The sequence below is a fragment of the Microcoleus sp. B3-A4 genome, from assembly GCF_036705385.1.
GTDB lineage: Bacteria > Cyanobacteriota > Cyanobacteriia > Cyanobacteriales > Microcoleaceae > Microcoleus.
Genome location: NZ_JAUBUI010000041.1, coordinates 1 through 52,325, shown reverse-complemented (window position 1 = coordinate 52,325; position 52,325 = coordinate 1). Strand labels below are relative to the sequence as shown.

Here is a 52,325-nt window from a genome sequence, read left to right as displayed (position 1 = left end):
CTCGAATGCAGGAACCTCGCTCTGTCTTGAAATCTAAACGGAGGGCGTGATTGAGACTTTTTCAGTGCCATTGGACTATATATATGAGTTGTGGCCCTGCCTGCGATCAAGCTTTTTTGCTGCGTACTTGAATGCGTTTGTCGGTTTTTTGTTTCTTAATCCAAGAGACAAATTTCTGGAGTTCAGGGTCATTTTTGAGCTTTTCCAGGGTGTTGAGCTCTTGGGCGAGGTGTTTGTTGTCAAATAGAGAGTGAATCTGGCGGTGACAGGCTGAGCAAATGTCGATTGTCGGGCTTGGGTCTTCGTTTTTCCGCTTGGTGTTTTGTTTGGGGGTGAGGTGATGGGCGGTTAATGCTTCCATTTGTCGATCGCACAATTCGCACTGCATAATTTTCTCAATGCTGCTGGATAGGAGAATTGCTACTTTTAGTTTAGCGCGATCGGCTTGGAGAGGGTGAATAAAGGTCGATCGCACTCTCCAAACAATAAAAAAACCCCCTGTTGGGGGTCATACAAATCTCGTGTGGCAGAGGTCGAAAAGCCTCTGGGATCACAAAATATACAGCAGCAAAAACAAAACAATCCAAATCACATCCACAAAGTGCCAGTAAATCTCAGTCGCTTCGATTCCGAAGTGGTGCTCGCTAGAATAGTGACCTTGCGCGCGCGATCGCCACACCACCGCCACCATCAGCAGCACTCCCAACGTAACGTGCAAGCCGTGAAAAGCAGTCAAAACGTAAAAGCAACTGGCATACAAATTCGTCGTCAAGCCAAACTCTAAATGAGCGTATTCGTAAACCTGACCGAACAAGAAAACTGCGCCCATAGCAATAGTTACGAGCAGCCAATTCCGCATTCCTACAGCATCATTTTTTTTGATTGCAGTATCCGCATTGTGAATCACAAAACTGCTAGCAATCAGAATTATCGTATTGATTCCCGGCAGCAATAACTCGCGCTCGGGCGTACCTTCAGGAGGCCACGCGGGGGCCATCGCCCGATAAATCAAATAGGCGGCAAACATACCGAAAAATATCATGCCTTCAGCGCACAGGAAGACAATTACACCTAACATTCGGTGGTCGGGATGCTCTACACCGTGTGCTTCTACCTCGGCCTCGTGGTGGTAATTCAGGGCTGTTTTTGCCGGATCGATCGCTGGAATTTGCATAATAAATTGGTAATGAAGAAGTCAGTTGTCAGTTGTCAGTGGGCTGTTGGCATTAGTCATTAGTCATTAGTTAACAGTCAACAGCGTCGCCCTGAGCGTAGTCGAAGGGTCAACAGTCAACAATGCCCAATGACTAATGCCTGATGACTAATAACTATTCGCCATCTTGACTTTCATCAGCAGGAGAATCAATATTTACCTCTGATTCAGGAGCCACCAAAGTTGCAGTACCCCCAAAGAAAGTTGAAGCTTGAGCCTCCGCAATAGGAATACCCTGTTTCTGGGCGTTGCGGGTGGCATTTTCCCTCAGCTTGAGCCTGAGACGTTCCCCTGTATTCTGAATTTTTTCCATGCCGTAATCGTAAGGCCCCGTTGCCAATACTGGCACTCCTTCAAAATTTTCGATCGGGGGCGGCGAAGTCGTCATCCATTCCAAACTCAAAGCTTGCCAAGGATTGTCACCTGCTTTCGGGCCATATCTCCAGCTCCAAATCACATTAATGATAAACGGGATTGTAGAGACTGCCAGCATATAAGCACCGACAGTACAAATGACATTAATTGTGGTAAATTTCGGGTCGTACATTGCCACCCGCCGAGGCATTCCTTGCATACCCAAAGCGTGCATCGGCAAGAAAGTTACAGTAAAGCCAACATAAGTTAAAACAAAGTGAACTCTACCCCAAAATTCATTAATCATCCGCCCCGTCATTTTGGGGAACCAGTGGTAAAAAGCAGCGTAAATTCCAAACACTGAGCCGCCAAACAGCACGTAGTGTAGGTGAGCGACGACAAAATAAGTGTCGTGAACGTGAATGTCAAAAGGTACGGAAGCTACCATGATCCCGGTGATGCCGCCGAGCACAAATGTTGAGATAAAACCCATCCCAAATAGCATGGCGCTGACAAGCCGGAGTTTGCCTCCCCAAATAGTTGCCAACCAGCTAAATATTTTAATCCCAGTTGGTACGGCGATGATCATAGTCGTGATCATAAAAAACATCCGCAGCCAGCCGGGAGTGCCGCTGGTAAACATATGGTGTGCCCACACGATCAAGCCCAAAAAGCTGATAGCGAGACTGGAATATGCGATCGCCAAATAACCAAAAATTGGCTTGCGGGAATGCACCGGCAAAACTTCTGATATCACCCCGAAAAAGGGCATAATCATAATGTAAACTGCCGGGTGCGAATAAAACCAGAATAAATGCTGGTAGACGATGGGATCGCCGTTGCCGGTCGGGTTAAAAAATGCCGTCCCCGCTAACAAGTCAAACGACAGCAAAATCAAAGCTGCGGCTAACACTGGAGTAGCAATCAAAGTCAGCGCTGAAGTCGCAATCATCGCCCAGCAAAACAAAGGCATATCATTGAGACCCATGCTCGGAACCCGCATGGTAAAGATGGTAACGGCAAAATTCACCGCCCCCAAAATCGAAGAAGTTCCCAGAATCAAAACGCTGAGAATCCAAATTTCTTCCCCCGCTTGAGCAGTAACTAAGCTCAAAGGCGGATAGGAAGTCCAACCCGCCTGTGGAGCTCCTACCAAAAAACTGCTCAAGAGCAACAAGCCGCCTACGGGAATCAGCCAAAAGGCGATCGCATTCAGCCTGGGAAATGCCATGTCTTTTGCCCCAATCATTAAGGGGATCAAAAAGTTAGCAAATCCGGCTCCGGCGGGTACGATCCACAGGAAGATCATCACCGTCGCGTGAACAGTAAATAAACTGTTGTAGAGTTCGGGGGGGACAAAATCGGAGTCGGGGGTGGCGAGTTCTGTTCGCACCAAAGTTGCCATCACGCCGCCGATTAGATAGAAAATAAATGTTGTGACTAGGTATTGAATACCGATGACTTTGTGGTCGGTATTAAAAGTGAAGTAGTCGCGCCAATGTCTATCGGCGGGCGCTGTTCCGCGAGCCTCAGTGTTGGCACTTTCTTGGAACTGTGCTTGTGTCATAGTTATTAGTCATTAGTTATTAGTCATTAGTTATTAGCTAAGGATAAAAAACCCAGTGCCAGCAACTAATGACTATTTTTAGTGATGAGTTGGGTGAAGTTGTTCTAGGGTTTCGGAGTTAATTTTTATTTCCCTGACGTAGGGAGCCAAAAATTCACCGTCGGACAATTCCCCAGGATTGACTGCAACTGCTTGCTCTAAGTTTTGACTGCTAGCAACTTGCTGGCTTTGCAGCCAACCGTCGAATTCTTCTGGCGTGTGAACGACTGCTACAGCTTTCATCGCTCCGTGATAAGCGCCGCACAATTCAGCACAAACAACCCGGTATTCGCCAGTTTTAGTTGGTGTAAATCTCAGTTCGCTCGGCCGCCCGGGAATTGCATCTTGTTTGAGGCGAAATTCCGGCAGCCAAAATGCGTGCAGCACGTCTTGAGCTGAGATATTTAGCTGTACGTCGCGGTTGAGTGGCATATGCAGTTCGCCAGAACTAACGCCGCTTTCTGGATAGCTAAAAATCCAGGCGTACTGCAAACCTGTGACATTTACAACTAAGTCTGCTGGTTTGTCTTCATTTTCGGGGGAAGCGCCTACGCCTAAAGCATAGAGTTTTGGAGACGGAATTTGAGGGGCGTTTTGGGGTGTATCTGAGAGTGTGGCTGCGATCGCACTTCCCCGCATTTTAGAGTGCGCTTGCATGGTTCCGTGGTCGTGATTGCCCATCGGATCGAGGCCTCCCATTGAGTTGTAAATCTCAAAACTGTAGACTCCGATTCCTAAAATAATCACTGCCGGCACGGCTGTCCAAAGAATTTCTAAGGGAAAGTTGTCATGCCAAGGCGGCCCGTCTGTGTTGTCTCCTTGACGGCGACGATATTTAATTGCAGCAACAATGAGAATTCCTTGGACCATGATAAATAGTCCAGTGGAAATGGTCATCATTGTATTGAAGAGTCCGTCTATCTGGGATGCTTCGTCAGAGGCGGCGATCGGCATCAAACCGTGATTCTGCCCGTACCAGAGACTGATCAGAGTCACTCCGATGCCGGCGAGCATGGTGAGGATGGAACTTGGAATGTTCACGCTGGTACTTCTTAATAGCGACACTTCTTCGCTTGAAAAATGAAGGAAGCGCCTCTGGGTTATCAATTTTTAATTGTAAATGGTATTTTTAGTAAAATGTCTCTCTTAAGGGTTACTTAAGGCTTAGAATTTTTGACCGATCGCCCGCACGCCTAAAAAATACGTCTTTTGTACATTGACAAAAATGCTTAAAAATGCTATATAATCGCTCTGTTTGCCTGCTAAATTTGAGATTGTTTCTCAAACACCATCAAATGCTGTTGAGGTAACATATCTTTTGTCTCTTTCCATACTAAACCGACGGCTGCCATTTCTTTTTTCACCTGCTTCTGCGTCATTTTGTGCAAACCTTTAATGGGAATCATCGGGTTTTCCCCGCGATACTCGATCGATACCGTGCGGCCTCCCGGTTTGAGTGCTTTCACAATTCCTTGCATCATTTCTCTGGGATATGCCAATTCGTGATAAGCATCGACCATCACAACTAAATCTACGCTGTTTTCAGGCAAATTGGGATTGTCGGTAGTGCCCAAAACTGGCTCAACGTTAGCAATATTTTTTTCTTGTTTATTCAATTTAATAAAATTAATCATTTCCGGCTGCACGTCAACTGCCAAAACCTTTCCTTCTGGAACTAAGGGAGCGATGCGAAAGCTAAAATATCCCGTTCCCGCTCCAATGTCTGCTACAATATCGGTTGGTTTTAAATCGAGATTGTTGACTAATCGAGCTGATTTTTCTTCCATGCCGCGAGACGGTCTTTCTAGCCAACTAGCGCCTTGATATCCCATGACTTGGGCAATTTCTCGACCCATGTAAAATTTGCCGATTCCGTCGGGATTGTGGACAGTTCGCTGCTGATAAATTGGGTCGCCATTTGCGGTTTTACTTGCTGCTGCACAGGCATTGAGCGGCAAAAGGCAAATTATTGCTAAGATAATTGCTGCTAGCGGTTTGATGAATTGTCGGTTTTTCACGATCGTCCTAATTGTATGTTTAATTTTTTCATTACCAGGCTCTGCGCGGTCATGCAGAACCGGAGGAAGAGCCGAGCGAATATCGAGAATAATTTAAGATTTAGCTGACAGCGGATTCTAACAATTTAATTGTACCAGAGTCAGCGTCGATTTCGACTTCTTGACCGATCGGCAAAGTGAACTGTTCCCGGATGTGTCCCACCATTGAACCATACCACGCGGGAATCTTCAAAGGGCGAATGTGGTCGGACAAGACTTGAGGTAAGGTTAGGGACTCTTGGGGTTTTTCAGCTTCGCACTTGGTACACTGTCCGAAAATAAAACCGGATATTTTATCAAGAATGCCCGCTAATTTGAGCTGCGTCAACATTCTATCGATGCGATAAACTTCTTCGCCCACTTCCTCGACAAACAAAATACTGTTTTCCCACGGCGGTAAATATGTAGAACCCACCATAGCTGCGATTACTGATAAATTGCCGCCGATTAGTTTTCCCCTAGCTGTGCCGCGCCCGATTGTTTGAACTTGCACGCTTTTGGAGTTGTGCATCGTCACAGAACCTCCCTCAAACAAAACTTTTTTGACGTAATCTACTGTAAAGGGGCTCCAAGTTGACGCACCTAAAGGGCCGTGAAAAGTAACTCTATTAGTTTTAGCATAAATCGCCAATAACAGTGCGGTAATATCGCTGAATCCCATAATGATTTTGGGGTTGTTGCCGATAATATTGTAATCCAGGAGTGGCAATATCCGACCACAGCCCCAGCCGCCCATCCCGGTAAAAATAGCTCGCACTGAGTCATCGGCAAAGGCTGCGTTGACATCGGCGGCGCGATCGGCATCCTTGCCTGCTAAATAGCCGTAGCGGTCGTAAAAATGCTCTCCCAATTTAACTTTTAATCCCAGCTTTTCCATAACTTTAAAAAAATCCTCGATTTCTTTTTTGTAGTTGAAAGCAGCAGGATTGATTAAAGCTACTGTGTCGCCGATTTGCAGGCGGCGCGGCTTATCGATCGCACTTGTGGGAGATAGGTTTGTTTGGGCGAGCGGCAAAAGCTGAGTACCAATAGCAGTCAGCCCAAAAGTTGTGAGCAGAGCGCGGCGGCGGAGAGTCATAGCTGTTAGGTGATTTTTGCTATAATTGTATAGCAAAATCTCTGCCATATCAGTTTAAAATTGCGAGTTTACAATGAAAACCGACACTAAGATATCAGCTAAAAAATCTTGGGCTCAAGCTTTAGCCCGTCCTGCTGCGGAGTTTCCGCTGACTCAGCTATTGGTTAAAAGCGGTAAAATTCCCGCAGGATTTCGCGGCACTCTCTACCGTAACGGGCCCGCACGTTTGCAACGCGGTGGCATGAATGCGGGACACTGGTTTGATGGCGATGGTGCAATTTTGGCTGTACATTTTACCGATGTCGGTGCTGCTGCTGTTTATCGCTACGTGCAGACAGCGGGATATCAAGCTGAGGAAAAAGCTGATAAATTTCTCTACAGTAATTATGGCATGACAGCACCGGGCCCAGCGTGGTTGCGGTGGACTAAATCTGTTAAAAATGCTGCTAATACTTCAGTTTTAGCTTTGCCCGATCGCCTTTTAGCTTTGTGGGAAGGCGGCTTGCCTCACAGCCTCGATTTGCAAACTCTGGAAACTCGCGGAACGGAGGATTTAGGCAGTTTAGAGAGTGGATCTTCTTATTCCGCTCACTGCAAGCGCGACCCCATTACTGGCAATATTTTTAACTTTGGAACTACACCGGGTGCCAGTACAAAGTTGCATCTGTATAAAAGCGATCCTACAGGCAAAATTGTGCAACAAGCAACTGTTGCTTTAGATGGAATTCCCCTGATCCACGATTTTGTTTTGGCGGGAAAGTATCTAATATTTTTTGTGCCACCGCTGCGACTCAATTTTGTGCCAGTATTAGCTGGAATTAGCAGTTACAGCGACTCTTTGGAATGGAAACCGGAGTTAGGAACGCAGATATTAGTTGTTGACTCGGAAACTCTCTCTTTAGTTAGTCGCGGCGAAACCGAACCTTGGTATCAGTGGCATTTTGCTAACGGTTTTGTAAAGGAAGATGGTTCGGTGGCGGTTGATTTTGTGCGCTTCCCTGACTTTAAAACTAATCAGCGACTGAAAGAAGTAGCGGCGGGTGACACTCGCACTGATGCCCAGGGCACTCTTTGGCGAGCGCATCTCAACCCGCAGACGGGGAAAGTGACAGGAATAGAAGAATTGTTGGATAAACCTTGCGAATTTCCGATCGTACCTGCTTCAGAAATAGGGCAAGACTCGCGATATATTTATCTGGCAATGTATGGGCCTGACGTTGATATTGTAGCGGAAGTTTTTAGTACGATCGCCCGTTTCGACACGCAAAGCCGCAATCTCACAATTGCCGACTTGGGCGAAAATCGCTATCCTGCTGAACCCATCTACGTTCCAGATATTTCCTCGGAAAAAGGTTGGATAGTAACAGTTATTTATGACGGCAATTCTGACAGCAGCGAAGTCTGGATATTTGACAGCGAAGGGCTTGATCGCGCTCCTGTTTGTCAGCTAGAATTGCCCAGTGTCATACCTTTGGGCTTTCACGGCACTTGGAAATCGGCCGTATGAGAAAATTGTAAAGAAGTGTTGCGGAAGATTTATTAAAAATTGTTGCCGCTTTAACTTCGAGTTGTTAAGGTGTGTGTAGATAGGAAATTCTCATATCTAGGAGGTGTGGAATTGACAATCTGCATTGCTCAATTATCCTGTGCCAATTCGCATCAATCCCCGGCGATTGTAAGTCGCGGTTGCACAGGATATCGTCTGCCTCTGCGGACTAAAAAAAGAAGGGTAATTAAGCCCTGGCGAATAACTAATCCCGGTGAATATTCCCGGCGAATAAATTCGCGGCTACACAGGCAAAGTCCGCCTCTGCAGACTGAAGGAAACCAATACCCGGCGAATAAATTCGCGGCTACACAGGCAAAGTCCGCCTCTGCAGACTGAAGAAAAAGCGGTAATAAAGCCCGCTTTGACATGATTATCGACTAGGTTTGCCCATCTCAGGTTTGTCTGCTTGAATGAGGTTAAATGACCAGATAATTGACTGATTTCTGGCAAACCCAAAGTTTAGTTCAACTCACGCGCACGTTAGCGATTCAACAGTTTTTGGTTTTGAGTTAACCCCACAAGTAAATGAGGTCTATCGGAACAAGATAGCCTTTCCCAAAATTATGAATTATGAGTTGTTACCGCCAAAACATCCAACTCATAGCTAATAATTCACAACTCACAACTGATAACTCCGTGCCGCAGTGAGCATCTACCAAAAGGTTTAATCTATGCAACTTCAAGGAAAAACAGCTCTTGTTACAGGAGCTTCGCGCGGAATTGGGCGATCGATCGCCCTGGCATTAGCGAGACAAGGAGTCAAACGCTTGTTGATTGTGGCGCGCAACCGCAAGCAATTAATTGAACTGGCAGAGGAAATCGATGTTTTGGGCACAGAAGTAGTGCCGTTAGCTTTGGATTTAACTCAGTCAGTAGCGGTGAATATTGCGATCGCCCAAGCTTGGCGAGATTGCGGCCCGATTCACCTGCTAGTCAACTGTGCAGGCGTCGCCCACCAAGCATCTTTCTTGCGTTCCCCGCTGCCATTAATCGAGGAAGAAATCGCCTTAAACTTGCTCGGAACTTACACAATTACCCGCTTGATAGCTCGGCGAATGGCGACTCAAAAAGAGGGAACAATCGTCAATGTTTCCAGCTTAATGGGCAAAATTGCCGCTCCCACAATGGCGACTTATTCTGCTACCAAATTTGCCATTTTGGGATTCACACAAGCTTTACGCAGCGAGTTAACTCAGTACAATGTTCGAGTCACAGCTTTGCTGCCATCTCTAACAGATACCGACATGGTGCGAGACTTGGAGCAATTCCGGTGGGTAGTGCCCACAACTCCCGAAAAAGTTGCCCTAGCACTTGTCGCGGGATTGCAGAAAGATGCGCCAGAAATCTTGGTAGGATGGCAAAGTCATCTAGCAGTTTGGTGTCACCGAATTGCGCCTTGGTTGCTGGATTTGGTCTTGCGGATGGCGACTCCCGAACTTCGGGATAAATCGCGGGGCCGCAAATTGCGGGAGGCTTTAGCTAGCGGGCGATAAACCCTTTTCTGGGCGGGCAAGATGCCCAACCCACAAGAAAACTCATTCTTTTGTGGAACGGGCATCTTGCCCGTTCGCCCAACCCCTACTCCCCACAAAAAATTTGATGTGTTGTGGAACGGGCATCTTGCCCGTTCCTAAGCCCACCTTACATTTGGCAAACACTTTAACTGTTAGTCATATCGTTTCCGGTTGCATCGGAATGATATAGAGGACACGGCACTGCCCATAGGTGTCAACTTAAGACTCAAACCCTTGATCAATCTCGCTTTTAGCTTAGTCTAGATCCCCCTAAATCCCCCTTAAGAAGGGGGACTTTGAGAAGAATCTTGTCCCCCCCTTTTTAAGGGGGGCTAGGGGGGATCTAAGTTTAATGGCCAAAAGCCGTCTGTGACTAGGTTTTACGTTAAGTTGACACCAATGATATCACTCATCCTCATCAGAAAATAGCGATGGTAAATCCCGTTCTCCCCTCACCACCCTGATAATTTCAATTCCACTGTCTATCGCCCGATAAAGAATAATGTGACCCATGAGAGGAAGCCCCCGCACAGAAGCAGCTAGTTCCTCGTAACTACGACCCATATTAGGAAAGTTAATTAAATTGCGACACTTTCGATTGAACTCCTCGACAAACTGTTCTCCGGATTCAATATTTCTAGCTGCAAAGTAATCCGAAATTTCATCTAAATCGCGACTCGCTTCTGGAGAAACAATGTAGCGACTCATCTTTAGTTCTCCCGCATTTTGCGAAATTTTTCCTGCAATCTTGCTATGACTATTTCTCCATCAATCCCTTCACCGCGATCGAGTTGAGCTATTCCTGTTGATACTTTTGGTCGCGTTTCTTCTACCCATTTTTGATAGCTGTTGCTCTCTGTCGGCTCACTGCTGTCGGCTAGGAGTTCTAATGCCGCTGCGATTACCTCCTCCGCCGAAGGATATCTGCCACTTGTAACTTGTGCTTCTATGAATTTTTGCTGCTCAGGCTTGAGAGTAATTTTCATGGGGTTTACCTCTGAGAACCTCTAACTATTATATCATTTCCACTCGCCTTGCAAGGTAAAAGCAGCCCAATAATAGGGAGATTTCCATTTTTCCTGCTGCATCATTTCGATCTGTGCCGCCCTCAAAGCTGCAGCCGGCGCTAACTTTTGTTGCACCATTTTTTGATAAAACTTTTGCATTAACACAGCAGTTCCTTCATCATCCACATTCCACAAACTCACCGCCACCCGCTGCGCCCCCGCATACATAAAACCCCTCGTTAATCCCACCATTCCTTCGCCTTTAACATTCTGTCCCCTTCCCGATTGACAAGCACTTAAAACCACTAAATTTGCCGCCAGTTTCAAGTTGAAAATATCCGTGAGGCGCAAAAAACCATTGACAAGATTGCCCTTGTCATCTACCATCGACATCACAATTCCTGACAGTTCGGGATTTTTGCTGTTGGCAAGGCCGTGGGTGGCAAAGTGAACGATTTGATAATTAGCTAAGCTGCCGTCGGTGGCGCTAGTGCGATTAGCATCAAAATCAATCTTTTGACTGCTAGAAGCTGAGGGAAATAAGCTGGATATTGTTTGGGCTTCTTGGCGGGTAAATGGGAGGCGTTCGGGCGGCCATTGCCGATTAGAAGCACGAAGCGATTGATTTAAACCGAGGTTATTGGCTTCTAATTTTTCTGTCGTTGCTTGGGTGATTTTTCCTTTAATTCTTTCATCGTCTGGACTGAAAACCGGATCGGCTAAAATTGCTAAAGTTCGGCCCGGCGGTTTTCTATCTCCGTAATTTTGCCTGAGAATCGCGAGAGTTGAGGCAGAAGGCAAAGTAATAATTTCATGTTCGATAATTAAGGGAACATGGGTATTTTCTCCCGCGGTTTTGTCAAGATTTAAAGCTTGAAAAGGGGTATAGTGCAGCACGCCGTCGGGAACAATTAATAATCGTTTATTGCCTAATTGGGCTGCTGCTGGCTGTAAAATTAATTGGCTCAGATTGGCACCTGCTTGGGCAACTTGTTGGGGAATTTCTCTCTGGATTGGGCTAGTTATTGTCTCTAGGAACTCCTTAGCTACTGTTTCAATGTCAACCTGTTTTGGTAATTCATAGCTGGTTAGCCCTGTTGATGTCACAACCCACAAATAACTGCGGTCTTTGCCGAGGGAATACTGCAATAAAATAGTGTTTTCATCGAGAATCTGTTTCTGAATTTCTGGCAGGGTTAAAGGTTGGGGTTGGGTGAGGGCGGCGTAGCGGGGGCTGGCGGTACGAATATTGGTTTGAATTTGCTGATATTGTTGCAAAAGTGATAGGCGCTGTTTGTCGATTTCAGCGATTTTAGTTTGATTGGGATTGGGGCTGCTGATTGCTTCGATGCGCTGCTTTTCAATGGCATCGAGTTGCTGTTGCAGGCTCTTTTCTTGTTGCAGTAAATCGGGGGAAATGCCTTCGCGAATGCTGGCGTTACTTTCAAAGAGGAGTTCGAGGAGACTGCGGGCCCTGGAACGTTCGCTGGCTTCTAAGGCTTTTGTATCATAACCGGATTTAGGATTAGTTTTGTGCAATTGCATTAACAAATCGATGTAGAGTTCGTAGTGATCCTGTACTGTGGCAAAGTATGAGCTCCGGAGTTCGGGGCTGGCTATTTTGGTGCGGAGGTTTTCGATGATTTTGAGAGAGGATTCAATGTCGTTGAGGGCTTCGGTAAGATTGTTTTGGTCGCGTTTGGTAGAAGCTATGTTGTAAAGGGTGAGAGCTTCTCCAGTGCGATAGCCTACTGCCCGACTCAGGGGAAGCGACTGGCTGTAATACTCTAGCGCTTTCTGTTTTTCTCCCAAATCCTTGTAGACATTGCCGATGTTGTTGAGGGTGTAAGCTTCCCCGCTGCGATCGCCTGTTGCGCGAAATAGGGGAAGCGATTGGCTGTAATACTCTAGCGCTTTCTGTTTTTCTCCCAAATCTGAGTAGACTAAGCCGATGTTGTTGAGGGTAGTAGCTTCCCCACGGCGATAGCCTACTGCCCGACTCAGGGGAAGCGACTGGCTGTAATACTCTAGCGCTTTCTGTTTTTCTCCCAAATCTGAGTAGACTAAGCCGATGTTGTTGAGGGTGCCAGCTTCCCCGCTGCGATCACCCACGGCCCGACTCAGGGGAAGCGACTGGCTGTAATACTCTAGCGCTTTCTGTTTTTCTCCCAAATCTGAGTAGACTAACCCGATGCTGGTGAGGGTGGTAGCTTCCACACTGCGATCGCCCACGGCCCGAGTCAGGGGAAGCGACTGGCTGTAATACTCTAGCGCTTTCTGTTTTTCTCCCAAATCATCGTAGACAGAGCCGATGTTGTGGAGGGTGCTAGCTTCCCCGCTGCGATCACCCACGGCCCGAGTCAGGGGAAGCGACTGGCTGTAATACTCTAGCGCTTTCTGTTTTTCTCCCAAATCATCGTAGACAGAGCCGATGTTGTGGAGGGTGCGAGCTTCCCCGCCGCGATTGCCTACTGTCCGCAATAGGGGAAGCGACTGGCTGTAATACTCTAGCGCTTTCTGTTTTTCTCCCAAATCTGAGTAGACATTGCCGATGTTGTTGAGGGTGGCAGCTTCCCCGCCGCGATCGCCTGTTGCCCGTCTCAGGGGAAGCGACTGGCTGTAATACTCTAGCGCTTTCTGTTTTTCTCCCAAATCATCGTAGACAGTGCCGATGTTGGTGAGGGTGCTAGCTTCCCCAAAGCGATCACCTACTGCCCGACTCAGGGGAAGCGACTGGCTGTAATACTCTAGCGCTTTCTGTTTTTCTCCCAATTCTGAGTAGACTAACCCGATGCTGGTGAGGGTGGTAGCTTCCACACTGCGATTGCCTACTGCCCGAATCAGGGGAAGCGACTGGCTGTAATACTCTAGCGCTTTCTTTTTTTCTCCCAAATCAGTGTAGACAGTGCCGATGTTGGTGAGGGTGCTAGCTTCCCCACCACGATCACCTACTGCCCGACTCAGGGGAAGCGACTGGCTGTAATACTCTAGCGCTTTCTGTTTTTCTCCCAATTCTGAGTAGACATTGCCGATGTTGTTGAGGGTAATAGCTTCCCCACGGTGATCGCCGAGGGCCCGACTCAGGGGAAGGGAATGGCTGTAATACTCTAGCGCTTTCTTTTTTTCTCCCAATTCTGAGTAAATACCGCCGAGCCAGGTGAGGGTGTTCGCTTCCCCTGAGCGATCGCCTACGGCCCGATACAGTTTTAATGCTTCTTCATATTTGACGATCGCACCTCTTTTTGATTCCGCTGTTCCTTGATGGTAGAGTTGTACTCCTTCTTCATATACTTTTTTGGCCGCGTCGCTACTGTTAGTTTGTGCTGTTTGTTCGACTTTGCCAACGGGCACGGCTGCTGCCACTGGCTGACTTAACTGAAGCGAAAGCGCGATCGACATACCAGCCAAAAACCATTGAGTGCGATCGAACATAGCCACCCCTTTTGTATTTTTTTCAATTTTAGTCACTAGCCTGCTTAGTGTTAAGGCAGGAAGAAGTCAGGGCGATCGGCATTTTTGCTACAGTGAACGAGTAGGTGCGATTCCCTACGGGATCGCTACGCCGCGCGTACTTTTTCCCAGCATGAACAACATCCTAACTACCCCCGATCCCGTAACAACCCACTGGGATTGCCCCGAATGCGGCGGCACCGGTACCCTCAGCCCAGAAATTTGCCCTGTTTGTCTCGGAGCAAAATACATCGATCTCGCTACAATAACGAACTGGATGCTCGATTTCATGGAATCTCGCGGCTGCGATCGAGCTGAGATCGATCGATTGCGAAGCGAAAACCCAGACCCGCTAACATTAACTTTTTGCCTCGAAGTTTGTATCGCCCTTAAATAAACAATTTACCAATTACCAATTACCCATTTCCCTATTCCCAATATTCAGTGTCCCTTAACCGGATGTTGACCGTAAAAAGGCAAAGCATCCGACCAATCAGGACGACTTCCCATTTGCCACTCCAAATAAGCCAATTCCAACACACTAGAAACCGACCAACCCAACTCGCTACCAACTTCAATCAACTGATAATAATTCCCCCAATTATCCAACTTTTCCTGCCAAGATTCAGGAGTCATCACCGTCTCAGGAAACAACTCAATTAAACCAGAATCTTTGTTAACTGAATAAACCGCCCCAAACAATTGTCCCCGCTGTGCAGGCATTTGCAGCGCGATATCATCTCTCAAAAGCCCCCCCTTAGCAAGGGGGGGTTGGGGGGGTTCCGTATTCAAAAGCCCCCCCTTAGCAACGGAAGGTTCTGCACTCAAAAGCCCCCCCTTAGCAAGGGGGGGTTGGGGGGGTTCCGCCCAAGCGACAGCCGCCAAAGTTGAAATCGCAAAAACCGGAATATCCAACTGTTGAGCCAAAGTCCGCGCCGTCACCATACCCATCCGAGTCCCCGTGAAACCTCCGGGCCCCTTCGCCACTGCAATAAAAGCCAAATCCGCCCAATTTTGCGGCTGAATAAATTCGACTAAATACTGATGCAAATGAGTTGCTAAATCGCGATCCAAATTCCAAGTTTGGCAGCGAGAATCCCCGGCAAAATTGCTGATGGCTAAACCGAGTTCGCGACTAGCTGTGTGCAGGGCTAAGCCGTATTTTTTAACTGATGTTCCGTCTTGGGGATTGCTATTCACGATTAGTGGTAATTTTCCTTAACAAAAAACAGAGGCAAAGCGACAACTAAGCAACCCAAAAGAATGCCAAATATTCCCGTATTTAAAATCCTCGAATTACCCATCCCCCCAGTCATCAAAAACAGCACAACTAAACTTGCAAATAAATTTTTATTGGCAAATTCTTTGTGTTGGGAAACTTGATGTTTCACCGCCATAAAACCCGACGTAACTATTAGCGCAAACCAAGAATTAAAAATGACTATTTGAGAGCCAAAGATAAACCAAACTAAGGCAAACATTAGCGCATCTATCCAAAAATCCTGAGTTTTCAACTTCGGCAGCCAAAATTCTTGGGTAGTAACAGGGGCGATTTTCTTGAGTAATTGATTGTGTTGCAGCCGCACGAGTTTGTTTCTCAATTGAATCTTGGGATCGATTTGCAATATTTGCTTCCACTCCGGGCGGCGAGAATTGTTGACTCTTCCCAACAGCTTCACGGCTGCGACTTTATTTAACTGCAAATCGGTGAGTCTGGTGGCAATTATTTGAGATAAGTGCGGATAGTAAACGGGGTTATCTTCGGTTCTGTTGATGACGATATTGAGCTGTTGCTTGGCTTGACTGACTTGGATTGTAACATTGTAGGGGGCGAGATCCTCTTGCAAAGCTTGCTGAATTTCGGCTTGCTGTTGGCGAGTGAAAAGCGAGACACCGGGCGCAGGTGTAACCACCCGTTCTGCGGGCGTTTCCGGCGCGTCTAGCACAGGCTCTGCGTCTAAATACACCGGTTTGGGGTTCAAGTGCCGGATGACTGCTGATGCTGAACTGTAGCGCCTATTGGTGGCACTTTGAAGCATGGTGTCGAGGATGCGGCCCAAATCGTCGCTAACAGCAGTCTTCAAATAATTTCTCCAAGCCCAAGAATCCTCTGTACTGTCGAACAAATCGAAGGGAGGAATTTCAGTCAACAAGTGAATGCAGGTAACGCCCAAACTGTAGATATCGCTGGCAAAAACTGCTTTCCCCATCAATTGTTCTGGGGCTGTATAAGCAGCACTGCCGATGATTGTACCAGTTTGCGGCAACCCGGTTGCTGTTACTTTCTTAGCTGCACCAAAGTCTACTAAAACAATATCTTTTTGGAAAGGAGAGGGTTGATAGGAATTTTCTAAGGCGGGTAAAGGGGCTGGAGTTAGTCGGCGGCGAATGATATTTTCTGGTTTGATATCGCGGTGAATGACTTTGGATTTGTGGACGAAGTGGAGCACTGGCAATAAATCGTTGAGGATTTGCCGAATTTGAGTTTCGGTGAATGCTCCTTTTTGTTCTAATTCTCTGGCTAGGTTTTTGCCGTCTATAAATTCTTGTACTAAATACTGTCTCCCGTCTTGTTCAAAATGCGCGATTAATTCTGGAATCTGGGGATGTTTTCCCAAGGTTTCTAGCTGGGCTGCTTCTTGGTGAAATAGTTGAGCGGCTTTTTCGGCTGCGGTATTTTGCTGCAAAAATTGCTTGATTACGCACTGCGAAAAAATCAGGGGTTTGGTTTCATCAACTGCTAGAAATGTTCGGCCAAAGCCTCCTTGCCCGATCGGCTTTATGGTTCGGTAGCGAGATGCTGATGGCGTTTCTGCGTCAATAGTCAACAACAATTTTGAGCCGCAACTTTGGCACAATTCTGCATCCCCTGGGTTGTGCGGATTCTGACAAGTTGGGTTTAAGCAATAGCACATTGGATTTTAGATTTTAGATTTTAGATTTTAGATTTTTAATTGGGAATGGGGAATTGGGCATCGGGCATCGGGCATCGGGCATCGGGCATCGGTAATTGAAAATTGGAAATTGAATATTGGAAATGGAAAATTGAAAAGCGGGTAAAAAGAAGAAACAAGAAAATGAGAGCGTTTTATTTTTTCGTTCTTCCTTCTTCCTTCTTCCTTCTTCCTTCTTCCTTAAGTCGGGACGAGTTCGCCTGGCCGCAATTTTGCCCATTTGCCGGTCTCTTGCTTGAAACTCTGACACCCGACTACATCCCATTCCATTTCAATTTCGTCTTGGCGGGGACGGATGTTGACGTTGATGGTGGGTTCTACGGGGTCGAAATCGGGTGTTTCGGTGAGGTGAAGCTGTTCGTGCTGTTCTTCTACGGCGTGGTAGGTGAAGCAGCGGTCTACATAGTGGCAGTTAATACAAATACACATTCTTGATATCCTCTGTGCATTTCAAAAAGATTGGTGAAATTTGAGCTTTCTGTTAATCTAGCGTAGCAAGAGTTTAATTGTTTGTAAGTTTGTAGATTTTTGTTGCAATGCCGATTAATTTGCCCTCTTCATTATCTCCTAATACTTGGCCGTTTGATTTGAAACTGCTGACACCGCCTGCTTATCTGGTGGGCGGTGCGGTACGGGATGCGTTGCTGGGCCGCCGATCGCACTATTTTGACTTGGATTTTGTCATGCTAACACGGGCGGTGAAGACTGCTCGAAAAATTGCCGATCGCACGAATGGTGGATTTGTCTTGTTGGATGCGGAACGCCAAATTGCGCGGGTGGTGTTTGCGGGCGGTACGGTGGATTTGGCGCAAGCGGAAGGGGGGAGTCTGGAGGGGGATTTGCTGCGCCGGGATTTTCGGATAAATGCGATCGCCTACAATCCTTTTACAGGAGAAATCATCGATCCTTTGGACGGTCAAACTGATTTGCGGTTGGGTGTGCTGCGGATGATTTCGCGGTCAAATTTGGAGGACGATCCGCTGAGGTTATTAAGAGCTTACCGCCAAGCGGCGCAGTTGGGTTTTGCGATCGAACCTGAAACTCAATCGGCGATTCGAGAATTAGCGCCGCTGTTGAGTCGGGTAGCGGTGGAACGGGTGCGGACGGAATTGGGTTATTTGTTGAGCAATCCTAACGGTGTTCCTTGGATTTGTCGCGGTTGCGAAGACGGTTTGTTTTCGATTTGGTTTGAAAGTGCGATCGACCGTTTCGATATTTTGACAAAAATTGACGCATCTGCTGCCAAGTTAGCTGCAATTTACCCGGAATTAGGGAAGGAATTCGGGCATCAGATTCGAGATACAATTAAAACGCCTTTGTTGGCTGTCGCGAAGCTGGCTATTTTGGCAGATTCCGACCAGACAATTGCTGAAACCCAGTTGCTGCGGTTGAAGTATAGCAATGCGGAGATTAAAAGTGCGATCGGGCTTTTGAAATACTTGCCACAATTGCAAGCAAAACCTATTGCGGAAATGTCTTTGCGAGAACAGTATTTTTTGTTTCGGGATGTGGGAATAGTATTTCCAGTTTTAACGGTTTTGGCGGTGGCGGCGGGAGTTGCGGTTGAGGATATTTCACTGTTAATTAATCGCTATCTGGATGCTGATGATATTATTGCTCATCCCACACAATTAGTTACCGGCAATGATTTAATGGAATATTTGAAATTGCCCAGAAGTCCGCGCATCGGTCAATTTTTAATGGAGATTCAATTAGCGCGGGTGGAGGGTAGAATTGCAACTCGCGAAGATGCGCTGAAATTGGCGGCAGAGTTGGTTAATCAGTCAGTTTAAATTGATAAATTTCAGAAATTAGAACGGGCAAGATGCCCGTTCCACAAAATTCAACTTTCCCGTGGGGTGGGCTTCTAGCCCGCCCTAAAAAGTTAGTTTACAATGCTAAAAAATCAGAATCTTAAACAACATTTTTTAATTCTTCCGGCAATTCAAAGTTGCCATCGGCACCCGGTTCAAACTCAACAACTTTCAACACAGCATCAACATTCAGCGGCCCGTAAATGTGCGGGTAATTATCACCCGCCGCCAATTCATACTTAAGTTCAGCTTGCACTTTGTCCGAGTCAATCCAAAGCAGCAGCAATCCTGTTTGTCCCACAAAAAATTTATTAGCAGATCTAAGAACTTGCGGCAGAGTCGAACAGTGGATAAATCCTTCAGTATCTAGCGTATCTCCGCGATAGGATTGAACTTGTTTTGCTTCTTCCCACTGTTGGCTGCGGGTGATGTGAAAAATAATGCTCATAATTGAATAAATTCTAGGTTTAATTGAGAATTGGCAGCAAAATTTGAGAGGGAGAATTCCCGCCACAACTTACTGTCAGCGTGATAATTTTAGCATTGATCGCGCGCGCTTCACCGGGAGGTACACCAGTTCCCGGATTCACGTCGTAAGCGGGAAAACAAGCCGCACTCAAACTCAGACGCAACGCATTACCTTTGGCAATTTGCATACAAGTTGCTTGCAGGACAATTCTTACAGGTGTTTCACCTGAATTCATCCGGACGTAACCTTGACTAAAATTGTAAACGCTGCCACTATCTTTTACCTCAGAAAGTATCGCACACAAATCAAAACTCGGCGCATCGGCGGTACAAAATACTTCGACAATTATATCTCCAGCTAAGTGCAAATCTGCTGTTAGCGGTGCCGAAGTGTATGTTAAAACATCGGTGCGGCAGTCAATAGTCGATCGCTCCATCGAACCGGCAGGAAATGCAGCGTGACCTCCCAAGGACGGCATGGGCCGCCAAGGGTCATGGACGAATATATCCTCAGTGCAAACATCCGGGCAACTCTCTGTTAAAATACCCGCATCTTCTCTCATCGCGGCAAGTCCATTACTTGCTAAAAAATAAGATTTATGATTATTAGGCCATTTATCAAATTTCCGCCAATCATTCCTCCCCATCTCAAATAGCGAAATCGGCCGTTCGTCTAATATTCCTGTATCAACTCCTTTGAGGAAGCGATCGAACCAGCGAATTTGCAACTCATCCACAGGATTTGAAGCTGCAAAACCATAATCCAAAGCTCCCACTTTTCGCCCCCAAGGTAAATGCGCCCAAGGGCCAATTATCAAATGCTGCGGACAGGAGCTCCGGCTCGCCATTTCCTTGTAAAGATGGATTGTTCCCCGCAAATAAGTATCAAACCAACCGCCAATGTGTAGCATGGGCAAGTCTAAATCTTTGATGTTTGGCGATAAGTTTTCCCAATAGTCGTTGGGTCGATAATTATCCAACCAATCGTGGTAATATAAGTCGGCGCCCAGATTTTTAATAATCTCAGGACGGGCGGGTAAACTATCGTATAGCGGGAGATTTCTCGAAGCTGCATAAAAGGCTTGATAGGCAGAAATATCGCCTTTTAAGCGAGCGGTTTCTGCGGCTAGCTGAATTGCCCAGCCGAGATTTGATTGCAGACAAAACGCGCCGCCTTCATAGGCCCAATCTGCGTATAAATTGCCGCCTACCATTGCCGGACAAATTGTTATTAATGCGCTTGGTTTAGCAGCCGCCGCGTAGAGTTGAGTCATCCCTTGGTAGGAAAAACCGTACATTCCGACTTTGCCGTTACTTCCCGGCAAATTAGCTGCCCAATTGACGCTATCAAAACCGTCTTGTGTTTCGCTAACAAAAGGGTTAAATTCGCCTTCGGAAGTGCCGCGTCCCCGCACGTCTTGGATGACAACGATGTAGCCGTGTTTGGCGTACCATGCGGGATGGGAATATACGACTGTAGAGGCGATCGCCCTTCCGTAAGGTTGCCGCATTAATAATACTGGAAATTCGCCCTCCGCATCGGGGCGATAGATGTCAGCATCTAAACGAACCGCATCTTTAGTTAGCATTGACGCTGTTTCTTTCGGCCAAAGTTTCAGCATAAATCCTAAAAAACATCAAATAAAAAAGTTTGTAGTCAGGGCTTTAGTGCTTCTTCTAAGGACGGAAACCCTGACTACAAACCTGATGAAATAGTTTTCATCTAAGCACTCCACTCCTTACTACAAACCTAGCAGGATACGAGTACATCCGATCGCCTGAGAACTCTCATATCTTCCTCATCGAGTTCGACTGGTGTGCCGCTGCGAATTAGTTCTACAAAATCCTCATTCGGCACCATGATGCACAAAGTGTACAAACGTTCACTGCCCGTATTCTCAATTAGGTGAGTGCCTGTTGGAGGCACTAACAAACTATCTCCCGGTTGAATACCAACTGTTTTGCCGTCGCAGGTTGCTTGCCCTTTGCCTTTGAGTACAAAAAACATTTCTACTGCGAATTGATGGCGGTTGGGAGGAGTTTTGCCGCCCACATCGAAAATTTCCACGCAAACAGTTAACGAAACATTAGCTGTTACAGGATCGAAGACGATCGCTAATCTATTAGTATCGCCTGGACTGATACGAAATGCTTCGTAGTCTTTCGGAGACTTTATAACAGGAATCATGCAGTGGTTTGTCATTTTTTTATGGTTGGTTGTCAATTGGTAGGTGGCTGGTGTCATTAGTGAAAAGCCAGAGTCCTTAGTTCTCAGTTGAGACTCAAAAATTTATTCCTAATGACTAATGACAATGACTAATGCCTACTATTTAATTGCTTCTAACATAGCCTGAGAATCCGACAAAAAACCAAAACATTGTTTAACGTTATAAAGAGTAGCTTGCCAGCAATACTCGGGAGATGTCGTAGCTGTACAATCTTTGACTAAAATACAGTCGTAACCGAGGAAATTAGCATCTTGCAGCGTAGCCATGACGCACTGATCGGCGTTTACTCCTCCAAAGAAAAGTGTAGTTCTGCCGAGGTTCCGCAAGATACTATCTAAAGGAGTATCCCAAAAGCCACTCATCCGATATTTATCAACGCAAATATCCTCCGGTTTGGGTTTTAATTCATCGACAACCTGCGCCGCCCAACTCCCTGCCATCAGTACAGGTGCGTTGTTTTTTGGCAGCGGATCTCCCAAACCTACGCCGTCGCCTGTGGGATTGTAAACGTGACGGGAAGCTGCACTAATATTGAGCAAATCGGGGCGGTTTCCCCAGTTTATCCAAATAATTGGTACTGCGTGCGATCGCAATTCGGGCAGCAAATTTTTTAAAGGATTAATTGGAGTTCTTGCGGGCGTTACATCTACGCCGATATGTGCTAGCCAACCGTCGGGATGACAGAAATCGTTTTGCATATCTATCACCAACATTGCTGCTTTTGCTAAGTCCAAACGCAGGGTTTTAGTTTCTGTTTCCAGGGTAACAGGTTGAGGCGCGATCGGCGATCGGGTGATATCGGCAATTTTGGCATCAACTTTCCAAGCATTCGGCGGTACGCCCAAAGTGCGGAGAGAATCAGGATTCATATGGATTTTGACTCAAAAACAATTTCAATCTTATAACTATTTGATGGTTACTAACTTGTCATATCTTAAATCTTTGTTAGAATTAAGTATCCAGGGTAACTTTTTGATCGAGTTTAGGATTTATTAACTTTATTACACGTGAGCGCAAATGTTAGCGGTCTGCAATTATATAATAAAAATCAATAGAAATTTACAAAAAGGGTAAATCTATGAGCTTTACAATTCAAAATGCTTTAATTCCGGTTGATAGCGGTTATGAAACCGCAGATGTGCAAGTGGTGGATAATTGCATAAGTGCGATCGCGCCCAATAATCCACCCTCTAATTCCCCCGCTTACCAAGGGAAGGATAGGGGGGGGCAAACAGTTATTGACGGCAAAAATAAGCTGCTGCTACCCGGTTTTGTCAACGCGCACACTCACTCTTCAGAAATGTGGCAACGGGGCATAATTCCCCTTTGCCGCTGGAGTTGTGGATTGCCGAATTATACGATTTTACGCCTCTCGATCCCGAACAAGTTTATTTGAGCGCCTTGGGAACTGCGGTAGAAACATTGCTGTCGGGCGGTACAAGCGTAGTCGATCATTTAGTTTTGATTCCGGGGCAAGAATTAGAGACAATCGCCGCCGCCGTTCGCGCTTATCAAGAAATCGGTATCCGCGCTTTTATCGGGCCGTTAATTCAAGATGAATCCCTGACAGCGGGAATGCCTTCTGGCGATAGCGGCATCGAACACGCGGCTTACCTTCGATCGACTAAGGCAACTTTGGAATTAATGGAAACAGCCATAAAACAGTTTCAAAATCCCGAAAAAGGTGTTAATATGTTGTTGGCGCCGACGGGAATTCAACTGTGTTCCGATGCTTTGTTTGAAGGCTGCATCGAATTGAGCGATCGCTACAATCTTTGTCGGCACGCCCACCTCTTGGAAACCCCCGCTCAAAAACAGTTAGCTCACGAAAAATACGGCTGTAGCGCTGTCGAACACCTGCAAAAAATTGGTTATTTGAGTCCGCAAACTTCCTTAGCGCACTCCGTTTGGCTGGACGATTCTGACATTGCGATTATGGCAGAAACTGGAGCGACAGTCGTACACAATCCCCTTAGCAACTTGCGCCTGGGAAGCGGGATTGCACCGATTTTGAAATACCGTCAAGCGGGAGTTAACGTATCTTTTGGCTGCGACGGCGCTGCTAGCAATGACTCTCAAGATTTGCTGGAAGCGATTAAAATTGGTTCGATTTTGCACAATATCACGGATTTGGATTACCGCCAATGGATTACACCGCGCCAGTCTGTAGAAATGGCATCCCTGGGAGGAGCAAAAGGCTTAAATGCTGCCGATGAAATGGGTTCATTGACAGTCGGTAAAAAAGCAGATTTTGTGCTGTATGATTTAACCAGTTTATCATTGCTGCCGCGCACCGATCCGATTGGCTTGCTAATATTGGGACGCCCGACTAATGCCGTAGACAGCGTTTGGGTAAACGCCAAGCAAATTGTCGCAGAAGGTAAGGTGAAAACGATCGATGTTGATGCTTTGAGGCGGGAACTATTCGATCGCAGCGAGTGGACGAGCAAGCGTCAATCGCAAACAGTAAGTGAAATAGAAGCCCACTATCTAAAAGTCATGAACCTGCAAGGTTATTCTTAAAAAATTAACCAATAGAATATGATATCATTTGCGGTTTAATCACATAATTAGCGCCGCCACTAAAAATTAACGCAATCAACCTCGCAAATCCCAATCACTCAGAAGCTCTAGCCATGACACCGCCTAACAGCCAGATAAATGTAGACGCCAGACTTGTTGCAGCTAATACCAAATTTGCTTTTAACTTGTTCAACACCCTAAGCAAACAACAGCCCAATAAAAATATCTTTATTTCTCCTACTTCTGTCAGCCTCGCACTGTCAATGACATACAACGGAGTCAGCGGAGAAACCAAACAAGAAATGACAAAAGCCCTCGAATTAACGAAAATGAGTCCAAAAGCAATCAACGCAGCAAATCAAAATTTGCAAAAGAGTTTGCAAAAAAATGACCCCAAGATCCAAGTATCAATTGCCAACGCGCTTTTTGTCAAACAAGGCTTCTCATTAAAACCCGAATTTTTGCAAATAAATCAACAATACTACCAAGCCAATATTAGCGAAATAGACTTTCAGAACCCGCAAGAAGCTCTCAGCATCATTAACAACTGGGTGAGCCAAAAAACTCAAGGAAAAATTGATAAAATAGTCACTAAAATTACCCCGAGGACACTTTTATTTTTGATTAACGCCATCTATTTCAAAGGCAACTGGGAAACGCCATTTGATAAATCTCAAACTGCCAACAAAACTTTTTATTTAACAGACAGCAGTTCCAAACAGCATCCCATGATGTCCCAGAGTGGCTCTTATCGGTGCTACGAAACAGACACTTTTCAAGCAGTCAGTTTACCTTACGGCAAAAAAGGCGCTCTGAGTATGTATATTTTCTTGCCAAACTCCAATACCAATTTGGCAACTTTCTCGCAGCAATTAACGCCCGAAAACTGGAATAAATGGATGCCAGAATTTAGAGTTAAAAGTGGAATGATTGAAATACCGCGCTTCAAAATGGAGTATGCAGTTAAACTGAACGACACACTTATAGCTTTGGGAATGGCAGAAATTTTCGGTGGATTGAAAACAGACTTTTCCCCCATGACTGATAGCCAAGTAGCAGTAGAATCGGTCACACACAAGACATTTGTCGAAGTTAACGAAGAAGGTACAGAAGCAGCAGCCGTGACTGTAATTGAGTTAACGAGATCTATGTCGGCTTTTGAAATGAATGTAAACCGTCCATTCTTTTGTGCTATTCGAGACAATACTACAGGAACCATATTATTTATGGGTACCATCGTTGACCCCCAATAATATCAAAAATATTAGGTGCGTCAGGAAATGTTCGAGTGACTTTTAATAAAATAACCTTCGCTGACGCACCCTAACAAGCTAATTATACGGTAAAATATCAGTCTAAAAATAATCATATTTGCGAAAAATTGATGATTAAATTGCACAAATGGCAGCGCATACTGGCTTTAATAGTTGTTTTTGCGATCGCCCTTACCTCCTCCGCGATTTTATCCCCGCGTCTCTTGGCTCAAACCTCGCCCAAAACCCCAACAACCGAATTGCGCGGCGTCTGGCTAACTAACATTGACAGCGAGGTTATCTTCTCCCGCAACAACATCATTGACGCTGTAAATCGACTGGATCAACTCAATTTCAATACCATCTATCCCACGGTTTGGCAAGGAGGGTATACGCTTTATCCGAGTGCTGTAGCCCAACGAACATTCGGACAGTCGCTCGACCCATCACCCGGATTGAAAGACCGAGACATCCTGAAAGAAATTATAGCACAATCCCGCCAAAAAGGTATAGCAGTAATCCCCTGGTTTGAGTTTGGTTTCATGGCTCCCGCCGAATCGGAATTAGCCACACTTCACCCAGAGTGGCTGGCACAGCGGCGCGACGGTTCAACTATTTGGAAAGAAGGCAAACACGAGCGAGTTTGGCTGAATCCCTTTCATCCCGAAGTTCAGCAATTTATCTTAGATTTAATCCTAGAAATTGTCGATAATTATGATGTAGACGGCATTCAATTTGACGACCATTTCGGCTTGCCAGTAGAATTTGGCTACGAGCCGTTAACAGTGTCAATGTATCAGGAACAAATCAAAAGCCCTCCCTCCGACGACGCCCGCGAAACCTTCTGGGTGCGCTGGCGCGCTGACAAAATCAACGACTTCGTGGGCAGAGTTTCCCGCGCCATCAAATCCCGCAAAGAAAAATGTATTGTCAGCTTATCTCCGAACCCTTTTCACTTTTCTTTACCCGCCCACTTGCAGGACTGGTTTACCTGGGAAAGACGGGGCTACATCCAAGAAATTGTGTTGCAAATTTATCGCAGCGACATCAAGCGTTTTAGTGCCGAACTGGAACGGGAAGAAGTTAAACTGGCTAAACTTAACATTCCAACTGCGATCGGCATTTTAACTGGTCTTAAAAATAATTCCGTCCCCCTCAAACAAATTCAAGAACAAGTGCAAGAAGTGCGAAAAAGAGATTTCGCTGGCGTGTCGTTCTTTTTCTACGAAAGTTTGTCGAATTGGGCGAGGGAAACCCCCGAACAGCGCAATTATGCCTTCCAAGAATTCTTTCCCACAAAGATGCAGCGCCCGCCATCCGAAGGCTGAATTTGAAACCCACGGTTAAAATGAGAAAAATCATACAGCGCTTAGTAATTGTCATCTTATCTTTGAGCGGTTTCCTAACAATTGGCTATCTCACTCCCAGAAAGTGGGGAAATTACTCGCAAGCAGATTGCACAATCTCTCTATACATTTCCAACCAAGGCATCCACACCGAAATCATTGTTCCAGTTAAAAATAAATATTTTGACTGGAATCAATATTTACCGTTAACAGAAATAGGGCGGGATGCCACTTCTGATTATAAATATTTGTCTTTTGGCTGGGGAGATAGAGCTTTTATGCTGGAAACTGCCACATCAGGAAGTATCAACCCAGTTACAGCTTTCAAGGCGCTATTTCTCCCTACTCCGTCTACCGTACACGTTCAAAGTTATCGGCTTTTTCCCCAAAGTATAGAAACCAAATGTGTTAAAATTAGCGGCGCAAATTATCTGAAAATGGTAAATGTTATTAAAAATTCATTTCTATTAGACGCAGCAGGTAATAAAATGAAAATTAGCTACGGCTACGACAACAGCGACAGTTTTTATGAAGCCAAAGGCAGTTACTCTATTTTGAGAACTTGCAACGACTGGACGGCCGAATCTTTGCAAAAAGCTGATGTCAATACTCCTTTATGGTCAACGCTTTCTTCGGCGATTATGTTTCATTTAAATAGCGGTTGCGAATGTCAAGAATAAATGGTGATGGGTAATACCATTTTAGATTTTAGATTTTAGATTTTAAATTTTAGATTTTAGAATTCGGAATGAATGATTGTGTATGGGTTGGAAGCTTGCCTAAAGTTGCATTCTTTTTTTTAACTGGTATAATTAGCAATTTGAGGAAAAATTATGAATGTAATTCCAGCGATCGACTTATTGGATGGAAAATGCGTCAGATTGTATCAGGGAGACTACGCGAAGTCTCAAACTTTTAACGACAACCCAGTCGCAGTCGCCAGAGAGTGGGTAAATGAAGGCGCAACCATGCTGCATTTAGTAGACCTCGACGGCGCCAAAGCAGGGCATCCAGTCAACCAAGCAGCCATTGAAGCGATCGTCCGATCAGTAGACGTTCCCTGTCAAGTAGGTGGGGGAATGCGCGATCGCGCTTCTGTTGCTGCTATCCTCAATTTAGGCGTTCGGCGCGTCATTCTCGGCACTGTCGCCGTCGAACAACCGCAATTAGTCGGCGAATTGTGCGCCGAATTTCCCGGCAGAATTCTGGTTGGCATCGATGCCAGAAATGGTAAAGTTGCGACTAGAGGCTGGCTAGAAACTTCGGAAGTTTTAGCAACAGAATTGGCGCAAAAAATGGCCGAGTTAGGCGCTGCTGAAATTATTTACACCGACATTCACCGCGACGGTACTATGGAAGGGCCAAATTTGGAATCTTTGCGCGAAATTGCTAACGCTATTTCGATTCCGGTGATTGCTTCCGGTGGCGTTAGTTCGATCGCAGATTTGTTGAGTTTGCTGGCTTTGGAACCCATTGGTGTCAAAAGTGCGATCGTCGGTAGGGCAATTTATACCGGCGATATCTTGCTAAAAGAAGCAATTCAAGCAGTCGGACAAGGGCGGTGGCAGGATGTACCGCCAGATTTGGGTTCTTCAAGCTTTGCTTGATAGTCATGTCGAGTTAACTGGCTACCCAATATGTAACAGTTATCAATTTTCCGACTCACAGTTAACAGTCAACAGTCATTAGTCATCAGTCATCAGTCAACAGTCAACAGTCAACAGTCATCAGTCAACAGTCAACAGTCAACAGTCAACAGTCAGCGTAGAATCGTCTTTCTTACCATCATCGTACCCATGTTTTTGAACCATACAATTACAGCTTTAAGTTCTGGGATGGCTTCTCTAGTTGCCCCCATACCTTTGTTAGCAACAGTCGAGGCCGAAAATGCGCCGATCGTTATGAGCGGAGTTTTGCTCAGTTTGGTCGTGATTTATATCGCCAGTAAAATCGGCGCAGAAGTGGCTGGAAAGTTTGATTTTCCGCCGGTTTTGGGTGAACTTGTAGCAGGGGTGATTATTGGAATATCTGCTTTACACTTGATCGTTTTTCCCGGAAGCGGCCTGTCAGCCTCAGACTCAGGGATTATGACAGTTCTGCAATCGATTAATCATCTGTCTCCTGCCGCCCTCACAAGTGTCTTTGAATCGCAGAGTGAAGTCATGTCAGTGCTGGCTGAATTAGGTGTGATTATTCTGCTGTTTGAAATTGGCTTAGAGTCGGATCTCAAACAACTCAAGCAAGTCGGAATTCAAGCTACCGTTGTCGCCTGCGTAGGTGTGGCAGTTCCCTTTGCCGCTGGTACTGCGGGCTTGATGATGATTTTCCACACGGCGGCAATTCCAGCAATTTTTGCGGGGGCAGCTTTGACGGCAACCAGCATTGGAATTACATCTAAAGTGTTGTCGGAATTAGGACAACTGAACTCTAAAGAAGGTCAAATTATTGTCGGTGCGGCGGTGATTGATGATGTGCTAGGAATTATTGTCCTGGCTGTTGTCGCCAGTTTAGCCAAAACCGGGGAGATTGATGTTGTTAATGTCATCTATTTGATTGTCAGCGCCACTGTTTTTCTGCTAGGTTCGATTCTGCTGGGCGGTGTCTTCAACAAAACCTTTTCGGCGGTGGTGGGTCAACTCAAAACTCGCGGCAATATTATCATCCCGGCATTTATTTTTGCCTACTTTATGGCTTTTCTGGGCAACGCAATTCATCTCGAAGCGATTTTGGGTGCGTTTGCGGCTGGTTTGGTATTGGATGAAAGCGAGGCCCGCAAGGAGTTGGATGAACTGGTGAAACCCATCGCCGATTTATTTGTGCCCATCTTCTTTGTAACGGTGGGAGCACGGGCAGATTTGGGAGTTTTGAACCCAGCAGTGCCGGATAATCGGGCGGGACTTTTGATTGCCACTTTCTTGATTGTCGTTGCTATTTTTGGCAAGATCGTAACAGGCTGGGTGGTATTTGGTCAGCCGGGAATCAATCGATTGGCGATCGGAGTGGGGATGATTCCTCGGGGCGAAGTCGGGTTAGTGTTTGCCGCCATCGGTTCCGCGAGTGGGGTTTTGGATAAACCGTTAGAAGTGTCGATTATTATCATGGTGATTCTGACGACTTTTTTGGCTCCGCCTTTTCTGCGGATTGTCTTTGGCGATACGGTAGAGCCTCCTGCTACTGGGAAACTTTCTAGCGAGAAAATCGTTTGATTGAGGGAATTTGAGTCGGGGCGATCGACTGATTTAGAAACAAATGTCGATCGTCCAAATTTATTTAGCCGTAATAATAAGTCCTAAGTTGTTAGAAGCGCCTACAACTTCACTTTCAACTGATAACAATTGTCAGCGAGTTTAATCAGTTCGCCCAGACCCCAGGTACCCCGATCGTTCAAAAATTCCGCTAGCTGATTCGGGATGGCTTCTAGGCCCAGAAATGCCCCGCTGATCGCACAAGCCATTGCTGCGGTGGTGTCCACATCGCCACCGACGGCGATGCTAGTGCAGAGAGTTTCCCAGTAATCTTGAGGCGTTCTCAAAAACGCATACAAACTCCACAAGACGCTACCAACTACAAAAGGGGAAATTCCTTGCCAAGAGTGCTCGTAGTTTAACGGGAGTCCAGCTTTAGAAATCAACTCTACGGCTGACTCTGGAGGCAATTTGACCCAATCAGTCAAATCTTTGAGCAAAGCGGCAAAGGAAGAATCAACTTCTCCTACCCATTCGCTCAGTTGACCGAGAAATGGCTCAGTTTCAATCATCATGTCAGATTGGAGGGCGATCGCCACAGCCCCCGCAATCGCCACAGCCCCCGCAGAACACCGCGAATCTTGATGGGTGATGCGCCCTTGATCGCAAGCAGCTTGTACAAGCTGGGACGGGCGATCGTAGAATATTAAGCCGATCGGCCCAGCCCTCATAGCACTGCCATTACCAGCATTGGGAGCAGGAGTACCAGCTTCTTGCCAAGCAACGCCCCGAATCAGGCGGTTTGCAGCTTCTTCTGTCGCTCGACCCCGCCCGACAATGCGCTGTTGAGCGAAAATGTCAGCAATACGGGTGGCGTAGTCGCTGGGGTCGAATTCGCCACAAGCGACGTAGCTTTGGAGGAGTTCGCGGGCGAGTTGGGAGTCGTCCGTGTATTGACCAAAAGGCAAGCCGAAGCGATCGCGATCTCTGATTTTTTTGCGTCTAACTTCGTAGTTGACAAAGTTTTGGCAAACTTCCGGAGAATAGCCTTCTACTCTACAGCCTATAGCGTCGCCGAGACACTGACCGATCAGACAACCTCTAAATTGTTCCAGACGCGGGACAGTCATTTATCTAGCTTTAAGTAGGTCGATCTAATCTTATGTTAAATCCCCGACTCCTTAAAGCCTGCTGTCGCGAGTCAGAGCGCCCCCTGCTGGCACTAACTACTTGTATACCCCCTTTTTTTCTTTAATTTTAGCTGACCACTTTTCTTTTATTTACACAAATAATTCAGATACGATATAACAGTTTCCAACCTACTTAATAAATGCTATATAGAGAAATGCGATCGCAGTTATTTACCAACAATTGCTACAGCACCGCTTTGCAAAACAGGAATTTCTATTCGGAACTCTGCTCCTTGATGGGGTTGAGAGAAGCACTGGAGTAAGCCACCGTGCTTATCAACTACAATTTGATAGCTGATGGATAGCCCTAATCCAGTTCCTTTACCAGTTGGTTTTGTGGTGAAGAAGGGATTGAATACCTGTTGTCTAACAGTTTCCGGCATCCCAGGCCCATTGTCTTGAACTTGAATTACTACATTTTTTGAATAACCAGAATGAGTTTCGTTTGTGACTAGCTTAGTCCGAATAGTGATGCGACTGGGATTTGTTTGGATGTCTTTTCGAGAACGCTGATTGTCGTAGTTTTCTAAAGCATCAATCGCATTTGCCAGAAGATTCATAAAGACTTGGTTCAATTGTCCGGCATAGCACTCTACTCGCGGTAAGTCGCCGTACTCCTTGACAATTTCAATAGCAGGATGAGCCGGATTTGCCTTCAGTCGATTTTGCAAAATCATCAATGTGCTGTCAATCCCCTCGTGAATATCAACTGGCTTCTTTTCTGCCTCATCCAGCCGCGAGAAGTTTCGCAGCGACAGGACAATTTGACGAATGCGATCGGCTCCTACCTTCATTGAAGTCAGGATTTTGGGTAAATCTTCACTAATGTAGTCCAGCTCGAACTCTTCAATTTTTTCCTGAATTTGGGTATTAGTTGGATAGGTTTGCTGGTAAAGCTGAATCAACTTTAGTAAATTTTGCGTGTAGTCGGCAGTATGGCTCAGGTTGCCATAGATAAAGTTGACTGGATTATTAATTTCGTGAGCAACACCAGCAACCAGTTGCCCCAAACCTGACATTTTCTCTGCCTGAATGAGTTGTGCTTGAGTTTGCTGTAAGGTTTTGAGTGCAACCTCAGCTTCCTCTTTTGCTTGCCTTAACGCAGTTTCGGCTTGCGTGCGCTCAGTAATATCCAGTGTCAAGGATGCAACTCCAACAATCTTTCCAGCATCCCCTACTAAAGGCGTATTGAACCATTCGCAAATAATGGTTTTGCCGTCTCTGGTAATATTTTCGTTGACACTGTAGATTCCTCCAACCTGAGTCAACAGGTTGTTCATAACTCGATCAACTACCTCTCTGGCAGACGCAGGCACAATTAATTCTGCGGCATGGTGTCCGATCGCCTCTGTAGCCGTGTAACCAAAAATCTTTTCTGCCGCTGGATTCCAGGCAGTGACTTGAAAGTTTAAATCCCATTCCACAACGGCCAGTGCACTTTGGCGGAATAGAAAAGATAGCCGCTGTTCCGACGCTTTGAGTTCTTCTTCTGCCTGTTTCCGTTGAGTAATGTCAATCCCTGTTTTGATGATGTACTCAATTTCACCTCGATCATCCAGTAAAGCAGTATCTGACCAGGCAATAAGTCTGAGTTGTTGATCTTTGCTCACCCAACTGCCTTCATACTGCTGGGGAAAATTACCAGATTGTAAAGACTCAAAAGCAGTTTTGGCTTGTCCAGCTAAGTCTGAGTTCGGGAACAAGTCCCAAAAATAGCGCCCCTTCACTTGACTAAACGAGTAATCAGTCATTTGTTCGCAAGCTCGGTTAAAGCGAACGATTTGTCCCTGCGGGTCGAGCACAACTACCAGCGCACCTGCAATTTCAAGAATGGCTGAAACAAAATTCCGTTCCACTTCAACTGCTGTAATCAGTTCCTCTAACTGGGTTGCCATATTGTTAAAGGCGATAGCCAATGTCCCCAATTCGTTTTGGCTGTGGATGTTGACCCGTGTATCTAACTGCCCCGCACTGAGTTCAGTAGCTGCCGCGGTTAAGCACTGTAGCGGCACCACAATTTGCCGAATAAATACAAAGCCAATGCCAACAGCGACGATCGTCACCAGCGTCAATGAGCCTCCCATAATTGAGAGCATTTGGTAAACGGGAGCATAGGCCTCAGCCGTTGGCAGTTCTACAACCACATTCCAATTCACGCTCCGAACTAAGGCAGTGGCTCCGAATACTTCTACCTGCTTTAGACCCTGATAAACGTTAAGGTGCTTAGTATCTTCGGAGGCTTTCAAGAATTGAAAAAAGGGGCGCTTAGAAATATCTTGAAGTTGAAAGGTTTCTGGCTTACTACCCTTTTGAGCAATGAGAAAATTACGCTCATCAACTACATAGACATAACCCGTTTTGCCCACCTGCGTTTGGGAAACAATAAACCAGAGAAAGTTGAGATTTACCTGCGCTAATAGCACCCCATCCACCTCATCTCGCTCATTCCGAATCGGAACCGCCAGAATGGTGGTTGGTTGGTGAGTTTTAGGATTAATTTCTACAGGACTGACATAATCTTCCTGTTGTTTGAAGGCACGAATAAACAGTGGCGAAGTGGCGGGATTTTCTAACTTAAGCGGTTCGTAGGGTGAAACTGACGCGACAACTTGTCCCTTCCGGTTCAAAATGGCAACGGCTTCATAAGCATCATTATGACGAATCATCCCTTCCAACAGGCTTTGCTGCGCTTGAGGTTGAAATTTTGTGAGTCCTTTGACCCTAGCTAAATAGCTCAGTTTTCGTTTCAAGTCATCTAAATAATTATCAATCTGCCCTCCTGCTGTCTGGCTACGCTCTTCTTGGAGCGATCGCGATTCCTGGATCTGCGCCTGAAAGCTGAGGTAGATCAACAACCCACCTGTGGGCAGTAAGCTCAGGAGAACCAAAAATATCAAACCATAGCGGAGCTGATTTGCAATAGAAAAGAAGCGTTGCCAAGGATGAGAACGGGAGCTTCTGGCGATCGGCAGAACGCGCTCGTTGCGTTGATTTTGCATCGGACTTAGGATCAATATTAGTAAATCAATTAATCGGTGCATTAAGGAGAAACATCGATTTTGCCAGTCGTCACAGCTTCTCGGATGGTCTTGAAAGTGTCCTCTTCCTGAGACGTGAGACTACCACGGAAAGGGGCAAAGTCGTAGATTTTTTCCTTGAGCCCAAACTTGTAAAGTTTTCCTTCCCAGCGACCTTGCTGGGTTAATACTGCGACATTTAGCACCAGATTGGGAATGTCCTGCAGAACGCTAGTTAGGACTTTGCCGGGAGCCACTTCATACTGATCCTTTGTCCTACCAATCACAAAGACTCCTGGCTTTTGCGAAACGGCTTTTAGCGCGGCTAACCCTGCCTCACCCGCGTTGAAGGTCAAAACATCTACTCCAGAGGCCACCATATCCGTTGCAATTTTGATGGCTTTTTCCGTATCAACCCAAGAATTGAGAAAAGCAGTCGAGGCTTGAACAGAGGGATTCGTTGCCTTCACTCCCCGCCTAAACAAGGCTTCTTCTTCTTTGTAAACCGGATAAGGTTCACCCACAATATAGCCAACTTTATTGCTTTTGGTCTTTATCGCAGCCAAAGCGCCTGCGAGGTACCCCACCTCACCCGATCGAAAGGCAACAGCCCCCAAATTTCTGTTATTCCCTGGATGCGTTGTAATCAGGGCAAATTTCGTTCGCGGAAATTCTTTAGCGACCTTTTCGGCAGCTTTGGAATAGGCACCACTGGCTGCAATTATCACGTCATAGCCTGACTGGGCATATTTGCGAATGGTAGCTTCACTATTTTCACCGTCAATACTGTCAGTAATGTCTACCTCAGCATTAAATTTATTTTTGATTAGATTCAATCCTTCATAGCAAGCTTGATCCCAACTTTGGTTGTCTTTGGCGCCTGTGGTGAGCATTGCCACTCTAAAGCTGCTAGAGGTACTTGCTTCCGGGGAAGAGTTTACGTTCGGAGTCGATCGATTGCAACTGATCGCAAAAACCAGAGCTAGAGCCGCCAGAGTCATTTGTTTCAAGAAAGATTGAATTCGCATAATAGCTTTTCGCAGCAATATTACTTTTTCTACGCCTATAAATTTGTTGAAGGGTATCTCAACAATATTCACCACTCTTACTCTCGCTCGCATTTAATGACTCTGACAGATTCAGCCTACCACAGCTTTGGAATAGGCACCACTGGCTGCAATTACCAGGTCCTAGCCTGACTGGGCATATTTGCGTATGGTAGGTTCACTATTTTTACCGTCAATACTGTCAGTAATGTCTACCTCAGCATTAAATTTATTTTTGATTAGATTCAATGATAAATTTGTTGAAGGGTATCTCAACAATCTTCACCACTCTTACTCTCGCTCGCATTTAATGACTCTGACAGATTCAGCGTACCACTCCTTTAAGCTTAAAAAAGCTTAAAAACAAGTAAGGACACGGCAGTGCCGTGTCCTTACAAATCTAACCTGCAATTAACCGAATTCGCGATTACTTAACAAACAGCATTTCTTGATAAGTAGGCAGTGGCCACAAATCATCAGCCACTTCACCTTCCAGAGCATCCGCATACTTGCGAACCTCATCCATCAAAGGACGAACTGTTTGCGAAGCATACTGCATATGGTCTTCTGTCGAAGCAAAATCGTGCTTGCTCAAAGCAGCACTCAATTTGCTCGCAGTATCCATCATGGACTTAACCAGCACCGCTACTTTTTCAGCACTTTCCTTTTCCAATTCAATCCCAATCTCTTTCAATTTAGAAATCGTGCCAGAAAGTTCAGCTAAATACCTCACCGCTGCGGGGTAAATAATGGTTTTTGCCATGCTTATTACCAGTTTTGCTTCGACTTCTATGGCCAGCAAATACTGCTCTGCATAAACATCGTAACGGCTTTCCAATTCCACCGGAGTCAGAACACCTGTCTTTTCAAACAAGTCTTCAATGTATCCTTCCTTCAACACGGGCAAAGCATCTGCCGTAGTCCGCAAGTTAGCTAAACCCCGTTCCTCAACGGCCATTTTGTGCCATTCTTCCGAATAGCCGTTGCCGCCAAATATAACCGCGCCGTGCTCATCCATCACTTCTTTCAAAACAGTTTGGATGGCAGCATTCAGTTCAGTTCCGTTAGCCAAATCGCTTTCTAATTTGTTAGCAATCCAGTCCAAAGAATCTGCAAGAATTGTATTCATCGCCACCAGCGGCCCGGAAACAGATTGACCGGAACCTACTGCACGGAATTCAAATCTGTTTCCAGTAAAGGCAAAGGGCGAAGTCCGGTTTCTGTCCCCAGCATCCTTCATGAAAGTAGGCAGTGTTTCTACACCTAAGTTCATAATTCCCCGACATTGAGAGTCCTTAATTTCTCCCCGGCTAATTTGCCCGAAGATATCTTCTAATTGCGAACCCAAATAGACAGAGATAATTGCTGGCGGAGCCTCATTTGCACCCAATCGGTGGTCGTTGCTGGCAGTCGCAACTACGGCGCGCAACAGCGGCCCGTATTTGTGAACTCCGCGAATCACAGCGCCGCAGAATACTAGAAATTGTATGTTCGAGTGCGGTGTATCGCCTGGGTCTAATAAGTTTCCTTGGGTGGCATTGCCGACCGACCAGTTGACGTGTTTGCCAGAACCGTTAATGCCGGCGAAAGGCTTCTCGTGCAGCAAACACATAAAACCGTGTTTCTTCGCAGTGTTGCGTAGAATTGTCATGGTTAATTGTTGATGGTCGCTGGCGACGTTTGCAGCTTCAAAAACTGGTGCAATTTCAAACTGACCGGGAGCTACTTCGTTGTGGCGGGTTTTGGCAGGAATTCCCAGCCGGTACATTCTTTCTTCTACTTCCTGCATGAAGACTTGAACGCGCTCTGGAATCGCTCCAAAATAGTGGTCGTCAAATTGCTGACCTTTGGCAGGAGGTTTGCCAAAAAGGGTGCGACCTGCTAGCAGTAAATCGGGGCGGCTGGTGGTGAAATTGGCATCTACCAGGAAGTATTCTTGTTCGGGACCGCAACTGGAATTGACGGGAGCAACTTCGGTATTTCCTAATAGCTTTAACACTCGGATTGCTGCTTTGTTCATTGCGGCAATGGAACGCAAAAGCGGCGTTTTCTTGTCTAAGGCTTCACCTGTCCAGGAGATGAAAACAGTGGGAATGCACAATGTCATGCCGTTGTCTGTTTCCATGACATAAGCAGGGCTGGTGACATCCCAGGCTGTATATCCGCGAGCGGCGGCAGTGGAGCGAATGCCGCCGTTGGGGAATGAGGAGCCATCTGGTTCGCCTTGTACTAGAACTTTGCCTGCAAATTCTGAGATGACGGAGCCATCGCCTTGCACTGAGATGAAAGCATCGTGCTTTTCGGCGGTGCTGTTGGTTAGCGGGTAAAATACGTGGGCGTAGTAGAGGGCTCCTTTGGAAATAGCCCAATCTTTCATTGCGGCTGCAACTACATCAGCTACGGAATCATCTAGTTTTTGGCCTGTTTGAACGGTGTTTTTTACTGATTTGAAAATGCTTTTGGGCAGACTTTCTTGCATCTTGCTCAGACTAAAAACGTCTGTTGCCCACAAATCTTCTAGCCGCTTGGGAGGCTGGGCAGGCATCTGTTTGCGGTTGACGATTTGAGAAATTGCTTGAACGCGCGATTGGTTTCCACTCATGGTTATTTTTATTGGGATTGCAGGACGAGTTGTTGATAAAAAATAGATGTTAGCAAAAGTCTAACGATTGACGAATATGTTGGATTTACCCAACGTTTTTAGTCAAAGTTAACTTTTGGGAGAATGCCTTTTTAGCAGACTCTAAAAGATTGGAGGAGCGAGGCGCAATGACTTCGCCGTCCATCGGGTGTGACAATCCTGTGTGAGATGCGGTTGGATTGCGGTTATTAGCAAGAAGATAGATGGCAAGAGCCTGTACAAACTTGAGTCAACATTATAGATGTCTGCACTGCACAAATTTAGTAACTAATCTTCACCCTGGTCAGCTCAAAAATTTTGTGCGAATCAATTCCGATGAATTCAGGTCAAAACTACTTATGGTTTTTAACGGTTCGACGATCGATAAATCGCAGTCCAGCAAACAACGCACTCGTTTAGGGGTTTTGGAGAATTATGGAGAGTACACAATCTACACTTGGAGAGTTTAAACAATCATTAACCAAATAAATGTATCGCAGGCTACAGAATTTTAGTTTTTTTTCCGAAGGGTCGATCGCGCCGATCGCACACAACCGCAGGATTCCAGTTTAACAGGACGCGGGGTGCTGAAACTGAGGGGCGATCGTACATTTACAGGAATTATCGAGGGATACTATATATAGTGTACCAAGAAAAGGATCTCACTTTGGCGTTGCTGAATTCTGGTATGAAATTTGTAGGGGCAATTTTCCCGTGGTTGTCGCACCGCTGGCGGGGTCAGCTTTTATTCAGCAGCCCCACAAAACTTTCCCAGCGCAGTAATGGGGATTTCTATGAATTTAAAATGAAGAGACTTAGAGCAATAGTTCAGACAGTTTGAGACGCCGTTTATTGAGCATAAATAAGTAAATTTTAAACTTTTATTTAATTGGTTGGTAATCGGAAGACTTCAGAGAATGAGCCAAAAAGCGTTCTGTGTAGTACAAAGCAAGTTGATTGCTCGGCCCATTAAAAACTGCATCAAAGGCGTGTTCAGCCCAAGGAATTTCGAGCAAAATAGCCCGATCGCCCGTGGCTCGCAATCGTTGGTAGAGCGATCGACCAAACTTGGGCTGAACGATATGGTCGCGACCTGCATAAACCAGTAGAGAAGGGGGAAGATTCGGTTTAATATAATTTATGGGAGAAGCCCGACGGTAAAGCTCGTTGAGTTCGTCTGGGGTTCCTCCCAGAAAGGCACGCAAGACGGCTCGAACATTTATAGCATCAGGAAAAGGTGGGTCATTATATCCCCGAATCAGGTCATTTGGCCCGTAATAGTTGACCACGGCTCGAACTGGAAGCACACTAGAATCATAAGCAGTTAGCATTGCTAAATGGGCACCTGCAGACCTTCCCATCAGAGCAATTCGATCGAGATCGATTTCCCAATCAGCAGCATGAGTTTTGATATAGGAAAGAGCGGCTTGTACGTCCTCAAGCTGAGCAGGAAATCGATACTTGGGAGCGTGGCGGTAATCAACTGCAACCACACAATAGCCTTGGGCGGCCATATAGCGGCTGAATTCCTCATTGGAATCGGCATTGCCTCTCTGCCAAGCTCCTCCGTAGAGTGTGATTATCGCCGGATATTTGCCCATTTGCATCGGCCGATAAAGGTTTAGTTGCAGTGAAACTCCGTCAGGGTTGGCAAATACAATAGCCCGATCGATCCTAACCTCTGTGATGGGAATTCCTCGGAACGCATCTGCGAGGATAAACGGTTGAGGGCGTAGCTGGACGCGATCGGCTTGAGGAACGGCTGCTAAATAGTTTTCCCCTAGTACAGCTTGCACTTGGGTAGCTATGGCTGCATTGGCTGCTGGGAACTGAATCAGGGGAAGCAGGCCCAGGATTAGAGCGAACAGGTTACAAATCAGTAAAATAATGTAGACTTTGCCTTGATGCCGTCGGAGCAGGTTCAGCAGAAGGGCGATCGTATTGATACCGACCAACCAAGGACTGATTTCTGGTGCTCCCACCGCCAAAGGGTACAGGAACATCGTGGGTGCTGGTACGATGACCCAGAGACTGAGAAATAGTGCGATCGCACTCAGAAACCAAGAAATAAAGGGCGAGACTAAGAATGCTGCCAATAAAGGTAACTTTTTGCGGTTCTTCTTGCGGATCATCAGATTTTCGCAGCCTAATTTTTAATCAGTTTAAATTAATCTGGCGGTTTTTATTGGTGAGGCGATCGCCTCTGGCGTTTTACCAAACCAGCAGCTTCATTGCCTCCGACATCCTGCGTCGATCGAAAATGCTTTGCATCGTTGGGTGGCTTTACAAGTTAACCCAAAGCAGGGGAACTGGATCGCTTCTGAAACAACATAATCCAGAGAATTCATAATTACTATTTTTTTGGGCCTCCGCAAACACCTCTTCTGTGATTGCACGAAAATTTACTCCCGCTAGTTTGGTCACTTGAGTTTTTTCTTTATAGTTACGATAAAAATCTGTAGGGGTGATATGAATGACAACACCATTACACGCAAATTCCCAGTGGTTGTTGTATGACCGATGTTGCCGGGCCATTGTTCGCTGCGCTCTACTACCTGGACGAAAAGTTTCTCCAGCGAATAAATTGAATTTACTATATCTATGACGCTTAAATTTTAGGCTTGTATTTGTGTTTTGGTTTTGTTTGATGTAGTCTTTGATCTTAGCTGCTGTTCCCTGAGAAGACAAATTTTGCCAATCATATTTGAGATGGACTTTGAGGAGCGTGTCAGGAGCTTTAGGTTCCATACCGAAAATAATTAGCCGTCTTGAAAAGTTTTTTAGAAAATCTCTTAACACAATTTCTGATGGGATGACAGCAGGTCTTTCAACTTCTGTATTGTTCAGCAAAGGCTGGAATCTTTTAATTAAGCCTTTTTCTGCTTCACCCAAGTTTTCTTCATTCCATGCTTGCCAAGCCAGTCTAACAGGAAACTCTTGGTCAATTTCTTCTAACTTATGGATGCGGTGATGATTTCTCCATCTTGCCACCAAATTCTTAGCTTTCCCTATATAAAGAACTCTATTATTTGCATCTATCGCAAAATATATAGCTGCACATTCAGGTAACTGCTTGCGTTCAGATAAAGGAATTGAGGGTAACTGCAAAGGATTAAGCATACTGGACATTTAATGATTCTTAGCTAAGCACTAATTATAAATTAATAATAAACTATTGCCAATATTTTTTGTGTCGAGTGCTACTCGTTTTCCTTTGTAAGGAACCTTCTCAGTGCTTGCTTTACAGATTTTTGAAATTTATGGAAACCTCTAATCGGGACGCAATTAAATTGTAGACTAAGTGTATTTCTCAGGTAAAATCGAGTCTAATCCTTTAATTGCTGAGGCATAGTCTCATGCCCATTCCCAAACTCAGTGAAACAACGATCGAGCTTCACACCTCTGCCCAATCCCTCAAGCGGGGTGAAGCTTACTATTTAGCTGGCAATGTTACTAGGGCAGTCCGGCGTGGCAATATGGTGCAAGCAGTAGTGGAGGGTTCCGAAGTAGAACCCTACCGTGTTACCCTGCCCTTTGATGATGCCGGATTAGCATCTACATTATTCTGCACTTGTCCTTACGATAACGATGGGTGGTGTAAACACATTGTTGCGACGTTGTTATTGTGTCTGCGGCAACCAGAAATAATTGAGCAGGGCCCGACATTGGAACAATTGCTCGATCGCCTCAACGATGTACAAACCCAGCAATTAATACAGCATTTAGTACAAAAAGAACCATCACTCATTGATGCGATCGAACAATACATTAACTTAAGTGCTATTCCTGCACCTTCAAACCAACCTACCAAAGCACCGCGCCACACCTCCATCGATCCTGCTCCCTTTCGACACCAAGTACGACGAATTTTGCGAGAGGCTGTGAGGTATTTGGAGGATGGATGGGAGGAAGACCCGATTACAGAAGAACTTTTAGATCTAATTCAGCGAGCCCAGGAATTCAGCGAACATGGGGATGGCAACAACGCCTTAGTAATTTTAGAAGCCATCACCACAGCCTGCGTTGAAGATTGGGATGATGTAGAAGAGTTTGGCGCTGACAATTCTGAGATAGCTAACGCTTTGAATGAAGCTTGGACAGAAGCCATTTTGACGGCTCAACTAACTGCTGAAGAAGAGATCGATCTCCAGGTGATGTTAGAAGCTTGGCAAGATGAATGGGATTGTGATTTCAGTATGAGCTTGGAAGCTTTACGCCAAGGTTGGGATGACCCCCTACTCCAACAGGTACTTGAAGGAAACATTACTGGGTCAGGAGTTTGGGCTGGTGACGCACCAGACTGTGCTCACGACTTAACATTGATTCGCTTGCAAATCCTCGATCGCCAGGAACGCGATCGAGAATACTTATACTTAGCCCAAGCAGAAGGTTGTACTCAACAATACTTGACGATGTTAACTCGTTTGGGGAGAGTAGAAGAAGCAGTGGAAGCTGCTGCTACCCAGATGCAATCAGCGGAAGATGCTTTGGCTCTCGTTCAAACTTTAAAGCAACAGGGAGCCTTAGAACAAGCTCTGAAAATTTGTCAAGCTGGGTTAAATTTGTCAGGTCATTGCCATTACCAACTGGCAACATCGATGAGTGAGTTGGCTGTTGAGTTGGGCGAAGACGAACTTGCGTTAAATGCTAGAATCCAGATATTTAAAATCAAACCGTCTTTTAGCGATTATAGTTTAGTGAAGGAGTTAGCAAGAGATAGTTGGTCAACTTTGAAAGCAGATTTGTTAGCAACTCTGAAAACTAATGAAAGTTGGAAGTTTACTGACGCGAAGGTTGATATTTTTCTGCATGAAGGAATGATTGAAGATGCGATCGCCCTTGCTGATGGCTTGAGTTATTACGACTCAGCACTGATTCACCGAGTAATGGGGGCTGCTATCAGCCACAGCCCCGATTGGGTAATCGCCAATGCTTGTCGGCGTGCTGCATCGATTATGGATCAAGGGAAATCAAGCGAGTACAATCTTGCGATTAAGTGGTTGGAAAAAGCCCGCGCTGCCTATTTACACACTGGGCAAAATCTTCAGTGGTCTGCTTATCGTTCTCAACTGATGCAAGTACACAGTCGGAAGCGGAAGTTGATGGAAATGCTCAAAAATCCTGATTTAGATTGAGCCTTAAGTTTACCGTAAACCCAAGTGAAAGCGACCCAACCCAGGATCGAATAAACCTTACTTAATTTTTGCTTTCACGGCCCTAGATTCCACTGTGAATCCTGGAATATCTTGCAGTTCTGTTTCGCTCAAACTGTACTGTTCGCAAACCAAACTCAAACGAGTTCCGGTACTTTTAACAGCGTTGACAGAGTGAGTCAAATCTCCTTGAAAATGGATCAGCGAGTTGGCTTGCGGCTTAATCTGCCCGACTTGCTGTTTGTTTCGCCGCAGTATCAACTCTCCCCCTTGCAAGTTCGGCGGCACTTGCACGTATAAAACGCTGACGGCTGCGGGAGGTTCCACAGTTTTGCAGTACGATCGCAAAGATCGATCGATATGCGGATCGACGCGGGAACCTTCACCCAGCAACAAAGGGTTGAGGTAAAAAGCATTGCATTCAGGCTGTAATGCTTGGTCTAGATAGGGTTTGAACAAAGGGAACCGCCGTTCTACTTCGGCGATTTCCGAACGTTGAAACACCACGGAAAACCCTTTTGTGCCAATGAAATCGCGATTGAGGTTGTTGATTGCTAGATAAGGGGAGGCTAGAATTGCTCCTCGCAAGTCGTTGAGGTAGTCGATCGAGAAAGCGTTAGGATGTTGGCTATAGTATTTCAAGGCACTCAAAAATCATCAAAGTTTAAGGAAACAGCAGATAGAAATGCAGCAATCGCTCAGACTTGGGATTGCTTGGTTTCTCGCGGAGGACATAATAATCTTGATTTCAGTCCGCGTACTTAAGTCAAAGGTTTTTCTTAACTGCGGGCGATGCCCGGAAGTGTCGCAACCGAGGAGTAACGGTAGAATATCAGTATACAGGTGATCGTGGTGGTGATTCGATTATATTTGCAATTCCCTTATACATGATGCCGCTCAGGAGCCGATCGCCCATTTATTTTAACTTGTGGAATTGCAGGGGGGGTCTAATTTCCGCGATCGCATCCGGCTTCTGTTTTATCACCGATTTCTTGAGTTTGCTAGCTTTAAAACCGATGGGTGTTGGCCCTGTGTAGGAAACGTCTTGCTAGAAAAAGCAATCCGTGCATTAGGTCAATAGGCTGGGAGGGCGATCGACAATATCTAACTGGCGATCGAACGTTAATAAAGTTTACAAATAGAGGGTGGTCTAAAAAATACCAGCAGTCACAACAGTTACTAAGTAATTATTTCAGATTAAATTAATATTTCACGGGTGGAGAACAGCAAAAGTGCCAGCTATAATTAACCAGAGTAAGTAAAAAAACAACAACTCGCTGAAACGATAGGCCAACAACATTGTACGAAAAAATGGTTGGAGAACCAGCCATTAAAGAGATAGTGGATGATTTTTACCGCGATGTTTTGGCTGACGAGATACAGCACTTTGCTTAACGCAATAGTCCGGACAGTTTTTATATGGCCCAATGGCTTATTCTGTAGGACTTTGAGCCACTGTGGATAATTAAATCAATGTCAGCTCCACCCCTGACGCGGCATTTAATTCGACTTTATTTATGATCCTTGCCCCGCGTAAGCTTGTAGTCTCGTTCCAAAAACTGTCCGGAGTATTGTTAACGATTAGGTAAAAGAGTAGAGTGCAATGTTATTTTGCTCATTGCTGTTAATGTACCTCTTAGTCAGGCAAAGTGCTGTATCAGGGTGTAATTCGAGCAAATCGCCAACAATACTCTGGAGTAAATTATGAATCACCATCAAATTTCAGAAACCTTAGATCCATACATTCAGTTATTAGCACAAACCTCCACAGCCCGCAATGCACTACTCACTCACTCAATTTATCAGCAAGTCAATGACTTGAAATCTCTGCAAGTGTTTATGAAATCTCATGTTTTTGCTGTCTGGGATTTTATGACACTTCTCAAAACGCTGCAACGTCGATTGACTTGTATCGAATTACCTTGGGTTCCTCCAATAGATATCCATTCGGCGCGATTAGTTAATGAAATAGTTTTGGCAGAAGAAACAGATGAAATTTCTCCAGGTTATTACTCAAGTCACTTTCATCTCTACCTAGATGCGATGGAAGAAGTTGGTGCAGATAGCAAACCAATTCGGAGTTTTATTGCTGCAATTCAACAAGGTTTTTCTGCTAATGAAGCTCTGGCAAATCTGCCTATCCCCGAAGCCACTAAAACTTTTGTAATGACCACATTAAAAGCAGCAAGCGGATTGAATCACGAAGTTGCCGCAGTTTTTCTATTAGGTAGAGAGGATGTGATTCCCAAGATGTTTCAACAAATTCTTACCCAACTAGAAGAGGCTCAAGGTATTCCCTGCAATTCGTTTCGTCTTTACCTGGAACGACACACCCATCTTGATGAAGAGCAACACGCACCAATGGGACAAAAACTATTAAGAAACATTTGTGACAATGACTCTCTAAAATGGATGCAAGCTGTAAATGCTGCTAACAATGCTCTGCAAGCACGCCATTGTTTGTGGGATGGCATCACTCAGTCGATTCAACAATAGTTGAACCGGAAATGAGCGCGTTAGCCCTTCCTTTTAAATTGAAAGAGCGATCGCATCTAGCCTCATCTAGCAATCCCAGGCAATCTTACAGCACTTTGCTTAACGATTAGCTACAATAGTAGAGGTGGCAAGAGGGAGAAAAAATGAAACCCTACTCCCTAGATATGCGTCAAAAGATTATTAACACCTACGAAGCCGGTAATACTTCTATTCGGAAAGTGGCAGCAAGATTTCAAGTCAGCAAAAGTACGGTACAGAAACTACTCAAAGGAAAAAGAGAGACAGGAAAATTATTCCCTGGTTAGGCAAAATGGGGTAAACCGAGTCAACTATTTGGTCAGGCACAGGGGTACAAAATTTACGACTTGTGCAAGGATTGCTATAGTAGCGGATTTAAGTTATTTCTGACATCTTGCACCGTTATCAAGAACAGGCAAGATGCCTGTTCCACAAAGACTAAATTTTCTTGTGGAACAGGCATCTTGCCTGTTCATAAAGCCTGATTGAAAAGGGTGCAAGGTGTCAGTTATTTTTGACTGGGTTTATGGATACCTATTTCATTTTTGATAGTAGCTTATTCGGCTAGGCACGGTATTGCTGAAGTATAGCAAGTCTATTTGAGTCATGAATGTAGAACCACCTGAAACGCTTGTGCTCATTGAATCGATTGTTTACAAATCAAATGGTTTTGCTATATATTTTACCGCATTTGTTAATTTACTTGAAATGCTGAGAAGTTATATTCCTCCTTTAGCTAGATGACGGCAGTCAAGTGCAGCTTGCACGATCGGTTTACTAATTGCCAATTACCAATTACCAAATCGTATATGCCACAATACTTCGGAAAACTTCAAAAAACCGAACAGCCTTGGTCAACAATCGGTTCGGTAGAATCCATAAATAAAACCGATCGCACCTTTCACTTTAATTGCGGCGAAACTTCCCTAAACCTCAGCATCCTCGCGCCGAATTTAATCAGAGTGCGAATGTCCCCGACAGGTGAATTCAAAAGCCGATCGCACTCAATAACTGTCCCTGACGAAGAGTGGGAAATCACACCATTTGAAGTGCGAGAAACAGACGAAAAAATAGAAATTGAAACATCACAAATAACGATTTCAGTCAAGCGCGATCGCACTTCCATCGAATGCTTTGACAAATCGGGAAAACCCTTTGCTAGCGACTGCGATCCTAGTATGGGATGGCGCACGGGCGCAACCGCAGGCTGGAAACGCATCGAAGCAGACGAACACTTCTACGGTTTCGGCGAACGCACCGGCTTTCTCGACAAACTCTCGGAAGTCAAGACAAACTGGACAATAGACGCGCTTGACTACAATTCTCTCAGCGATGAAATGTACCAGGCGATCCCATTTTACATCGCCCTGAATCCCGATCGCGCTTACGGCATCTTTTTCAACACCACATTTTGGAGTCAATTCGACATCGGCGCCCAACAACCGGGAGTTTTGCGGATGGAAACCAGAGGCCCGGAACTCGACTACTACATCATTTACGGCCCGGAACCCGCCCAAATTCTCGCTACCTACACTCAGTTAACCGGCCGGATGCCGCTTCCGCCAAAATGGGCGCTGGGATACCACCAATGCCGCTGGAGCTACGACTCCGAGGACGTTGTGCGGGAGTTGGCGAAGCAATTTCGCGATCGCGCCATTCCCTGCGATGTCATCCACCTCGACATCGACTATATGAACGGCTACCGCATTTTTACCTGGAGCCCGAAGCGTTTCCCCGATCCCGCGAAACTGCTCGCAGACTTGAAAGCAGCCGGTTTTAAGGTTGTCACGATTGTCGATCCCGGTGTCAAGTACGAACCGGAAGGAGATTATGAAGTATTCGATCAGGGTGTGGAAAATGACTATTTCGTCCGCACTGCAGAGGGAAGGCTATTCCACGGTTACGTTTGGCCCGAAAAAGCGGTGTTTCCCGACTTCCTGCGGCCAGAGGTGCGCGAGTGGTGGGGCGAATTGCACAAAAACCTTACAGATATGGGCGTTGCGGGGATTTGGAACGACATGAACGAACCTTCGATCGCAGAACGGCCTTTTGGCGACGGCCACCAACACATCTGGTTTCCGCTGGATGCACCGCAAGGCCCGGAATCCGAGGGCGCCACCCACGCGGAAACGCACAATTTGTATGGGTTGATGATGGCGAAAGCTTGTTCGGAAGGGTTGCAAAAAGTGCGATCGGGCGATCGATCTTTTGTGCTGACGCGATCGGGTTTTGCGGGCGTTCAGCGTTACTCGTCGGTATGGATGGGCGACAATCTATCGCAGTGGGAATACTTAGAAATGTCGCTACCGATGCTTTGCAATATGGGGCTTTCCGGCGTGGCGTTTGTCGGTTGCGACATCGGGGGTTTTGCGGAGAATGCAACCGCTGAATTGTTCGCGCGGTGGATGCAGGTGGGAATGCTGTATCCCTTGATGCGCGGTCATTCGGCGATAAATACGGCCCAACACGAACCGTGGGTTTTTGGCGATCGCACTGAGAAGATTTGCCGCGAATACATGAATTTGCGCTATCAGTTGTTGCCTTACATTTACACGTTGTTTTGGGAAGCTGCGACGACGGGAACACCGATTTTGCGACCGTTACTATATCAATTTCCGCGCGATCGGGCAACTTATCACCTTTACGATCAAGTATTGCTCGGCCCGTCGCTGATGGCTGCACCTGTTTACCGCCCGGGAGTTGAACACCGCGCGGTGTATTTGCCGGAGGGGACTTGGTACGATTGGTGGACGGGCGAATGCTATCAGGGCCCGACGCACATTTTAGCTTATGCACCTTTGGAGAGAATGCCGCTTTACGTGCGGGGCGGGGGCATAATTGCGATCGCACCTGTGAAGCAATTTGTCAGCGAAGAACCGCTTGAGTCATTGAAAATGCGAATTTGGCCCGGAAGCGGTGAATGGATGCTTTATGAGGACGACGGACACAGTTTTGAACATGAAAAAGGTGTCTGGGCTACGACTAATTACAAGGTGTATTTGGAAGGGGAAAAAATCATCGTTGAAATTGCCGCGCGCGAGGGTCAATTTTTGATATCAGAACGGGAAGTTATTGTGGAAGTTGTTGGCGTTGGCGAACAGCGATTTACAGATGACGGTACGGTGCGGCGTTTGACATTTGGATAGTTTTGGCATAAAGCGGTTTATGCTATGGTGGGATTCATTCAGGGCGATGGCTTTAACAGTAACTTTTTCCTTAAGTAGGAATTATGCCCAAGTCAGCCTTGCCCTTGCAGGCTGGATGCGTAAGTGTTGAGATTATATCTTCGTGAACTGTCTGTGTTTTAAGCTCCCATTGACCAGAAGTTTCGGCAAAAATAGTAATTTCTCCTGCACATAATTGTTTAGCTAACCCTGATTTTCCCATCGAAGACCGTTTTCTTGCAGAGTGAACGCACGTTCGAGTAACTTCGGTACAGGCAAAATTTTGCAATCGCTTAGAAGTATCGTTTTTTAGACTTAATAGCAGAGCGAATAAATCTGGAACTACATGACCATAAGTATTTTCACTACCTACGGATAAAACTGCTATTTCTGCATCAATAGTTTCGAGTAATTGCTTTAGATCGTCCCCATTTTTAGGCCATGCTCCGTGATGGGGAATTTTTACGATGTTAGCGCTAAATTCAGGAGGATTGAGCATGGAACTATCCACACACTTTCTCAATCCATCTCCTTCGATATCTGCAAGTAGCAGTGCTGCAAAATCACCATAAGTAACTCTTAATACAAGAGAAATCTCGTTCAGCCTGCCGCTACTTTTTGCTAAATGCTTTTCAATAAATGGCAGGCTTGGATGTAAAATATTTATATTCAATTGTCCGTGTGAGAATTGATTTGAATCAAGAGAACCTGGTAGAATACGAATAATATTCTTTCTGTCCCAGTCATCCAGTTGATTTAGCGCTACTTCCAGTTTTTGATAATGAGGACTTTTACCCCTGTTATTATCTAGCTTTTCTACTGCGTCTTTGTACACAGAATGAGGAAGAATAAATTTTTCAACTGTGCCACGTCTTATCCAAATTTTCAGGAATTCTACAAGCGTGACTAACTGAGGAAAATGATCTCGGTGAGCATGAGTGATATAGACCTGTCTTATATTGTTTTGATGATTGTTCTGAAGCCACTTGTCAAGCACGCGCGGATTGGCTATATCAATTACAACCGTCGAATCGTCATCTGGACAAATAACGATGCTATCAGCATTTCCCACAGGTAAAAAGGTAAGCTTGCAGGTCATAAGCGATTCTCAATACTGTCTACCCTAAGTTTCTGTTTTAGTTCAGCATTAGTGAGATATGGATAAGGCGTATGGCGAAAACGTCTGATAGCCCAAGGACGTTCAGCAAGTTCCTCAAATGTCTCTACATCTTCGCTTAACTCAGCTTCAAAAACCGTACCATCAAGCGCCCAACCGGGCATTTCTGGCAGAATTGGAAGCCATTCTTCCCGATTATCATCTAACAATCCGCTCAGATACAGGCGAATCTGAGTATTATCTTTAGAAATTTCTAAAATTTGACCAATCACACTTAACGTAGGCTTTGTTCGTTCTGATTTCCATAATTCTAATTCTGGAGGTTCTCCAGTGCGTTTAATTTCTATCCACTGAGGATTTCCATAGGATTCTTCTACAATTTCATCTAATTGTCTGCGTAGACCGTCGGGTTCAGGAATGTCAAGACGCTGTTTATCTCGCTCAACAATTTGACGAGTAATTTCAATTATTCGCCAGTCTATTTTCTGAGGTAAGAGAAGTTTACATAGCTCATCACTTGTTATTTCATGTGTTTTCCGTCCAATTAGAGATAGTGCATTTGCTATTTTAGAAGCTAGGATACCCAACAACCATAGTCTTTTATCGTCATAACTTAATGTATTCCATTCTTCTAAAAATTTTTTATTTCCCAATGCTTCAGTAGATTTTCCAGCTTCTTTGGCAGGAAGAACACAAAATATATTATTATCAGGACAAAGGCCTGTAGTATCTAACTGAGCCGCAAGAGGATACAAAGAGCCTCGATTTACTTTGCGACCAACTAGGATTTTTGGTAAATCGAATAAATGCGAATTATTTAGGACGGCTGTATGAAGAAATTCTTTACCATATCTTATCCAGCGTTCCTCTTTCCTAACTCGGTCAGGATCTGCCCAAAGCCGATTTGTATCCCGCCATTTCATACGCCAGTTTAACTTACATTCAGTATTCGGTGGACATTGACTAACTGGTTTGTGGTTTTTACTAGGAGTTACGCCATTAAAAACAAAGAAAAGATTTCCTAAAGGTATTGTAGGAATCTGAATGGAAATAGGGGGTGCTGTAAAAACTTCCCAATTATCCGAATTTAATCGTGTAATCCATTGATGGCCAAGGAAAGCATTATTACGAATATTTGATACAGTGTCTTTTGCTCGAGAAAATACTGCTCTTGCAGCACTAGAAATTATTATTTTTGGTTTACCTACTTGTCCTAAAACGATACACACAGCTTGTTCTGCATCAATTCCAATAGCTTTCTCTGGGCACTGCCATACTTCAAAAATTTGGCAATTCTCAGTTAACGAACTACGTGCATTTGGTATGCCATGACTTGAACCTGTCAAAAAAGATTGAGGTAAGATAAAAGCAAACTGAGAATCTTTTTCTAACCAACTTAATGCTTTTTCTATAAATCTTGCTGCGCGTTGAGTCTTGCCATCTTCCGCAAAAGGAGGATTGGCAACAATAACACGCGGCTTGATGCCCATGTTTGCCTTATTTAGATTCTCGTAATCCTCATGATAAAAGTGGGAAGGGAAGGGAAAAGTAACAGCCTCACCCAGCGACTCTCTGGCCAAAGTGTATCGGAGCTGTGTTACTAAATGTGCATATTGGTCTAAATCGTTACCCGCTACATGGCTTTCAAGATATAAGTTTCGCTGGTTGATATCTTCAGGAATATCAGACATCCCTGCAAGCCGGGATGTAGCAGCTAAAAGGAGACTACCGGAACCTGCGGCTGGATCAAAAATTACTCGCTCCTCTGGTCTTAACCTTTCCAAAGGTAGCAATTCAAGCATACGTTCTGCGATCGCAACAGGTGTATAATGCCGTTGTAAATCACTCCAATCTTTACCTCCAATATCGCGGGGCAGTTCCTTGATAGCTCGCTCGTATAGCAGTCCTACATCTTTATGATCGACCAGCGCGAAGCTAACTTGACTTCCCAAATAAGTACCTAAACGCCGCAACACTCGATCGCCTAAATGAGGTATGGACTCCTCAAGCGCTTTCTTAAAAAAACCATTTGCGCGAGGTACTGTACGATCGAGCAACGTTCGAGGATCGTTGGTTGGGATTAAGGAACCAAAAAAGCCTTTATCTTCTAAGATTCGTGCTGCTAAATATGCGATCGCCACACGAATTGCATCACCTGCTATCTTTCGACGAGAAGAAATGACGCTTTGTGGATGTTTTTGCTGATTTGGAACACCAATCTCTTCAAGCGCTCCCTGAATTGCCTCTTGAAATGCTTTATCAAGCTCCGCTCGTTGTCGAAGTATAAAGGAGAAGCTGTTTTCGGAAATCGATTCTTCCAAATCTGCTAGTGAAAGCTGACCAGTACGAAACTCTGCCAATGCCTTTGGGGTAAACAGGCGACTTCTGGGTGCAGTAAGCTCTACAGCCAGAGATTCAGGTTCTATTTCCAGTGCCTCTAACTTGCCGGATGGCTCGTAATACTGAAGCAGATACATCTCATCCGAGACTAACAGCCCTGCACGGATAGGCCAATCACCTAGCCACCGCTTCCACTTTTCCATATTCTGCTGCGGAACAGCTTGAACCATAAATGCCAGATTAGTTGCACTAGGGCGAAGCCCATAATCTGTCCATATAGCATTAACAGCCACAGGTTCTCCCTTGCCTGCTACCGGGATACGCACATTGCGGTGTGGCTCCATTTGCCAAACTCGCATTGCGGTTGCAACTACATCATCAAGTCCCGGTGAGCCAGTCATACCAAAGTTATGTCTACTACAAAAGTTATCGCTGGGTAGGGTTACAGCACTGCCGAGCAAGGCATCCAATTAGTAACTACTATAGTGCAATGGCACTGAAAAAGTGAACTCAAAAAAATCTGTAAGGCAATATATATATAGATCATTGCCTTACAAACACAAAA

Annotated in this window: 42 protein-coding genes; 17 read left to right on the top strand and 25 right to left on the bottom strand. The window is 45.5% G+C overall.

The features are described from left to right. Positions 1-106 precede the first annotated feature (106 nt). The 6 genes from QUB33_RS17295 to QUB33_RS17270 form a co-directional block, all read right to left on the bottom strand. Positions 107-475, bottom strand: coding sequence for a hypothetical protein (locus QUB33_RS17295; RefSeq protein ID WP_333351870.1), 369 nt, complete (start codon positions 473-475; stop codon positions 107-109). Positions 476-550: 75 nt separating this feature from the next. Then, positions 551-1,174, bottom strand: a complete 624-nt coding sequence (locus QUB33_RS17290) for a heme-copper oxidase subunit III (protein WP_333351868.1) — start codon at positions 1,172-1,174, stop codon at positions 551-553. 154 nt (positions 1,175-1,328) lie between these two features. After that, positions 1,329-3,134, bottom strand: coding sequence for a cytochrome c oxidase subunit I (gene ctaD / locus QUB33_RS17285; protein WP_333351865.1), 1,806 nt, complete (start codon positions 3,132-3,134; stop codon positions 1,329-1,331). Positions 3,135-3,212: 78 nt separating this feature from the next. Further along, positions 3,213-4,214, bottom strand: a complete 1,002-nt coding sequence (locus QUB33_RS17280; RefSeq protein ID WP_333351862.1) for a cytochrome c oxidase subunit II — start codon at positions 4,212-4,214, stop codon at positions 3,213-3,215. Positions 4,215-4,435: 221 nt separating this feature from the next. Continuing rightward, complete coding sequence (locus QUB33_RS17275) at positions 4,436-5,194, bottom strand: class I SAM-dependent methyltransferase (RefSeq protein ID WP_333351874.1); 759 nt, start codon at positions 5,192-5,194, stop codon at positions 4,436-4,438. 97 nt (positions 5,195-5,291) lie between these two features. After that, positions 5,292-6,308, bottom strand: a complete 1,017-nt coding sequence (locus tag QUB33_RS17270) for an LD-carboxypeptidase (protein WP_333351872.1) — start codon at positions 6,306-6,308, stop codon at positions 5,292-5,294. 73 nt (positions 6,309-6,381) lie between these two features. Between QUB33_RS17270 and QUB33_RS17265 the strand changes: the two genes are divergently transcribed. Further along, positions 6,382-7,815 carry a carotenoid oxygenase family protein gene (locus QUB33_RS17265; RefSeq protein WP_333351860.1) on the top strand — a complete coding sequence of 478 codons (1,434 nt, stop codon included), beginning with the start codon at positions 6,382-6,384 and terminating at the stop codon, positions 7,813-7,815. Between the two features lie 713 nt (positions 7,816-8,528). Beyond that, positions 8,529-9,350: an SDR family NAD(P)-dependent oxidoreductase gene (locus QUB33_RS17260; RefSeq protein ID WP_333351857.1), complete on the top strand. Its 822-nt coding sequence runs from the start codon at positions 8,529-8,531 to the stop codon at positions 9,348-9,350. A gap of 426 nt (positions 9,351-9,776) precedes the next feature. Here the strand turns inward: QUB33_RS17260 and QUB33_RS17255 are convergent, their stop codons facing one another. Genes QUB33_RS17255 through QUB33_RS17245 form a run of 3 tightly spaced genes read right to left on the bottom strand, consistent with a single transcriptional unit; the run spans position 9,777 to position 13,810 of the window. Continuing rightward, a complete protein-coding gene (locus QUB33_RS17255; protein WP_333351854.1) occupies positions 9,777-10,079 on the bottom strand; it encodes a type II toxin-antitoxin system RelE/ParE family toxin in 303 nt (100 codons plus the stop codon). A 2-nt stretch (positions 10,080-10,081) separates the two neighbouring features. Then, entirely contained in the window at positions 10,082-10,357 is a 276-nt protein-coding gene (locus QUB33_RS17250) for a type II toxin-antitoxin system ParD family antitoxin (protein ID WP_333351852.1), read from the bottom strand. A gap of 33 nt (positions 10,358-10,390) precedes the next feature. Beyond that, the gene (locus tag QUB33_RS17245) at positions 10,391-13,810 is read right to left on the bottom strand and encodes a CHAT domain-containing protein (RefSeq protein WP_445299533.1); all 3,420 of its coding nucleotides are present in this window, start codon (positions 13,808-13,810) and stop codon (positions 10,391-10,393) included. 151 nt (positions 13,811-13,961) lie between these two features. Between QUB33_RS17245 and QUB33_RS17240 the strand changes: the two genes are divergently transcribed. Further along, the gene (locus QUB33_RS17240) at positions 13,962-14,225 is read left to right on the top strand and encodes a hypothetical protein (RefSeq protein ID WP_333351848.1); all 264 of its coding nucleotides are present in this window, start codon (positions 13,962-13,964) and stop codon (positions 14,223-14,225) included. A 44-nt stretch (positions 14,226-14,269) separates the two neighbouring features. Here the strand turns inward: QUB33_RS17240 and tsaB are convergent, their stop codons facing one another. The 3 genes from tsaB to QUB33_RS17225 all read right to left on the bottom strand — a co-directional run bounded on the left by tsaB (position 14,270) and on the right by QUB33_RS17225 (position 17,211). Continuing rightward, complete coding sequence (gene tsaB, locus QUB33_RS17235; protein WP_333351846.1) at positions 14,270-15,028, bottom strand: tRNA (adenosine(37)-N6)-threonylcarbamoyltransferase complex dimerization subunit type 1 TsaB; 759 nt, start codon at positions 15,026-15,028, stop codon at positions 14,270-14,272. A 2-nt stretch (positions 15,029-15,030) separates the two neighbouring features. After that, positions 15,031-16,743 carry a serine/threonine-protein kinase gene (locus QUB33_RS17230; protein ID WP_333351844.1) on the bottom strand — a complete coding sequence of 571 codons (1,713 nt, stop codon included), beginning with the start codon at positions 16,741-16,743 and terminating at the stop codon, positions 15,031-15,033. 219 nt (positions 16,744-16,962) lie between these two features. Then, positions 16,963-17,211: a Ycf34 family protein gene (locus QUB33_RS17225; protein WP_006632635.1), complete on the bottom strand. Its 249-nt coding sequence runs from the start codon at positions 17,209-17,211 to the stop codon at positions 16,963-16,965. Between the two features lie 107 nt (positions 17,212-17,318). Here QUB33_RS17225 and QUB33_RS17220 point away from each other — a divergent pair, with 107 nt between their 5' ends. Beyond that, positions 17,319-18,575, top strand: coding sequence for a CCA tRNA nucleotidyltransferase (locus QUB33_RS17220; protein ID WP_333351842.1), 1,257 nt, complete (start codon positions 17,319-17,321; stop codon positions 18,573-18,575). Between the two features lie 121 nt (positions 18,576-18,696). Here QUB33_RS17220 and QUB33_RS17215 read toward each other — a convergent pair whose 3' ends face one another. From QUB33_RS17215 to QUB33_RS17200, 4 genes are all read right to left on the bottom strand, one after another. Then, positions 18,697-19,044: a DUF952 domain-containing protein gene (locus QUB33_RS17215; protein WP_333351840.1), complete on the bottom strand. Its 348-nt coding sequence runs from the start codon at positions 19,042-19,044 to the stop codon at positions 18,697-18,699. A 19-nt stretch (positions 19,045-19,063) separates the two neighbouring features. Continuing rightward, the gene (locus tag QUB33_RS17210) at positions 19,064-20,686 is read right to left on the bottom strand and encodes a CocE/NonD family hydrolase (protein ID WP_333351838.1); all 1,623 of its coding nucleotides are present in this window, start codon (positions 20,684-20,686) and stop codon (positions 19,064-19,066) included. A gap of 128 nt (positions 20,687-20,814) precedes the next feature. Further along, a complete protein-coding gene (locus QUB33_RS17205; RefSeq protein ID WP_445299532.1) occupies positions 20,815-21,252 on the bottom strand; it encodes a cupin domain-containing protein in 438 nt (145 codons plus the stop codon). A 138-nt stretch (positions 21,253-21,390) separates the two neighbouring features. Beyond that, entirely contained in the window at positions 21,391-22,161 is a 771-nt protein-coding gene (locus tag QUB33_RS17200) for a cysteine hydrolase family protein (protein WP_333351833.1), read from the bottom strand. 209 nt (positions 22,162-22,370) lie between these two features. Here QUB33_RS17200 and QUB33_RS17195 point away from each other — a divergent pair, with 209 nt between their 5' ends. The 7 genes from QUB33_RS17195 (at position 22,371) to QUB33_RS17165 (ending at position 29,620) form a co-directional block, all read left to right on the top strand. Continuing rightward, positions 22,371-22,688: a hypothetical protein gene (locus tag QUB33_RS17195; protein WP_333351831.1), complete on the top strand. Its 318-nt coding sequence runs from the start codon at positions 22,371-22,373 to the stop codon at positions 22,686-22,688. Next, on the top strand, positions 22,595-23,815 hold the full coding sequence (locus QUB33_RS17190) for an amidohydrolase family protein (RefSeq protein WP_333351829.1): 1,221 nt from the start codon (positions 22,595-22,597) through the stop codon (positions 23,813-23,815). The genes QUB33_RS17195 and QUB33_RS17190 overlap by 94 nt, the downstream gene beginning before the upstream one ends. A 113-nt stretch (positions 23,816-23,928) precedes the next feature. Further along, the gene (locus QUB33_RS17185) at positions 23,929-25,068 is read left to right on the top strand and encodes a serpin family protein (protein ID WP_333351827.1); all 1,140 of its coding nucleotides are present in this window, start codon (positions 23,929-23,931) and stop codon (positions 25,066-25,068) included. A gap of 131 nt (positions 25,069-25,199) precedes the next feature. Then, on the top strand, positions 25,200-26,396 hold the full coding sequence (locus QUB33_RS17180) for a glycoside hydrolase family 10 protein (RefSeq protein ID WP_333351825.1): 1,197 nt from the start codon (positions 25,200-25,202) through the stop codon (positions 26,394-26,396). Positions 26,397-26,416: 20 nt separating this feature from the next. Beyond that, positions 26,417-27,094, top strand: a complete 678-nt coding sequence (locus QUB33_RS17175; RefSeq protein WP_333351823.1) for a TIGR02117 family protein — start codon at positions 26,417-26,419, stop codon at positions 27,092-27,094. 153 nt (positions 27,095-27,247) lie between these two features. Beyond that, positions 27,248-28,021, top strand: a complete 774-nt coding sequence (gene hisA / locus QUB33_RS17170; RefSeq protein ID WP_332955518.1) for a 1-(5-phosphoribosyl)-5-[(5-phosphoribosylamino)methylideneamino]imidazole-4-carboxamide isomerase — start codon at positions 27,248-27,250, stop codon at positions 28,019-28,021. 189 nt (positions 28,022-28,210) lie between these two features. Then, positions 28,211-29,620, top strand: coding sequence for a cation:proton antiporter (locus QUB33_RS17165; RefSeq protein ID WP_333351820.1), 1,410 nt, complete (start codon positions 28,211-28,213; stop codon positions 29,618-29,620). A 101-nt stretch (positions 29,621-29,721) separates the two neighbouring features. Here the strand turns inward: QUB33_RS17165 and QUB33_RS17160 are convergent, their stop codons facing one another. The 6 genes from QUB33_RS17160 to QUB33_RS17135 all read right to left on the bottom strand — a co-directional run bounded on the left by QUB33_RS17160 (position 29,722) and on the right by QUB33_RS17135 (position 40,592). After that, positions 29,722-30,729, bottom strand: coding sequence for an ADP-ribosylglycohydrolase family protein (locus tag QUB33_RS17160; RefSeq protein WP_333351818.1), 1,008 nt, complete (start codon positions 30,727-30,729; stop codon positions 29,722-29,724). Between the two features lie 227 nt (positions 30,730-30,956). Continuing rightward, positions 30,957-33,788, bottom strand: coding sequence for a PAS domain S-box protein (locus QUB33_RS17155; RefSeq protein ID WP_333351816.1), 2,832 nt, complete (start codon positions 33,786-33,788; stop codon positions 30,957-30,959). 41 nt (positions 33,789-33,829) lie between these two features. After that, a complete protein-coding gene (locus QUB33_RS17150; protein WP_333351814.1) occupies positions 33,830-34,909 on the bottom strand; it encodes a BMP family protein in 1,080 nt (359 codons plus the stop codon). Positions 34,910-35,279: 370 nt separating this feature from the next. Beyond that, positions 35,280-37,454 carry a glutamine synthetase III gene (locus QUB33_RS17145; protein WP_333351812.1) on the bottom strand — a complete coding sequence of 725 codons (2,175 nt, stop codon included), beginning with the start codon at positions 37,452-37,454 and terminating at the stop codon, positions 35,280-35,282. 899 nt (positions 37,455-38,353) lie between these two features. Beyond that, the gene (locus tag QUB33_RS17140; protein WP_333351810.1) at positions 38,354-39,604 is read right to left on the bottom strand and encodes an alpha/beta hydrolase; all 1,251 of its coding nucleotides are present in this window, start codon (positions 39,602-39,604) and stop codon (positions 38,354-38,356) included. 151 nt (positions 39,605-39,755) lie between these two features. Further along, positions 39,756-40,592, bottom strand: coding sequence for a GIY-YIG nuclease family protein (locus QUB33_RS17135; protein ID WP_333351808.1), 837 nt, complete (start codon positions 40,590-40,592; stop codon positions 39,756-39,758). Positions 40,593-40,828: 236 nt separating this feature from the next. On the opposite strand from QUB33_RS17135, the gene QUB33_RS17130 reads away from it, so the two are divergent. Next, positions 40,829-42,607, top strand: coding sequence for an SWIM zinc finger family protein (locus tag QUB33_RS17130; protein WP_333351806.1), 1,779 nt, complete (start codon positions 40,829-40,831; stop codon positions 42,605-42,607). Between the two features lie 57 nt (positions 42,608-42,664). Here the strand turns inward: QUB33_RS17130 and QUB33_RS17125 are convergent, their stop codons facing one another. Beyond that, positions 42,665-43,276 (bottom strand): 2OG-Fe(II) oxygenase, encoded by a 612-nt coding sequence (locus tag QUB33_RS17125; RefSeq protein ID WP_333351804.1) that lies wholly within the window; start codon positions 43,274-43,276, stop codon positions 42,665-42,667. A 648-nt stretch (positions 43,277-43,924) separates the two neighbouring features. Between QUB33_RS17125 and QUB33_RS17120 the strand changes: the two genes are divergently transcribed. The 5 genes from QUB33_RS17120 to QUB33_RS17100 all read left to right on the top strand — a co-directional run bounded on the left by QUB33_RS17120 (position 43,925) and on the right by QUB33_RS17100 (position 48,285). Further along, the gene (locus tag QUB33_RS17120; protein ID WP_333349940.1) at positions 43,925-44,020 is read left to right on the top strand and encodes a globin domain-containing protein; all 96 of its coding nucleotides are present in this window, start codon (positions 43,925-43,927) and stop codon (positions 44,018-44,020) included. 309 nt (positions 44,021-44,329) lie between these two features. Then, positions 44,330-45,121 (top strand): DUF3050 domain-containing protein, encoded by a 792-nt coding sequence (locus tag QUB33_RS17115; RefSeq protein ID WP_333351801.1) that lies wholly within the window; start codon positions 44,330-44,332, stop codon positions 45,119-45,121. 143 nt (positions 45,122-45,264) lie between these two features. Next, complete coding sequence (locus QUB33_RS17110; protein WP_333351799.1) at positions 45,265-45,426, top strand: helix-turn-helix domain-containing protein; 162 nt, start codon at positions 45,265-45,267, stop codon at positions 45,424-45,426. 319 nt (positions 45,427-45,745) lie between these two features. Then, complete coding sequence (locus QUB33_RS17105) at positions 45,746-45,883, top strand: hypothetical protein (RefSeq protein WP_333351797.1); 138 nt, start codon at positions 45,746-45,748, stop codon at positions 45,881-45,883. 65 nt (positions 45,884-45,948) lie between these two features. Then, a complete protein-coding gene (locus tag QUB33_RS17100) occupies positions 45,949-48,285 on the top strand; it encodes a glycoside hydrolase family 31 protein (protein WP_333351795.1) in 2,337 nt (778 codons plus the stop codon). A 70-nt stretch (positions 48,286-48,355) separates the two neighbouring features. Here QUB33_RS17100 and QUB33_RS17095 read toward each other — a convergent pair whose 3' ends face one another. Both QUB33_RS17095 and QUB33_RS17090 read right to left on the bottom strand, forming a co-directional pair. Then, entirely contained in the window at positions 48,356-49,402 is a 1,047-nt protein-coding gene (locus tag QUB33_RS17095) for a hypothetical protein (RefSeq protein WP_333351793.1), read from the bottom strand. Beyond that, the gene (locus tag QUB33_RS17090) at positions 49,399-52,230 is read right to left on the bottom strand and encodes an N-6 DNA methylase (protein ID WP_333351791.1); all 2,832 of its coding nucleotides are present in this window, start codon (positions 52,228-52,230) and stop codon (positions 49,399-49,401) included. Before QUB33_RS17090 ends, QUB33_RS17095 begins: the two co-directional genes overlap by 4 nt. Between the last annotated feature and the right edge of the window lie 95 nt (positions 52,231-52,325).

Excerpts from the sequence above, each read along its gene's own strand:
- QUB33_RS17255 (WP_333351854.1), bottom strand. The coding sequence starts at position 10,079 with ATGAGTCGCTACATTGTTTCTCCAGAAGCGAGTCGCGATTTAGATGAA.
- QUB33_RS17145 (WP_333351812.1), bottom strand. The coding sequence starts at position 37,454 with ATGAGTGGAAACCAATCGCGCGTTCAAGCAATTTCTCAAATCGTCAAC.
- QUB33_RS17210 (WP_333351838.1), bottom strand. The coding sequence starts at position 20,686 with ATGCTGAAACTTTGGCCGAAAGAAACAGCGTCAATGCTAACTAAAGAT.
- QUB33_RS17260 (WP_333351857.1), top strand. The coding sequence starts at position 8,529 with ATGCAACTTCAAGGAAAAACAGCTCTTGTTACAGGAGCTTCGCGCGGA.
- QUB33_RS17200 (WP_333351833.1), bottom strand. The coding sequence starts at position 22,161 with ATGAATCCTGATTCTCTCCGCACTTTGGGCGTACCGCCGAATGCTTGG.
- QUB33_RS17245 (WP_445299533.1), bottom strand. The coding sequence starts at position 13,810 with ATGTTCGATCGCACTCAATGGTTTTTGGCTGGTATGTCGATCGCGCTT.
- QUB33_RS17140 (WP_333351810.1), bottom strand. The coding sequence starts at position 39,604 with ATGATCCGCAAGAAGAACCGCAAAAAGTTACCTTTATTGGCAGCATTC.
- QUB33_RS17115 (WP_333351801.1), top strand. The coding sequence starts at position 44,330 with ATGAATCACCATCAAATTTCAGAAACCTTAGATCCATACATTCAGTTA.
- QUB33_RS17095 (WP_333351793.1), bottom strand. The coding sequence starts at position 49,402 with ATGACCTGCAAGCTTACCTTTTTACCTGTGGGAAATGCTGATAGCATC.
- QUB33_RS17225 (WP_006632635.1), bottom strand. The coding sequence starts at position 17,211 with ATGTGTATTTGTATTAACTGCCACTATGTAGACCGCTGCTTCACCTAC.
- QUB33_RS17165 (WP_333351820.1), top strand. The coding sequence starts at position 28,211 with ATGTTTTTGAACCATACAATTACAGCTTTAAGTTCTGGGATGGCTTCT.
- QUB33_RS17195 (WP_333351831.1), top strand. The coding sequence starts at position 22,371 with ATGAGCTTTACAATTCAAAATGCTTTAATTCCGGTTGATAGCGGTTAT.
- QUB33_RS17240 (WP_333351848.1), top strand. The coding sequence starts at position 13,962 with ATGAACAACATCCTAACTACCCCCGATCCCGTAACAACCCACTGGGAT.
- QUB33_RS17135 (WP_333351808.1), bottom strand. The coding sequence starts at position 40,592 with ATGCTTAATCCTTTGCAGTTACCCTCAATTCCTTTATCTGAACGCAAG.
- QUB33_RS17105 (WP_333351797.1), top strand. The coding sequence starts at position 45,746 with ATGAATGTAGAACCACCTGAAACGCTTGTGCTCATTGAATCGATTGTT.
- QUB33_RS17185 (WP_333351827.1), top strand. The coding sequence starts at position 23,929 with ATGACACCGCCTAACAGCCAGATAAATGTAGACGCCAGACTTGTTGCA.
- QUB33_RS17205 (WP_445299532.1), bottom strand. The coding sequence starts at position 21,252 with ATGATTCCTGTTATAAAGTCTCCGAAAGACTACGAAGCATTTCGTATC.
- QUB33_RS17155 (WP_333351816.1), bottom strand. The coding sequence starts at position 33,788 with ATGCAAAATCAACGCAACGAGCGCGTTCTGCCGATCGCCAGAAGCTCC.
- QUB33_RS17230 (WP_333351844.1), bottom strand. The coding sequence starts at position 16,743 with ATGTGCTATTGCTTAAACCCAACTTGTCAGAATCCGCACAACCCAGGG.
- QUB33_RS17130 (WP_333351806.1), top strand. The coding sequence starts at position 40,829 with ATGCCCATTCCCAAACTCAGTGAAACAACGATCGAGCTTCACACCTCT.
- ctaD (WP_333351865.1), bottom strand. The coding sequence starts at position 3,134 with ATGACACAAGCACAGTTCCAAGAAAGTGCCAACACTGAGGCTCGCGGA.
- hisA (WP_332955518.1), top strand. The coding sequence starts at position 27,248 with ATGAATGTAATTCCAGCGATCGACTTATTGGATGGAAAATGCGTCAGA.
- QUB33_RS17220 (WP_333351842.1), top strand. The coding sequence starts at position 17,319 with ATGCCGATTAATTTGCCCTCTTCATTATCTCCTAATACTTGGCCGTTT.
- QUB33_RS17270 (WP_333351872.1), bottom strand. The coding sequence starts at position 6,308 with ATGACTCTCCGCCGCCGCGCTCTGCTCACAACTTTTGGGCTGACTGCT.
- QUB33_RS17175 (WP_333351823.1), top strand. The coding sequence starts at position 26,417 with ATGAGAAAAATCATACAGCGCTTAGTAATTGTCATCTTATCTTTGAGC.
- QUB33_RS17265 (WP_333351860.1), top strand. The coding sequence starts at position 6,382 with ATGAAAACCGACACTAAGATATCAGCTAAAAAATCTTGGGCTCAAGCT.
- QUB33_RS17180 (WP_333351825.1), top strand. The coding sequence starts at position 25,200 with ATGATTAAATTGCACAAATGGCAGCGCATACTGGCTTTAATAGTTGTT.
- QUB33_RS17250 (WP_333351852.1), bottom strand. The coding sequence starts at position 10,357 with ATGAAAATTACTCTCAAGCCTGAGCAGCAAAAATTCATAGAAGCACAA.
- QUB33_RS17290 (WP_333351868.1), bottom strand. The coding sequence starts at position 1,174 with ATGCAAATTCCAGCGATCGATCCGGCAAAAACAGCCCTGAATTACCAC.
- QUB33_RS17160 (WP_333351818.1), bottom strand. The coding sequence starts at position 30,729 with ATGACTGTCCCGCGTCTGGAACAATTTAGAGGTTGTCTGATCGGTCAG.
- QUB33_RS17100 (WP_333351795.1), top strand. The coding sequence starts at position 45,949 with ATGCCACAATACTTCGGAAAACTTCAAAAAACCGAACAGCCTTGGTCA.
- QUB33_RS17215 (WP_333351840.1), bottom strand. The coding sequence starts at position 19,044 with ATGAGCATTATTTTTCACATCACCCGCAGCCAACAGTGGGAAGAAGCA.
- QUB33_RS17110 (WP_333351799.1), top strand. The coding sequence starts at position 45,265 with ATGAAACCCTACTCCCTAGATATGCGTCAAAAGATTATTAACACCTAC.